The following is a 54,753-nucleotide window of genomic DNA, read 5'->3' as shown; positions in this document are numbered from 1 at the left end:
CTCGGGCACGTACTTCTTCATCGTCATCGGCGTCCTCACCACCATCGTCCTCTTCTTCACCGGGAAGCCGATCCTCCGGGGCGCGTACGTCAGCGCGAAGACGCGCTCGCCGAACATGGACCTCCTCGTCGCCATCGCCGCGGTGAGCGCGTACCTCTACAGCACGCTCGCGGTGATCTTCGTCGAGTCGCCCTCGATATACTACGACGTGACCGTCGCCATCGTCGTCATCGTCACGGTCGGGAACCACTACGAGGACTCGGTGAAGGACCGGGCGACGGAACTGCTCTCCGAGGTCACCGCGGTCCAGGTCGAGGACGCCCGGCGGCTGACCGGCGACGGCGAGGCGGAGTCGGTCGCCGTCGACGCGCTCGAACCGGGCGACCGAGTCCTCGTGCGCGCCGGCGAGCGCGTCCCCGTGGACGGCGAGGCGGTCGACGGCGACGCCGCGGTCGACGAGTCGGTCGTCACCGGCGAGTCGCTCCCGGTCCGGAAGGTCGCCGGCGACGCGGTCGTCGGCGGCTCGGTGGTCGCCGACGGCTCGCTCACGGTCGCGGTCGGGCCGGACGCGACATCCAGCCTCGACCGCGTCGCCGAGCTCGTCTACGACCTCCAGAGCGGGAACCACGGCGTCCAGAAGCTCGCGGACCGGCTCGCGACCGTGTTCGTCCCGGCGGTCCTCGTCATCGCCGCCGTCGCCGCCGGGGCGTCGCTCGCGCTCGGCGGCGCCCCCACCGACGCGATGCTCGTCGGGCTGACGGTGCTCATCGTCTCGTGTCCCTGCGCGCTCGGACTGGCGACCCCGCTCGCGGTCGCCGCCGGGATCCGCGACGCCCTCGAACGCAACATCGTCGTCTTCGACGACACCGTCTTCGAGCGGATCCGCGACGCGGACACGGTCGTCTTCGACAAGACCGGGACCCTGACGACCGGCGAGATGCGGCTGATCGAGCGCGAGGTCGACGACGACCTGCTCCGCCTCGCGGCCGCCCTCGAATCGCGGTCCGCGCACCCGGTCGGGCAGGCCATCGCGGCGGCGCGCTCCGCGGCGGACGCGGCCGAGACCGGGCCCGGCGAGGCGGGCGACGAGGGCGCGACGCCGGCGGTCGCCGACGGCGGGGCCGCGGCGGCGGCGGGCGAGCCCGAGGAGGGCGGCGACGGCCCCGCGGTCGAGTCCTCCGAGAGCCACGCCCGCGGCGTCTCCGGCGTCGTCGACGGCGTCGAGGTCGTCGTCGGCCACCCGGACCTCTTCGACGAGCGGGGCTGGACCGTCCCCGACGCGATCCGCGCGGCGGTCGCCGACGCGCGCGACGTGGGCCGCGTCCCGGTCGCGGTCGGCCGCGACGGCGCGGCCGAGGGGTTCGTCGTGGTCGGCGACGAGCTGCGCGAGGGCTGGGCGGAGACGGTGACGGCGCTCGACGAGTCGGGCGTCGAGGTGATCGTCCTCACCGGCGACGACGAGCGCGCGGCGACCGTGTTCGCCGAGCACGACGCGGTCTCGTCGGTGTTCGCCGGCGTCCCGCCGGAGGGGAAGGCCGAGGCCGTCGGGCGGCTGAAGGAGCGCGGCGTCACCGTGATGGTCGGCGACGGGACGAACGACGCGCCGGCGCTGGCCGCGGCCGACCTCGGGATCGCGCTCGGCGGCGGTACCGCGATGGCGGCCGACGCCGCCGACGTGGCGATCGTCGACGACGAGCTCGGCTCCGTGGCGACCGTCTTCGAGCTCGCGCGGGCGGCGGGCCGACGCGTGAAGGGGAACATCGGCTGGGCGTTCTGCTACAACGCGGTCGCGATCCCGCTGGCGGCGACCGGCCTGCTGAACCCCCTCTTCGCCGCCGTCGCGATGGGCGCGTCGAGCCTGCTCGTGGTGACGAACTCCTCCCGGGCGCTGCTGTCGGACGACTGACCCGCCGACACGGCCCGCGGCGGCACCTACCCCGCGACCCGGCCGCGCCCGCCCCTACCGCAAGCGACTTTCGGCTCACGCGAGTAGAGGCGGGCGATGACAGACCGACAGCAGCAGCCCGCGGTACCGACCCGAAACGGGATGCCCGTCCTCGGGCTCGGCACGTGGGAGAACGACGAGCCCGCCCAGTGCACCGAGTCGGTCGCGAACGCGCTCGACGCCGGCTACCGCCACGTCGACACCGCCCAGATCTACGGCAACGAGGCGGCCGTCGGCGAGGGGATCGCGGCGAGCGACGTCGACCGCGAGGACGTCTTCCTCGCGTCGAAGGTGTGGATCGACAACCTCGCACCCGAGGACGTGGCGGCGTCGACCCGCGAGAGCCTCGACAAGCTCGGCGTCGACTCGGTCGACCTCATGTACGTCCACTGGCCGGCCGGGGAGTACGAGCCCGCGGAGACGCTGCCGGCGTTCGCCGAGCTGCGCGACGACGGCCTGATCGACCGCATCGGCGTCTCCAACTTCGAGCCGGAACACCTCGACGCCGCGGCGGACGCGCTCGGCGAGGCGCCGTTCGCGAACCAGGTCGAGATGCACCCGCTGCTCCGCCAGGAGGAGCTCCGCGAGTACGCCGACGCCAACGGGGTGGAGCTGGTCGCCTACTCGCCGCTCGCGCGCGGCGAGGTCCTCGACGACCCGGCGATCGTCGACATCGCCGAGAAGCACGGCGTCAGCGCGGCGCAGGTGAGCCTCGCGTGGCTCCGCGAGTCCGGCGTCACGGCCATCCCGAAGGCGACCGGGATCGACCACATCCGCGACAACCTCGCCAGCGTCGACCTCGACCTCGACGACGAGGACGTCGCGGCGATCGACGACCTCGGCCGCACCGACCGCCAGCTCAACCCCGACTTCGGGCCGGACTGGTAACCGCCGGGCCGCGGCCGCGCGGACCGCCTCACTCCGCCGCGCGCGGCAGCGACACCGTGATCCGGTTGCCCCGCTCGTCGCCCCCCGTGCCGACCTCGACCGACACGCTCCCGTTCGACAGCTCCACGCTCCAGTAGACGAGCCAGAACCCGAGCCCGCTGCTGTGGTACACGTGGCTCATGTCGTGGTCGCCGGTGAGCACGTCGGCCTCGACCGCCGGGATGGGCGGCAGGTCGTCCTCGACGACGAGCTCGGCTCCCTCCTCGGTACTGCGGAGGCGCACCGTCACCGCCGGACTCCCGTCGTCGCTGTGCTGGAACGGGTTCTCCAGGAGCTCGATCACCGCCGAGCGGAGCTCGCAGCCCCCGTCGACGACGACGGCGTCGAGCCCGTCGACCGCGATCGACCCCTCCGGGTACCGCTCGCCGACGGTCTCGACGGCCTCCTCGACCACGCTCCGGAGGTCGATCGCGTCGGTCCCCCGCTGGTCGGTGATGAGCTCGATCACCTCCCGCTCCTTCTGTGCGGTGTCGAGGAGGCTCTCGCCGACCCGCCGGATCACCGCCGTGTGCTCCGCCGACCCGGGGACCTCGTCTTCGAGCTCCTCGGCCTTCCCGAGGACGATGTTGAGGTCGTTCCGGAGGTTGTGCCGGAGGAGGTTGTCCATCACGACGAGCTGGCGCTCGCGGCGCCGCCGGTCCGTGACGTCCTTCGTGAACCCCGTGATCCGGACGACCTCGCCGTCCTCGACGATTGGCTCGCCCTGAACCCAGACCCACCGCTTGTAGTCCTCCGCGGCGTTCACGCGGTACTCCATGTCGACCGATTCGCCCGCGGAGAGCCGTTCCATCGCCTCCTTCACGGCCGGGCGGTCCTCGGGGTGGATCGCGTCGAGGAACGTCGCGGGGTCGCCGCGGAGCTCGTCGAGCGAGCCGCCGTACATCTCCTCGTACGCCGGGTTCGCGAAGAGCAGCTCCGACCAGTCGGCGTCGAACATCCAGAGCACGTCGCTGGAGACCGCGGCGATCTCCCGGAGGTGCGCGGTCGCCTCCTCGCGCTCGCGCTCGGCCGCCACGCGGTCGGTGATGTCCCGCGAACTGACGACGAACCCGCCGAGCTCCCCGTCGGTGAGGTTCGACATCCGGCTCTCCAGCCACACCCACGAGCCGTCTTTGGCCCGGTGGCGGTACTCCGCCGTGACCTCGGTGAAATCGTCGGTCCGGATCGCCCCCTCGAAGGTGCGCCGCACGGCCGCCCGGTCGTCGGGGTGGACGTACCCGAAGGCGTTCGTTCCAACGAGCTCGTCCGGCTCGAACCCGAGGATCTCCTCCGCGGCCGCGTTGACGTACGTGTACTCGCCGTCGACGCTCAACAGGGCGACCTTGTCCTGCGCCTGGTCGAGCAGTAGCCCGTACGGCTCGGAGGCACTCATTCCCCCTATCCTCGTCGGCGAGCCCGTATAACCGTCACGGCCGTTCGACGACCGTGAAGACGCGGGGAGAGCGACCGCGCGGTCGGGTCAGACGTGTTCGGCGAGGAAGTCGACGATCTCGCGGTACGCCTCGATCCGGTTGTCGAGCTTCGCGAACCCGTGCCCCTCGTCCTCGAAGATCAGCTTCCGGACCGGCACGCCCTGCTCGCGGGCCTCCTCGACGATCTGTTCGGCCTCGCCGACGGGCACCCGCGGGTCGTTCTCGCCGTGGAGGACGAACAGGGGCGCCTCGATCCGCTCGATGTTGTTGATCGGCGAGACGGACTCGAGGAACTCGCGGTCCTCCTCCAGCGAGCCGTACTCGGCCTCGCGCAGCGAGCGCCGCCAGTCCCCGGTGTTTTCGAGGAACGTGACGAAGTTCGCGATGCCGACGATGTCGACGCCCGCGGCCCACAGCTCCGGGTACTCCGTCAGCGACGCCAGCACCATGAACCCGCCGTAGGAGCCGCCCATCGCGACGACGCGGTCCGGGTCGACCTCGGGGTGGTCGTGGAGCCAGCCGACCCCCTCCCGGATGTCCTTCACCGAGTCCATCCGGTTCTCCACGTCGTCGAGCCCCGAGTACGCCTTCCCGTAGCCCGACGAGCCGCGGACGTTCGGCTCGAAGACCGCGTACCCGTTGTTCAGCAGGTACTGGGTGACCGAGGCGAAGGAGGGCCGGCGCTGCGACTCGGGGCCGCCGTGGATGTCGACGACGACCGGGTAGCCCGACTCCGGCGGCTCCGTCTCGGGCACGGAGAAGAACGCGGGGATCTCCCGCCCGTCGAAGGTGGGGTAGTGGACCAGTTCGCGCTCGACGAACGTGTCCGCGGGGATGCCCGCGGTCGAGGCTCGCGTCCACCGTTCCGCCTCGCCGGTGGTCGCCTCGACGACGAAGACGTTCGCGTTGTGCGTGCTGCCCGTCGACGTGACGGCGAACCGGTCGCCGTCGGGGCCGAAGCTCACGCCGCCCGCGACGCCCCGCGGCAGGTCCGGCGTCGGGAACTCGTCGATCCGGTCGGGAGCGACGAGCTCGCCGGCGGTGAGCTCGGTGTAGCCGTCGACGTTCCGGGAGTAGACGAGCCGGCGGGTGTCCTCGTCTATCGCGACGCCGTCGACGTTCCACTCGCCGCCGTCCGCGACGACGGCGAACTCGTCGGTCTCCAGGTCGAGCCGCTCCAAGCGGAGCGTGTCGGTCTCGCGGTCGGTGACGAGGTACACGCCCTCGCCGTCGGGCCCCCACTCCGGGCTGCTGTACCGCACGTCGCCCTCGTGGGGCGTGTGGTGGGTCAGGTCGCCGGTCGACAGGTCGAGGGTGTACACGTCGTGGTCGAACGACGAGTGCGCCTCGTGGACGATCAGCCGGTCGTCGCTCGGCGACCACCCGGCGACCGAGAGCCAGCCGTCGCCCTCGTACACCAGTTCGGCGTCGTCGCCCGTCTCGTCGCGCCCCTGGACGTACACGTCGAAGACGGCCTCGTCGCGGCGGTTCGACGCGAACGCGAATCGGTCGCCGGCCGAGTCCCAGCCGCCCCACCGGTGTTTCGCCTCCGGCATGTCGGTGAGGTTCTCGATCGCGCCGGACTCGTAGTCGAGCCGGTACAGCTGCGCGCGCTCGTTGCCGCCCTCGTCCATGCCGAAGACGGCCTCGGAGCGCTCCGGCGAGGAGTCGACGAAGGAGACGGACTCCTCGAAGAAGGTGTGCTGTTCGGGCCACGACTCCGGCTCGCGGAGCGACCACACCTGCCCCGTGCCGGTCGTGTTGAGGAGGAAGGACAGGCGTCCGTCGGGACCTAAGTCTGCGCCGCCCGCGTTCCGCACGTTGAGGTAGCGCTCGATGTCGTACTGTCGCATGTCACTCGGTTCCGCGCGTGACCGGAAACCGTTTCGGGTGACGGAACCCCGGCGAGGGGAGGCCGGTCCGGTCGCCGTCGGCGCGCCGTCTGCCGTCCGGATGCCGTGTCTTTTTACCGGCGCCCCCCGTGCGGTCGGCGTATGCGCGTCGCGTTCGCCTCGCTCTTCGCCCCCGGACACGGGGAGACCCCGGCGCGAACGCGGACCCTGCGGACCGCCCGCGGCCTCGCCGCCCGCGGCCACGAGGTCGTCTGGCTCTGCGCCCGGTGGTGGGGCGGCGACGTCGACGCCTTCGACGAGGACGGGATCGAGTACCGGTCGGTCACCGCCGAGCCCGCGCCCGGGGCCTTCGCCGCGCGGCTGCCGGGCGCGGTCCGCCGCGTCGACCCCGACGTGGTCCACGCGGTCAACAGCCCGCCGACGCCGGCGCTCGCCGCCACGGTGGCCGGGTCGCTCTCGCGGGTCCCGGTCGTCGTCGACTGGTGGCGCGACCACCCCGCCGACGCCCGCCGCTGGTACCGGCCGCTCGCCCGGCGCGCCGACGCGGTGACGACGCCCTCGCGGACGACCAAGACGCGCGTCCGCGAGCACGGCGCCGACGGCGACGACGTGCGGGTGCTCCCGGAGAGCATCGACTTCGACGCCGTCGAGGCCGCGGGCGTCGACGACCGGTTCGACGCGGTGTACTCGCGGCGGCTCGACCGCCACGCCAACGTCGAGACGTTCCTTCTCGGGCTCGCCGAACTGCGCGGCCGCGACTGGACCGCGGCGGTGATCGGCGACGGGCCCGAGCGCGGCCGGATCGAGGCGACCGCGAGCGACCTCCGGATCGACGACCGGGTCGAGTTCCTCGGCGACCTCCCGACCGAGGAGCGGGTCCCGATATTCAAGGGGACGCACGTCGCCGTCGCGACCGCGACGTGGGAGACGTTCGCGACCGACCTGCTGTGGGCGGTCGCCTGCGGCTGCGTCGCCTTAGTCGAGTACCAGGCCGACTCCAGCGCCCACGAGCTCGTCGAGGGGCGCGAGCGCGGGCGGCTCGTCACGAGCCCGGCCGAGTTGGCCGACGAGTTCGTCGCGGTCGGGGACCTCGACCGCCGCGCGGTCGACCGCGAGTTCGCCTCGTTCGACCACGACGCGGTGATCGACCGCTACGTGGCGCTGTACGAGGACGTCGTCGACGGGGAGTGAGCCGCGCGAGGCCGGCAGAAAGGGGTCGGTCGCCGGCCGCTACGCCTGCTCGCGGCCGGTGATCGTGCCGCCGTACTTCATGAAGACGAACGCCAGCCCCAGCGTGCTCACCATCGCGATGAACGTCGCGATGCCGAGCGCGCGGGCGGCGTCCGGGACGAACACCGCGTTCGAGCTCCCGCCGCCGCCGACCTCGACGGTGGCGACGTCCTCGCCGACGGCGATGCCGCCGTGCATGCCGACCGCGGTGTGGGGGACGCAGTGGTAGTGGGTGATGCCGGCGTCCTCGCTCGACGTCTCGTACTCGTAGGTGTACCCCTCCTCGCCGACGGGGCTCCCGCTGTCGAGGCTGGCCGGACCGCCGCCGTCGACGGTCTGGACGTTGTGGTCGCCGCCCGCGCCCGTCCACTCCCAGGTGATCGTCGTCCCCTCGTCGACCCAGACCAGGGTCGGGTCGAACGCGAGGCCCTGGTCGCCGGCGCCGACCGAGATGGTCACCGAGTCCTGCCCGCGGGCGTCGGTGTACGACCCGACGTTCCCTTCGGCGCCGCTCGGCCAGTCGGGTGCCACTTCCTGTGCCGCCGCCGTCCCCGCCGTCGCCGTCGCCGCGCCGGCGGCGGCCGCCGCACCGCCGGCCGTCCGCATGAACGCGCGCCGAGAGACGTCGTCCGAACTCATACGAGGCGGTTCGTGGCGGCCCGTAGTGAATATGTTGATCCGAACGCGGCGCGAGCGATCGCCCCGGACCGGTCGCTCGGCCGGTAAATCGACCGGTTACCGGCGGATCCGGTCGAGGTCGTCGAGGAACGCCCGCAGCGTCGACCGCGTCACGTGCGGCATACACACCACGCGGAGCTCGCCCGCCCCGGTCCGCGACACCTTCCAGCCGGCGTCGCGGAGCGCGGCGAACGTCGGCTCGGGCACGTCGGCCGCGACGAGCGGGAGCTCGGGCTCGACCACGTCGTACCCGCGGTCGGCGAGCCCCTCGGCGAGCCAGTCGGCGTTGTCGGCCGCGCGCTCGGCCGCCTCGCGGTAGCCGTCGGGCCACAGCGCGTCCATCGCCGCGACGGCGCCGGCGACGCCTGCCCCGCTCCGCGTCCCCGTCAGCGTCGCCTGCGACCGCGTCTCCAGGTACGGCGTGTCGACCGCGAGCGCGTCGAGCGCGGCGTCCTCGCGGGCCAGCAACCCCCCGGCCGGGACCGGCGCCTGGCCGAACTTGTGGGGGTCGATCGTCAGCGTGTCGACCGGCGCGTCGGCGAACGACCAGTCGCGGTCGGTGAACGGGAGGACGAACCCGCCCCACGCCGCGTCGACGTGAAGCCGCGCCCCCGCCTCCCCGGCGATCGCCGCCAGCTCCGGGATCGGATCGACGCGGCCGTACTCCGTGCTGCCGGCGACGCCGACGACGAGCGCGGTGGCGTCGTCGACCGCGGCCGCGACGGCGTCGGTGTCGGCGCGGTGCGCCCCGTCGAGGGGGACCGTCCGCAGCTCCATGTCGAGCAGCGCCGCGGCCTTCGTGAACGAGAAGTGCGCGCTCTCGGGGGCGACGACGTTGACCTCGCCCGCGCCGCCGCCCGTCGCCTCGCGGTGCCTGTTCCGCGCGGACCGCACCGCCTGGATGTTCGCCTCGGTGCCGCCGGAGGTGACGTACCCCGCGGCGTCGGCCGGCGTCGGGTGGTCCGCGAGCGTCGCGAGCCCCGCGACCGCCCGGGCCTCCAGCTCCGCGACCGACTCGTAGGTGGCGGGGTCGCCGGGGTTCGTCGCGAGGAACCGCTCGGCGGCCGCGCGGGCGTCCGGGTGCGGCTCGGTGCACATCGAGGAGAGCACCCGATCGAACGACTGCGGCTCCGGTTCCGGCTGTCGCATCTGCCCTCTCGTTGCCGGGGACGGCTCTTACCCGTTCCGCTCTCGGATGCGTCCGAGGGACTCCCCGCTGGCGGCCTCAGCGGACCGAATCCAGCAGGAGCCGCTGCTCGGTCCGCTTCACCTCGTGTTGGACGTCCCGGACCGCGTCGATGTTCGCCGAGATGGAGGAGACTCCCTTCTCGACGAGGAACTCGACCATCTCGGGCTTCGAGCCGGCCTGCCCGCAGATGCTGGTGTCGACGCCGAGCTCCCGGCACGTCTCGATGGTGTCGCCGATGAGCCGCAACACGGCCGGGTGGAGCTCGTCGAACCGGTCGGCGACGTGCTCGTTGTTGCGGTCGACCGCGAGCGTGTACTGCGTGAGGTCGTTGGTGCCGAAGGAGGCGAAGTCGATGCCGGCGTTCGCCAGCTCCTCGATCTGGAGCGCGCTGGCGGGCGTCTCGACCATCACGCCCCAGCGGTGCGTCTCGGGGTCGATCCCGGCCTCGCGCATGTGGGCCGTGATCCCCGCCACGTCGGCCGCGTCGTTGACGAGGGGGAACATCACCTCCAGGTTGTCGTACCCCATGTCGTAGAGGCGCGCGAACGCCGCCAGCTCCTGGCGGAACGGCTCGGGCTTGTCGAGGCTCCGCCGGATCCCCCGCCAGCCGAGCATCGGGTTGTGTTCGGCCGGCTCGCCCTCGCCGCCCTCCAGCTCGCGGAACTCGTCGGTCGGCGCGTCGATGGTGCGCACGCGGACCGGTCGGGGGTAGAACTCGTCGGCGACGCGCCGGACGCCCTCGATGAGCTCGTCCTGATAGGCGCGGGCGCCGTGGTCGGCGATGTACTTCTCGGGCGTCTTCCCGAGCGAGAGCACCATGTGCTCGATCCGGAGCAGGCCGACGCCGTCGGCGCCCGTCGCCGCGGCGCGCTCGGCCGCCTCCGGGATCGAGACGTTCACCTTCACCTCCGTCGCCGTCATCGGCTTGACGGGCGTCTCGGGACGCGCGGCCTCAACCGGTTCGAACTCCTCGCCGGGCTCGGCCGACTCGGACTCGCCCGCCCGGATCGTCCCCTTGTCGCCGTCGAGGGTGACCTGCTGGCCGTCTTCGAGGACCCGCGTCCCGTTGCCGGTGCCGACGACCGCGGGGACGCCGAGTTCGCGCGAGATGATCGCCGCGTGGCTCGTCATCCCCCCCTCGTCGGTGACGATGCCGGCGGCGCGTTTCATCGCGGGCACCATGTCTGGCATGGTCATCTCCGTCACCATCACGTCGCCCTCCTGGACCTGGTCGAGGTGGTCGAGCTTGTGGACGATCCGGACGGCGCCGGAGACGACGCCCGGGCTCGCGCCGAGCCCGTCGACGAGCACGTCCTCCTCTTCTCCGCCGTTCGGGACGCTGGCCGCGCCCGGCTGGCCAGACGACGCGTCGCCGGCGGTCGACTTCCGCGGGGTCTCGCCGCCGGTTCCGGCCTCGTCCGCGCCCGCCTCGCCGCCGGCGTCCTCGCGGATCGTCGTGATCGGGCGCGACTGGAGCATATATATCTCGCCGTCGTAGATCGCCCACTCGACGTCCTGGGGGGCGCCGTAGTGGGACTCGACCCGCTCCCCGAGCTCGACGAGGTCACCGATCTCCGCGTCCGAGAGGACCCGCTCGTGTCGGCGCTCCTCCTCGACGTCGAGCTGGACCGTCTCGCCGGTCTCCGCGTCCTTCACCATCTCGACCTTCTTGTCCGCGACGGTGACCTGATCGACCGCGCCGCGCTCGCGGTCGTACACGTAGTTGTCGGGCGAGACGGTGCCGGAGACGACCGCCTCGCCGAGCCCCCACGCCGCCTCGATGGTGACCTGCGGCTCGCCCGTCGAGGGGTGGCTGGTGAACATCACGCCGGACTTCTCGGCGTCGACCATCCGCTGGACGACGACCGCGATATCGACCTCGGAGTGCGGGAACCCGCGCTGCTGTCGGTAGTAGATCGCGCGCTGCGTGAAAAGCGAGGCCCAGCACTCCTTCACGCGCCGGAGGAGGTCCTCCTCGCGGACGTTGAGGAACGTCTCCTGCTGCCCGGCGAACGAGGAGTCGGGCAGGTCCTCGGCGGTGGCCGAGGAGCGCACGGCGACGAACGCCTCCTCGCCGTCCTCGCCCATCGCCCGGTATCGGTCGAGGATCTCCTCGCGCACCGGCTCGGGGAACGGCGTGCCGAGGATCAGCTCCTCCGCGCGCTCCTCCGCCTCGCGGAGCGCCGCGGAGTCCTCGGGGTCGACGTCGACCGCCTCGAACAGCTCGTCGTCGATCCCGGCCTCCTCGATGAACGTGCGGTACGTCCCCGCGGTGACGGCGAACCCCGGCGGCACCGGAAGCCCCGCACCGATGAGTTCCCCGAGCGACGCGGCCTTCCCGCCGACGGTCCCGACGTCGTCGGCATCGACGTCCTCCAGCAAGAGTACTGCCATTCGTGTGTCCGGAGGATCCGCGAGCCGACGTATGAAGCTTCCGGCAGCCGTAACGATGAATAAAAGATTACTCGCCGCCGAGTTATCTCTGTGCGTCGGAGTCGACACACCGAATCGCTGAACAGCAGCTTCAGTTCGGGACTCCTCTGGCGCTGACTGCGGCAACCCCGGTCACACCCCCTCGGATTCGGGCATGGATCCCTCGCTGGTCAAACTCACTTCTGGTCCTTCTATCCCAGTCCGCACTCGTTGAGCGACCACGTGAACGGACGAGTGCGACGCAGGAGTCCGACGGCACGGCAATCTCTGTCGGAGTCGAGAGTAGGACCGGGACCGCGACGAGATCGCCGCGGCCGCGAGCGAAAACGAGGGCCGAAGGTCGGGGACAGCGAACCGACACGCGGTTCGTACCACTCCGTAATGGTCGAACTGGTCTATACTTACCTTCCGTTTTGCGATTAGCTCCTGTAACTTGTTACAGTACTTGTAACAAATATCTCCGACTGCGCGTCCGGTACGACTCGGTCGCCCGCCGACGCGGCTCAGTCGCCGCCGAGCCGCCGCCGCTCGTCGCGCAGGAGCCGCTCCCAGAGGCCGAACAGCGCGCTGTCGAGGCCGTACGCCTCGTCGACCCGGCGGACCCAGCGGTCGTCGCCGAACAGGTGCCGCTGGAACCGCCGGACCTCCGGGGAGAGTCGGTCGCGCTCGCCGCCGTAGTAGGACAGCGACTCCTCGCGGGTCCGCGCGACGAGGTCGTCCGGCACCTCGATCCCGTCGGCAGCGGCGACGTGGTCGAACCACTCCAGGTGGAGCAGCGAGTCGGCGAGGAGGAACCGCTCGCGGAAGCCGTCGACCCGCGACAGCGCCGGCGCGCCGTCGATCCGCACGTCGGTCGGCCGCGAGAACCGCGGCGCGGTCGCGGTCACGGACGCGCGCTCGGCGACCGCGCCGGCGACCCGCCGCAGCCGCCAGTCGGCGTACCGGACCGGCGCGATCAGGGCGAGCTCGTACCACGTCGGCAGCCACTCGCAGTACGGCTCCGAGAACGCGCCGTCCGCGAGCAGCGTCGTCGCGACCGAGCGCGCCTCGTCGGGGGTCAGCTCGTCGGGGGCCGTTCGGAGCCGACGGACCGTCCGGTCGCCGTCGAGCGCGTCGACGCCGGGGAAGCCCATGCCCTCGGCGACGGCGGTCGTGTACGCGCGGCCGGCGGCGTACCAGGCGGCGAAGTCGGCGGGCGTCGTCAGCCGCAGGAGTCGGAGGACCGTGATACCGATCCGAGGGGCTCCGCCGAGATAACTCGGTCGGTCAGCCGTCGACGCGGGCCAGCGCGTCGCCGAGCGAGACGCCGTGGTCGGAGCGGACGGCGACGGCGTACACCACGCCCGCGGCGACGGCGGCGAAGGCGACGGCGAACGCGACCCCGGCGAACGAGAGCGGGCCGAACACCGGGAGCCCGGCGGCCCACGCGCCGAGGACGGCGCCGGTCGCGAGCGCGAGCGCGCCGAGGGCGGTCCGCCTGACGTTCGCCGTGTCCGGTTCGATCTCGATCACGAGCTCGTCCGGGAGGTCCGAGGTCAGCCGGACGGTCCCGTCGCGGTCGTCGAACTCGACGAGCCCGGCGTCGGCCATCTTCGGGCAGTGGAACTGCCGGAGCGACGTGTACACGCTCTTCCGCTGGTCGTAGTCGACGTCCGCGGGGTCGACGCCGTTCTCCCACGCCGCGATCTGTCGGGAGGCGTCCGACAGCGCCGCGGCCGCGTCCTCCGCGCGGAGGTGTCGCCACAGGAGGCGCCGGCGGCGGTTCCCGAGCAGCTCCAAGAGTTCGTTCGCGCGCACTCGGTCGTCGTCGACCGACGCGTCGGGGTCTCGGCCGGGCTCGCCGCCGCCGTCCGCGGCGCTGCTGTCCGCGCCGTCGTCGCCCGCGCCGCCCGTTCGCTCTTCCGTCCGCCCTCCGGCGTCGGCCGCGCTCCCGCTCCCGGCGTCCGTCACGCCGGCCGACCCGGCCCGGTCCGTCGAGTCCCGCGCCCCGGGCGATCCCTCGACCCCTCCGGCCGCTCGTCTCCCCGCCTCTACTCGTCCACCGAATGACATGTCATATGTTCACATGGCCTGTGCTCAAAAAATTACCGCCGAGACGGACGTTTTGAACGCGCGTCTGATTTCCGCGTCACGCGCCTCAGCGGTCGGAACTCGGGTCGAGCGGCGGGGCGCGGTCCGCCGAATCGCCGGACTCGTCGAGCGCGTCGTCGAGCCCCCACTCGGCGGCGCGGTCGCGGGCCTCGGCCCGCGCCTGCTCGCGGATGGCGTCGATCCGCTCGTCGTCTGCGAGGAAGGCGGCGACGGCGTCGTCCTCGTCGGCGCCGTCGCGCAGGCGCTCGTCGGGTGCCGCTTCGCGGGTCCGCTCGGCGAGGGCGGCGTCGTCGGCCAGCTCGGTCGCGGCCGCGTCGGGCGCGACGCGCAGCGCGTCCTCCTCGTGGGCCGCCGCCAGCCCGCTCGCGTCGACGGCGTACAGCTCGACGCGGTAGGGGCCGGGGACCGCGAGCTCGGCGAGCGCGTCCGGCCCGCCGCTGTCGGTCACGGTGTTGTACGCCAGCACCGGCACGCCGTCCTCGAAGGTGATCACGCCGCGAGCCTCGCCCGACAGCAGCAGCGTCTCCTGGGGCACGAGCGTCGCGTAGCCGGTGAGCCCGCGGTCGAGCGCGCGAGAGAGCGTCGTGCCCACGTCCGAGACCACCCGCGAGCGCAGGAGGGTCCCACGCGGGATGGTGAGCGCCGCCGGTTCCGAACCGTCGCTTTCCGAACCGTCGCCCTCCGACCCCCCGCTCATGGCGTGTCGGGGACGACCGCGCTGCGGAACCGGTCGGCGACCGCGTCGCCGTCGCCGTCGCGCACGTCCAGCCGGTCGGCGGCCCGCCGGTAGCGCGCCGCGGCCTCGCTCTCGGGCGCGTGGGCGAGCAGCGGTTCGCCGGCCCGCCGCGCCGCCCGGACGGCGTCGCTCTCGGGGACGTTCGCGAGGACGGGGCCGCCGAAGTGGCGCTCCGCCTGCGCCGCCACGTCGTCGGTATCGTCCCGGACCTTGTTGAACAGGACGCCGGCCGTCTCCGTGCCGTACGACCGCGCGTACTCCTGGACCTTCAGCCCGTCCGAGAGCGCGGGGATCGTCGGCTCGACGACGACCACGACGCGGTCCGCGAGCACGACCGGCAGGACGGCCGACTTCGACCCCAGCGCGGCCGGCGAGTCGAGCAGGAGCACGTCGGTGTCGCGCGCGAGCGCCGCCACCACGTCGCGGAGCCGCTCCGGCTCCGCGGCCTCGAAGCCGGCCAGCGAGGTGCCGCAGGGGACGACCGAGAGCCCGAACCGCTCGTAGACCGCCTCGCTCACGTCCGTCGCGGTCCCCTCGACGAGCAGGTCGTGGAGGGTGACCGCCGCGTCGTCGAGCCCGGCGTGGAAGAGGAGGTTCGCCATCCCGGTGTCGGCGTCCACGACGGTCACGTCGTGGTCGGCCGCGAGCGCCATCCCGAGCGCGAGCGTGCTCGTCGTCTTCCCCGTGCCGCCCTTCCCGCTGGCGACCGCGAACGCCTCGACCATACGCCCGCTGGCCGGTCGCTCCGAATAAATCCTCCCCATCGCGGTCGCGGTGGCGCGCCCCGCCGAGCGGGCGCCGCAGTCCATCCGCTGACGGCGGTCTCGGCCTCCCGTCCACCGAGCGCTTTTGCTCGCTCGGCACGCCACCCCGGTATGGTCGAGACCATCTCCGCCGACGAGTTCCGCGACAGGATCGACGCGCGCCGGCGCGGCGACCGGTCGTTCACCGTGGTCGACACGCGACCCGAGGAGAGCTTCGAGGGGTGGCGCGTGGCGGACGCCGTCCACTACTTCTACAAGCCGTTCCACGAGTTCGACCTCGCCGACTTCGAGCGCGAGACCGGCCTCTCCCCCGGCGACAGCATTGTCACGCTCTGCGCGAAGGGGAAGGCCTCGGAGGACTTCGCCGCCGAACTCGCCGCGGCGGGGTACGAGGACGTGACCGTCGTCGCCGACGGGATGCGCGGGTGGTCCGCGGTGTACGACCGGACCGAGGTCCCGCTCCCCGACGGGCCCGACGACGCCCCGCCGCTCGACCTCGTCCAGGTCCAGCGCCGCGCGAAGGGGTGTCTGGGGTACCTCGCCGTCGGCGGACGCGAGCCGGGCGAGGCCGACCACGTCCCGGCGGGCGCACCCGCGGACGACGCCGACGGCGCCGACCGCATCGCCGTCGCTGATCCCGACGGCGCCGACCGCATCGCCGTCGCTATCGACGTCTCCAGACACGGCGACGAGTGGGTCGCGGCGGCCGCGGAGCGCGACGCGTCGATAGCGGCCGTCCTCGACACGCACGTCCACGCCGACCACCTCTCCGGCGGCCGCGCGCTCGCCGACGACCTCGGCGTCCCGTATTACCTCCCGGCCGCGGCCGCCGACCGCGACGTGGCGCATGCCTTCGAACCGATCGGCCGCAACGAGACGCTTGACGTCGGCGGCGTCGACCTGAAGGCGCTCGCGACGCCCGGCCACACCGACGACGGCGCGAGCTACCTGATCGGCGGCGCCGCGGTCCTCACGGGCGACACGCTGTTCACCGAGGGCGTCGGCCGCACGGAGCTCCAGTTCTCGGCGGGCGGGGGCGACGAGTCGGCGGCCGCCGGAGACGGCGACGAGGGCGCCGCGGGCGCGGCTCGTCGGCTGTACGACTCGCTCCACGGGACGCTGCTCGCGCAGCCGGACGGCGTCGTCGTCTGCCCCGGTCACTTCGCCGTCGCGAACGACGGGACGACCGGCGGCGCCGAGCCCGGCGAGCCCGTGTTCACGACTGTCGGGGACGCGCGCCGCGGGATCGAAGTCCTCGAGCTCGACCGGGCGGCGTTCGTCGACCGGATCACCCGGACGCTCCCGGAGAAGCCGCCGAACTACGAGTCGGTGATCGCGGCCAACCGCGGCGTCGAGTCGCCGCCGGACGTGACCGCGGCGATCGAACTCGAACTGGGCCCGAACCGCTGCGCGGCCGAGCCCGACGCCGGTTCCGCCGCGGACGACGACTGAGACCTCTCACCGCACTTCGGCGCTCACTCGTCGTGGATGAAGACGAGCCGCTTCGACTCCGTGTTGACTAGACAGAGGTCGATGCCGTCCCGGGTCGCGCCGATCTGCTGCCAGCCGTGGTCGCTGACGAACAGCGTCTGGAAGACGCCGCGGTCGCAGTCGGGGTTCGGACAGCCGACTCCCGCCGCGTTCTTGTAGACGGTCGTTCCGCCGCCCGAACTCTGTCGCACTAACCCGTCGGTCAGCGACCGGAACTCCTCCGCGGACATCGGACTCTTCCCGTCGTCGTCTGTCATGTCTCCGCGTTCGCGGCCGACCGCCTAAAAACCGCCTACCGTGGCAACTGCTGACATACCGCTCGGCGCGGGAGGCGGTCCGGCGCTCACTCCGCGTCCCGCTTCGCCCGCTCCGCGTGGGCGTCCGCGAGCCGCGTCGGCTCCGGGAGCTTGTACCCCGCGCACAGGGCCGCGACGAGGGCGACCGCGGTCTCCGCCGAGACGCGGTGCCCCGGGCTCACGTACAGCGGGTTCACGCGCCTGCTGTTCGGGTACTGGCGCGACTGGAACGCGTGGCCGATCACCGTGCCCGGCTCCGCCGTCGTCACCGCGTCGTCCGCCCGGATCGGCGTGCGCCAGCCCTCGGGCCGCTCGTCGGTCGGCTCGTCGGGCTCGCCACAGAGGAGGCTCTTGGCGACGCCGACGCTGGGCACGTCGCGGAGGACGCCGACGTGCGTCGCGAGCCCCGCCTCCCGGTAGTGGATCCGGCCCGAGCCGTCACAGACCAGCAGGTCGGGGTCGGCGTCGAGCGCGTCGAGCGCGGCCAGTATCGGCTCCCCCTCCCGGAACGCGAGCAGGCCGGGGACGTACGGGATCGACAGCGGTGTCGTCGCGCTCGCGTACTCGACCACCCTCCCGCCCCGGAGCGCGACCGCGGCGGAGACGGCGGCGTCCGGGCGACCGTCCGCCCGGTCGGTGAGGAACGCCTGGTCGACGCCGACGACGGTGGGGGCGTCTCGGCCGCGTTCCGGAGATTCGGCGTCCGCCGGCCCCGCGTCGGCCCCCAACCGCTCCTGCACGTCGTCGCGCGCCGGGGGGAGTCCGTCCGCGAGCGAGGCGCCCTTGTCGATCGCGACGGCAGCCGGCTCGGGCGCGCCGTCGTCCGCGAAGACCGCGGCGGCCGCGATGTCGCGCTGGAGGGCCTCCATCCGCGCGCGCGACAGCGACGGGTCCGGGCGGAGATCGGGCCGCGCGAGGTCCATCAGAACCGCCCGCCGGGGCCGCCCGGACCGCCGGGGCCGCGCGGGCCGCGGGCGCCGCCCATCGAGACGCCGCCCATGCCGCCCGCGGAGCGCGCGAGCCCCTCGTTGCGCTTGCCGAACGCGAGGCCGATGGCGAAGCCGATCAGGTGCGCGAGGTGGGCGATCCCGCCGACGCCGCCGGTCCCGGTCTGGACCACGAGCGCCGCGGAGACGATCGCGATCCCCCACGTCAGGTACTTGATCTTCATCGGGACCACGAAGAACAGCAGCACCTGCATGTTCGGCCGCCAGACCGTGAGAACGCCGAGGATCGCGAAGCCGGCGCCGCTGGCGCCGAGCACGCCCGTCGGCGGGGCATTCGTCGCGATCGCGAAGAGGACGTGGCCGAGGCCCGCGAGCATCCCCGACAGGAAGAAGAACGCGACGAACTTCTTCGAGCCCACCGCGCGCTCGACCAGCGGGCCGAAGAACAGGATCACGACGCTGTTGCCAATGATGTGGAACAGGCCGACCCGCGAGTGCGACAGCACGGAGGTGACCCACGTCCAGACGTTGCCCACCGCCTCCGAGCGCAGCACGAATATCTGACTGTGCGCCGCCTCCCCCAGCGTCAGCGTCACCGCCCACTGGAGGAGGAACGTCACCCACATCGCCAGCAGGAGGGCGTACGTCGCGTTGTTGCGGAAGTAGCTGATCAGCCCGCCGGTGCTGGTCTCGTGGTCGATCCGCCGTTTGACCTGATCGACGACCCCCGCGGACGCGCCGCCCGAGCGGGAGCCGCCCCCCGACCCGCCCTCGACGCTCTCGTCGAACCCGCTGTCGAAGACGCCGCCGGGGTCGTCCCACTCGGCGAGGCCCGGGCAGTCGTGGTTCTCCGGGAGCCGGTGCTCGGCGCAGAACGTCTGCCCGCACCGCTTACACTGGTACGGGAGGTTCTCGTACTCCCCGCACTCGTCGCACGTCGCCATTGCCCGCACTTACGGGGGCGGTCGTAAAGCGGTTTGGCTCCGCGCCGGCCCTGACGGACGCCCGACCGCGACGGACGCCTGACCGCGCGACGAGCCGGCGGCTGGCGGGCGGCTCGAACCGGTCGGCGCGCGTCGCTCAGTCCAGCAGCCGCGCGGCGACGACCGCGACGGCGACCCCGGCGACCGCGCCCCCGATGAGGGTCGGAACGAGCCGGCCGGACCCCCACTCCCAGCCGAGGAAGCGGGTGCCGACGACCGCGACGAGGGCGATCAGGAGGCCGAACGCGGAGACCAGCGACGACTGGTTCGATCGGAGGAGGGCCATCTCACCCGTTATCTTCGACGGCGCCGGTGAAAAATATTCGTCCCGTTCGACCGAGCGGCGACCTCCTACGCCTCCGGGTCGACCGCTCGCAGCCCGTTGACGAGGTCCCTGAGCGTCGCGAGCGGGTACTGTCCGGGCGCGGTCGCGTCCGCGGCGTCGACGGGCGCGTAGCCGATCTTCGACCCGTACAGCGGGGTGACCGCGCGGGTGTGCCGGCCCGGCTCGCCCATGCACATCGTCGCGACGCGGTGGCCCGCCGCGGTCGCCTCGTGGGTCGCCTCGATCATCGCGAGCGCGTCGCCCGGCGCCGTCGCCGTCGTCGCCAGCTTCCCCACGTCGCCCTCGCTCGCGGCGTCGGCGAGGAGGTCCACCAGCGCGGCGGGCTCGGGCGTCGACTCGAAGTCGTGGACGGATGCGACGACCGCGACGCCGGCCTCGCGGGCCGCATCGCGCAGCGCGGTCGCGTGCGACGCCTCGGCCGGGTCGGGGTGCGTCCCGCGCAGCGCGGCGAGCTCGACGTCGACCGCGGCGACCGCGTCGCGACTGATCGCGTCCGAGAGCGCGTCGTAGCGGCCGAGCCCGTCCGCCTCGCCGCCCTCCCACGACGCCCGGTTCGTGACGAGCAGCGGGAGCTCGCCGTCGTAGTCCGCAAGCTGGTCGAGCGGGTCGCTCGCGAGGTCCATCCGGAACTCGACGGCGTCGGCGTGCTCGCGGGCGGCCGGCTCCGCCGAGAGGTCCGCCGTGCTCGCGGCGAGGACGTACTCCTCGAACATACGCGGGCGTTCCGCGGGCGGGGACTTAGCTGGTCGGGTTGGCGGGGGCCAGCAGGAGCGGGGGATCGAGGAAGAGCGCGCGAGTTACGCGACGAGGCCGTCCTCGGCCTCCAGCAGCTCGTGGTAGCGGTTCCGGATGGTGACCTCGGAGATGTCGGCGACCTCCGAGACCGCGGCCTGCGTCGTCTTCTCGTTCGTGAGCAGCGCGGCGGCGTAGACGGCGGCCGCGGCGAGGCCGACCGGCGACTTGCCCGAGTGGACGCCCTTCTCCTTGGCGTTGCGCAGGAGGCTCTTCGCGCGCATCTCGGACTCCTCGGAGAGCTCCAGGTCGGAGGCGAACCGGGGCACGTACTGCTCGGGGTCGGCCGGCTTCACTTCGAGCTTGAGCTCGCGGACGACGTACCGGTACGTCCGGGCGATCTCGGCCTTCTCGACGCGCGACACGTCGGCGATCTCGTCGAGCGAGCGCGGGACGCCCGCCATCCGGGCGGCGGCGTACACGCAGGAGGTGGAGACGCCCTCGATGGAGCGGCCGGGGAGGAGGTCCTCGTCGAGCGCGCGGCGGTAGATGACGGAGGCCGTCTCGCGGACGTTGTCCGGGAGGCCCTGCGCCGAGGCCATGCGGTCGATCTCGCCGAGCGCCTGCTTCAGGTTGCGCTCTTTCGAGTCGCGGGTACGGAACCGCTCGTTCCACTTGCGGAGCCGCTGCATCTTCTGCCGCTGGCGCGCGCCGAGCGAGCGGCCGTACGCGTCCTTGTCGCGCCAGTCGATGTTCGTCGAGAGCCCCTTGTCGTGCATCGTGTTCGTGGTCGGGGCGCCGACGCGGCTCTTCTCGTCCTTCTCGCGGGAGTCGAACGCGCGCCACTCCGGGCCGCGGTCGACCGAGTCCGCCTCGACGACGAGGCCGCAGTCGCTACAGACCGTCTCGCCGTGCTCCTCGTCGTTGATGACGTGGCCGCCGCACTCCGGGCAGCTCAGCGTCTCGTCGGTGCTCTCCGATTCCTCCTCGTTCGTCTCCGTTCGGGAGCGACTCCCCCGTGTGTGTAGTCGTTCACTCATAGCTCGGTTGCCCCCGGAAACTGAAACTGCCCGAGAGCGATCTTGGTTTACCGTCGGCGGAACACAACTTAAAACGACCGGAACGTGTCGCTCGAATCCCGACGAAAGGACACGATCTATCACGTGTTTTCGCCGATCTCGGGATCGGCGGCGACGCGCCGTCACGCGCCCTCGAACCCCGCCTCCGGCGGCCGCCGGGACCGAAACCGTTGACACGGTCGCGGACGGATAGGCCGGTATGTCCGCGCCCCGCGTCGTCTCGCTCGCGCCGAGCGCGACCGCGACGGTCGCCGCGCTCGATGCGGCCGACCGCCTCGTCGGCGTCACCGCCCACTGCGACCTCCCGGCCGACGCGGGCGCCGGGTCCGCGCACGGCGCCGACGCCCCGACGGTCGTCGGCGGCTGGCTGAACCCCGACCTCGACCGCGTCGCCGACCTCGACCCCGACGTCGTCCTCACGAGCGACGGGCTCCAGGCCGACCTCGCCGACGACTGCCGCGAGCGCGGCCTCGACGTCGCGCACCGCGAGCCGGCGACCCTCGACGACGCCCTCGACGGGTTCGCCGCCCGGGGGCGAGACGTCGGCCGCCCCGAGGCCGGCGAGCGACTCGCCGCCGACGCGCGCGAGCGCCTCGACCGGATCGCCGAGGCCGTCGCCGACCGCCCCCGCCCGACCGCGTACTGCGAGGAGTGGTCCGACCCGCCGATGGCGGCCGGCAACTGGGTCCCCGACGCCGTCCGCGCCGCGGGCGGCCGCTACCCGTTCGTCGACCCCGGGGAGCGCTCCCGCGAGGTCGACCCCGCCGCCGTCTCGCGCGCCGACCCGGACCACGTCGTCGTCCACGTCTGCGGGCGCGGCGACCGCGTCGACCCCGCGGCCGTCGCGGAGCGCGACTGGATCGACGCCCCCGTCCACGTCGTCGACGACTCCCTGCTCAACCAGCCGAGCCCCGCCCTCGTCGACGGCGTCGAGCACCTGGCGCGGCTGCTCCATCCCGACGCGTTTTCGACCCCGGGCGACGAGGACCGACCATGACGACCCTGCGAGTCGGCGTCGGCAGCGGCAACCCGGTGAAGCGGCGCGCGGTCGAACTGGCCCTCGGATCGGCGGCGGACGCCGACCTCCCCGGCGCCCCGACGGGCGTCGCCATCGAGTCGGTCCCCGTCGACTCCGGCGTGAGCGAACAGCCCCGGGGCCACGCGGAGACGATCGCCGGCGCCGAGAACCGGGCCGCGGCCGTCCTCGACGCGTCGCCGAGCGGCGGCGACGCAGCGACGTTCGACCTCGGCGTCGGCGTCGAGGGCGGCGTCGCCGGGTTCGACGGGACCGACGACCGCTACCTGATCATGTGGGCGGCGGTGACCGACGGCGACCGCGTCGGCCGCGGGGCCGGCCCGAGCCTCGCGCTCCCGGCAAGCGTCGCCGCCCGCCTCGCCGACGGGGCGGAGCTCGGCCCCGTGATGGACGACCTCCTCGACACCGAGGGCGTCGCGGAGCGCGGCGGCGCCGCGGGTGCGCTCACCGCCGGCCGCGTCGACCGAGCCGAGGCGCTCGCGGCCGGCGTGAGCGGCGCGCTCGGCCCCTTCGTCTCGGACCTGTACTGAGCGGCCCGCGGCGCCGCCGGCGGCCGCCGCGGTTCGGACACCGTACCCAAACGCGGTCGCGTGGCGGCGATCTCGCTCCGGTTCCGGGACGAAACCGCACGACAGCGGCGTGTTAACCCCGTCTACCAACCGCCTTATGTCGGACGCCGGCGTGGATCGGGTATGAGCACTGCCCAGTTGGACGCGGTCGCAGCCGAATCGAGCGGCCTCTCCGCGAAACAGTCGCAGATCCTGCGATACCTCCGCGAGAACGCGGCCGACCGGACGTACTTCAAGTCGCGGCTGATCGCCGACGACCTCGGCCTCTCCGCGAAGGAGGTCGGCGCGAACATGAGCGCCGTCGCCGACGCGGCCACCGACATCGACGTCGAAAAGTGGGGCTACTCGTCGGGGACGACGTGGATGGTGACGGCCTGACTGCCGGCCGCACGATCAGGGGTCGTACGAGACCAGCGACGCCGCGTCGTCGGCGACGGCGACCGCGGCGGCGTCGAAGGAGTCGGCGTACCGGACGACGAGCGTGAGCAGCCGCTCCGGCTCGGTCAGCGCGTAGCCGTCGGTCCGGTCGAGGAGGCCGGCGCGCTCCAAGTCCGCCGCCGCCGCGCTTATCGCCGGCCGCGAGACGCCGAGGGCGCTCGCGAGGTCGGCGCCCGTCGCGTCGGGGTCGCGCAACAGCGCGAGGATCATCCCCCGCGGCGTCTCTCGGCGGAGGTAGCCGAGCGCCCGCTTGTCCGTCTCGTCGAACCGGCCGGCGGGGAAGAAGCGCCGGTAGTCGTCGTCCTTCTCCGACTCTATCGCGCCCGCCTCCTCCAGCTTCCGGAGGTGGTACTGCGCCTCGCCGGTGCCGAGTCTGAGGTCGTCGCGGAGCTTCGAGAAGTGCGCGCCGGGGGTCGTCGGCACGTAGCCGCGGATCGCCTCCCGCGTCTCGTTCTCGTCGCCGCCGTCGTCGGCGCTCGCGGTCCCGACGAACGGCGCGGCCGCTCCGACCGCGGCGAACCGCCGGAGCGTCTCGCGCTTCTGCCCGTCGAACCCCTCTGTCACAGTCTCAGTAGCCTACGCCGCGACAAAAGCACTTCGCTCGCGACAGGTTCGCGGCGGAAAACGCGGTCTCCGACGGTGTTTCGCGGGGGTTTACTCCTCTTTCTCGACCTCGGCGGGCGCCTCCTCGTCGTCCATCTCTTGAATGACCTCGTCGGCCGACCTGATGCTCGCGCCGGCGTCGCCCGCCTTCACGGCCTCCGCCTCCTTCTCTAACTCCTCGACGTTCATCTCCGCGGACTCCTCGATCTGGCCGAGGATCTCGTCGATGTCGTCGAGCCCGAGCATCTTCCGCGTGTCGGCGTCGAACTCCTTGCCGTCGAGCCCCTCCATCTCCTGGACGTCGGAGCCGGAGAGGGCCTTGCCGTAGCGGCCGACGAGGCTGGTGAGCTCCTGCGGGAGGACGAAGGTGGTGGACTCGCCCTTCCCGATCTCTTCGAGCGTCTCCATGCCGCGCTCGATGATGGCGCGCTCGCCCATCGATTCCGCGGAGCGGGCGCGAAGGACGGTCGAGATGGCGTCCCCCTGCGCTTCGAGGATCTGGGACTGCTTTTCACCTTGCGCGCGGATGATGTTGGACTGCTTGTCACCTTCCGCCTGCTCGACGGCGGAGCGGCGTTCCCCCTGCGCTTCGAGGATCATCGCGCGGCGACGGCGCTCGGCGGAGGTCTGCTGCTCCATCGCCTGCTGGACGTCCTTCGAGGGGTTGACCTCGCGGACCTCGACGCTCTCGACGCGGATCCCCCACTCGTCGGTGGGCTCGTCGAGCTCCTTGCGGATCTTCGCGTTGATCTCCTGGCGCTTGTTCAGCGTGTCGTCGAGTTCCATGTCGCCGAGGACGGCCCGCAGGGTGGTCTGCGCGAGGTTCGAGACGGCCTTCTTGTAGTCGTCGACCTCGAGGAACGCCTTCTTGGCGTCCATCACCTTGATGTAGACGACCGCGTCGGCGGTCACGGGGGAGTTGTCCCGCGTGATCGCCTCCTGCCGCGGCACGTCCAGCGTCTGCGTCCGCATGTCGAACGGGTACGTCCGGGAGACGAACGGCGGGATGAGGTTGATACCGGGTTCGAGCAGCTTGCGGTACTCGCCGAAGACGGTGAGCGTCTTCTTCTCGTACGCGTCGACGATCTCGAACGACTGCCAGAGCGTGACGACCACGAGCAGCAGCGCCAGCAGCCCGACGCCGACGAGCCCGAGGCCGAGTCCGGATTGGAGGGTGATCGGATCCATACCCCCGTTTAGACCATCGAACGGTTAATAGTTCGCCCGCCGACACCCCGATCGCAACGCCGTCCCCCGGTCCGCCCCCGGCGTCCCCGTCGATCCACTCACTCGTCCGCCTCGAACTCCGCGGCGACGTTCCGCAGGGCCGCGCGGAGCTGTCGCTCGTTGAACCGGCGGATCACGGGCGCGCCGACCCTCGTGAGCGCGTTCTCCGGCAGGCCGTACGTCGCGGCGTACGTCAGCTCCGTCCCGCCCTCGACGGGGGCGAGCCGGAGGTCGATGGTGCCGGTGAGGCGCCCGCGGAGCTCGAACTGGTGGCGCTCGGGCGGGTCGTGGACGGTCTGGACGATCTCGCCGTCGATCCCGACGCCCGCCATCCGATAGGTGTACGCCAGCCGCTTCCCGCCGTTCTCCAGCGGCTCGACGTCCCGCACGTCCGTGAGCCCGGGCGTGATCGCCGCGTGGTTCTCGGGGTCGTCGAGGAACGCGAACACCGCCTCCGGGTCGGCCGCGACGGTGACCGCGTCGCTCGCGGCGAACGGGTCGTCGCCCGCCGCTGACGGGCCGCCGGCCGCGTCATCCCCGTTCGTCATGCGCCGTCGCGATCGGCCGCCGACGCTCGGGTCATCCGTCCGACCGGGGGTCGACGTACGCCTCGACCAGCTTCCGCTCGGCCGCGCGGAGGTGCTGGTGGAACGTCTGTCGGGTGATCCCCATCCGCTCGGCGATCTCGGAGCCGTCGACCGGGCGCGGCCACTCGAAGTAGCCGTTCAGCTCGGCGGTCTTCAGCGCGGCGCGCTGCCGGTCGGTGAGGCGCTCGTCGACCGCGGCGGCGAACTCGGCGACGGTGCGGTCGCGGCTCTCGCGCTCGACGCGCGACCGGAGCTCGACGCCCTCGTACTCGTCGCGGAACACGTCGAGGATCGACCGCACGTCGTGCTCGGGCGGCGCCTCGATCGTGAGGGTCGCCTCGTCGGCCGTGGCCGTCGCCTCGGTGACGACGCCGCCGTGAGCCGCCAGCTGGGTGAGCGGCGGCGAGTCGGTGACGGTGACGGCGAAGCTGACGCCGTCGTTCGTCTCCGAGACGGTCCGCATCGACTCGACGAGCGGGAGCGACGCGAGCTCGTCGAGGTCCGGGTCCTCGCCGTCGGCGCGGAAGTACAGCTCGCACTCGTCGTCTTCGAGCCGCGTCGTCCCGAGGTGTACCACCTCCCCGCCGACCGCGTCCGCGATCCGCGAGAGCGCCGCGGTCTCGTCGCGGATCCCGACTACGAGCTCCACCACCCGGTCGGTGGTGAGGATCTCCGTCGTCTCGATGGAGTGGAGCCCGTTCGCGATCATCTTCCCGACCGACTCGCACACCCGCCGCTCCCGCCGGGCTAAGACGTCCGCCCCGTTGCCGTAGATCCCCAGCAGGCCGTACTGCCGGTCGCCGTACGTGAGCGGCACGACGAGGAGCCGGCGGCCGCCCGCGGACTTGGGTTCGAGCGGCCCGTCGGCGACGTGCTCTATCGACCCGCTGTGGAGCTCCTCGGTCTCGATCGCCTCCTGTACCTCCGCCGGCGTCTCGGCGACGTCGTACGACGCGCCCGGCTCGACGGACACGCCGCTCGCCGCGCGGATCTCCAGCCGGCCGGTCGCCGACGAGACCTCGCCGATCCAGCCGCCGGCGTACCCCGGCTCGCCGGCGATGACCTCGCAGACGCGCTCGGAGATGACCCCCGAGTCGCGGTTCTCGACGAGGATGCGGCTGATGTCGCTGAGGAGCCCGTTCACCCGGCCGAGCACCCTGTCGAGCGAGCGCCGCTCGGTCGCCAGCTTCTCGGCGCGCTCCTCCGCGAGCCGCTCCGCCTCCTTCCGGTCGCTGATGTCGTTCTGGAAGCCGACGTAGTGGGCGAGGTCGCCGTCGTCGTCGTAGACGGGCGCGACGGTCAGCTCGTTCCAGAACGGGGTGCCGTCGCGCCGGTAGTTCCGGATCTCGACGGTCACCTCCTCCTCGTTGCCGATCGCCTCCGCGATCTCGTCGACGGTCTCCGGGTCCGTCCCCGGCCCCTGGAGGAACCGCGGGTTGCGACCGAGCGCCTCCTCGACCGGGTAGCCGGTGTGTTCCTCCCAGGCGTCGTTGACGTACACGAGGGGGTAGTCCGGGAGGTCCGGGTCGCTGATGCTGATCCCGATCGGCGCGTCCTCGACGGCCCGCGTCACCTCCGACGCGGTCGGTTCGTGGTCCGACACGTCCTGGCGGGTCTCCGAGGCGGAGACGCCGGAGCAGACGGTCGACACGTCGGAGACGAGCCGGTCGATCGACGCCGACCCGTTCTTCTGGAGGAACCTGTCGACGCCGTTCTCGAAGGCGGCCTCCGGCACGCCCTCCTCGTCGGTCGCCGTGAACATCACGACGGGCACGCCGGCGTCGGACTCCTCGATCGCGGTCGCGAGGGCCACGCCGTCGTCGCCCGCCAGCGCGTACTCGCTGACGACGCAGTCGTACTCGCCGGTCGTCGCCTTCGCGACCGCGGACGCGGCGGTGTCCGTGCGCGTCACCTCGAACCCCGCGGCGCCGAGCGCAGTCTCGATTCGATCGCTCCCCTCCTCCGGGTGGACGAGGAGCGCCCGAGCATTCGCCATGAGCAGCAGTTCGCACCCATACGGGTTAATGGTTACCTGTCTTCCGAGGACCTGAATCGCCCCCGGCCGCGCGATCGGTGCCCCGAATCGGTCGAAAAAAGCCGGTTTCGTGTGACTAAACCAATCGTTCGATCGTATCCTTGCGGACAGTTCCCACATTCGATCTACCGGCCGACCGTCACTCCGGTCCGCGACTGTCCAGTTAGGCCGTGGGTACTTTGTGGTCGCTGGGCGTGAGATCGACGTATGGTGCCGACCACCGCCGTCGAGTCCCGCGAACGAACTCGCGGACCATGAGCGTGCGCGTCCCCGTCAGAGAGCCGCCAACGTCGGTCCCCGGAGACCGGATCGGGCTCCCCCGGGCCGTGCTCGACGACCTCGGGGTCGGCCGCGGCGACTCGGTGACCGTCGCGGGCGCGCACCGCGTCGCCGCCCCGGTCGTCGCGGTCGACGACGGGACGCGGGCGGTGTTCCTCCCCGAGCGACTTCGCCGGACGGCCGGGGTCGAGCCGGGCGACACCGCGACGGTGGCGGTCTCGGACCTCCCGGTCGCGTCGTCGGTGACGCTGCGGCTCCGCCAGTCGGTCGACGTGGAGCGGAGCGAGGACGCCATCCGCCGGCGGCTCGCCCGGCGCGTGGTCGCCGTCGGCGACGAGGTCGAGGTCACGCGCCTCGGCGGCGCCCTCACCCTCCGGTTCGACGTGCGGGACGTGGCCCCCGCCTCGCCGGCGGTCGTCGACGACGCGACCGAGATAACCGTCACGTCCGACGAGGCGGACGCCGCCGTCGTCTCCGAGCGCCCCGGGGACACCGGCCCCGACGACGGGTTCGTCGCGACGGCGACGTTCGAGCGGCTCCGCGACGCCGTCGCGACCCGGTTCGACGCGGCCGAGGCGTTCGCGTCCGCCGGACATCCGACCCTCGGGCTGCTCCTCCACGGACCGCGCGGGTCGGGGAAGACGACGCTCGTCGAGGCCGTCGCGGCCGCGACCGACGCGTCGCTCGTCCGCACCTCCGCGGCCCGGCTCCGGGGCGAGCGCGCGAGCGACCAGTCGGACGGGCTCGACCGCGTCGTCGACGCCGTCTCCGCGGGGGAGCCGACCGTGGTCCTCCTCGACGACCTCGAGGCCCTCGGGGCCGACGACGGCGGGGGCTCCGCGCTCGCCGACCGCCTCCGGTCGACCGTCGACGAGCTCCGCGACGGGGACCGGACGGTCGTGATCGGCGCGACGACGGACCCGAGCGCCGTGCCGTCGGCGCTGCGCCGCGGCGGGCGGTTCGACCGCGAGATCGGGGTCGAGCCCCTGACGACCGCCGAGCGGCGCGACGCGCTCGAAGCGCTCTGCGAGGGCGCGCCCCTCGCGATGGACGTCGACTTCGAGGGCGTCGCCGCGCGGCTCAACGGCTACGTGTTCGCCGACCTGGCCGTCCTCGTGGACGCCGCCTTAGAGCGGGCGGTCCGCCGCGACGGCCGGACCGCGATCCGGATGGCCGACTTCGAGGCCGCGCTCGACGACGTCGAGCCCACCGGGCTCCGCGAGGTCACCGTCGAGTTCCCCGCGGTCGGCTGGGACGAGGTCGGCGGCCTCGACGACGCCAAACGCGAGCTGGTGCGCGCGGTGTACTGGCCCTTAGAGTACGCCGACCGCTTCGCGGAGATGGGGATCGACCCGCCCTCCGGCGTGCTGCTGTACGGGCCGCCCGGCACCGGGAAGACGCTGCTCGCCCGCGCGGCGGCCAGCCTCAGCGACGCGAACTTCATCCCGGTGAACGGGCCCGAATTGCTCGACAAGTACGTCGGCGCGAGCGAGCAGGCCGTGCGCGACCTGTTCGCCACGGCGCGCGAGAACGCGCCGGCGGTGATCTTCTTCGACGAGGTCGACGCCATCTCGCCGAAGCGCCGCGGCGACGACACCGGCGCCGGCGAGCGCGTGGTGTCGCAGCTGCTGACCGAGCTCGACGGGCTGGAGCCGCTCACCGACGTGGTGGTGATCGCGGCGACGAACCGCCCGGACAACATCGACGAGGCGCTGCTCCGGCCGGGGCGGATCGAGAAGGCGGTCGAGACGCCGCTCCCGGACCGCGAGGCGCGCCGCGAGATCCTGCGGATCCACGCGCGGGAGATGCCGGTGGCGTCGGGCGTCGACCTCGACTCCCTCGCCGACCGCACGGCCGGGTACAGCGGCGGCGACCTCGCGGCCTTGGTCCGCGAGGCCGGGCTGCTCGCCATCGAGGACGCCATCGTCGACGACGGGCCGCCGGCCGACCCGACCGTCGGGCGCGACCACTTCGAGCGCGCGCTCCGCGAGACGTCGCCGTCGACGAGCGACGGGCGCGCGGACGCCGAGCGAGTGGGACGCGACTCGCCGGCGGAGTGAGCGGCCGGCAAGAAGCCGGACTCCCCGGCCGACGAACCTCGCCTTACTCCGGCTCCTCGTGGAGGTTCAAGACGAAGTAGACGACGCCGGCCATGGCGAGCAGCTCCAGGGCCGCCATCGTCCAGAACCGGACGTTGATCCCGTCGACCGGCTCCGACAGCGTCGGAATCAGGAAGATCCCGACGAGCGCGACGGTGATACAGATGGCGATGCCGGCGACGGACCGCGTACGCAGCTCTGGCGGCTGTTCGGTGGTAGTGTCAGTCATGTCGAAAAATGAACGGTGGAAACGGTTGAACCGTGCTGTTCGGTCGCGTCGAGTCCGCCCGCCGAGAGGCCGGTGGCCGCTCCGATCAGTCAGCGGCGGAGGCCTCAGCGCCCGCGGAGGGCTCCGGGGCCTCGGTGTCGCCGAGGATGGCGCGGCTGCGGAGCAGGACGAACCCGAACCCGACCTTCGCGGTCACGTCGAGGACCATGAACGCGAGGGTCTCGACGCCGAGCCCCACGACGCCGGCGCCCTCAGTGCCGATGATCCACAGGATCGGGTACGCAGTCCAGAGGACGGCGACGAGCGCCGTCAGCGTGTTGAAGGTGCTCTGGACGTCCTCGGAGCGCTCCCGAGCCGCGCTCCGGAGCGAGGTGAGGAGGTAGTACAGCACGAACAGGAACGCGATCGTGCTGAACAGCCACCAGGTGTACCGGGCGAGCGGCGTGTGCGAGAGCGCGCCGATCAGGCCGGTGACGATCATCAGCGCGTCGACGCCGATGAGCGTCCCGGTGGTCACGCGATCGACCTTCGCCAGCAGGCAGAGGTCGAGCAGCAGCAGCGGCGTCGTGAACAGCCAGTCCGCGTACCGGGCGTAGTAGATGTCGAGCACTTCACCGCCGACGAGCTCGACCTCCGTCAGCCCGATGCCGAAGAACATCGACAGGTATGCCGCCGATGCGATCCCCGGCACGAGGATCGTGATCGCGTAGTACTCACGGGCCTCCTTGTCAGTCACGCCCCAACCGCGGGCGATGAAGTAGAAGGTCCCGATGATCATCAGTAGCGTGCCTATACCCAACCAGAGCGTCTCGGGGCGACCGTCCCCGAGCAGGTCGTATCCCGCCTGTAGCGCTATCGGGTCCATACCCACATCTTGATACAGTATATACTCTATTGAGACCGATGCCAACCCAGTTAGGTATCGGGGTCCGCGGGCGGTGCGTCGCGGGGGTGGATCGGGGCCCGTCGTCGTCGTCGAACCCTGACCGCGGGGAGACGTTGTCGGCCCGAAAGTAATGACCCTGGGGCTCCACTGGTGTCATATGGCAGACGAAGAGACCGAGGCGGAAGCGGAATCGACCACCGAAACCACCGCGGAGCGCGAGGCGGAGGCGACCGACGACGTCACCATCGACGTCGAGGCGATCGACGAGTACGAACAGCGCATCGACGAGCTGTCCACCGCGGTCGAGGAGCGCGACGAGACCATCGAGGAGCTCCGGTCGGTCGTCGAGGAGCAGTCGGAGCAGATCGACAAGCTACAGAACCAGTTCCTCGACCTGTCCGCGCGCGTGGCCGACGGCCGGAACCTCGGCGTCTGCCCCGAGTGTAACGGGCCGACCGAGAAGAAGGAGCGGCTGTTCCGCGCGGACACGATCGAGTGCACGCGCTGCGGCGAAGTGATCCACACGTACTGAGCGCCGCGGCGAAGCGATCCACGACCGAGGCGCCGGCCCGGGCCCCCGTCCCGCGCTGTGTCGCGTGACGGTATATAAAAGACCCAATAATGACGACGAGGCCCTAACCCCGTAACGCCCCTACGTGCGTCCATGTCGACGTCGACGGCGAGTCCGGTGCGGCGACTCCTCGGTGAACCGGAACGGACGGCCATCGGTGCCTCTCGCGCGGCGTTGCTCCTGCTCGCGGTCGGGTTCGGGGCCCTGTCCGCGGTCGGCACCGACGTGTCGCTCCGGACGCAGATGATCGCGTACCTCGTCGGAATGGTCGCGCTGAACCTCCCGCACGGCGGGTACGAGCACTTCTCGAACCTCCGGCGGCGGGGGCTCCCGTTCGGCGCCCGATACGTGGCGCTGTACCTCGGGTTCGTCGCCTCGTTCGTGGCGCTGTTCGTGTTCGCGCCCCTGCCCGCGCTCGCGCTCGCGTTCGGGACGGCCGTCGCGAAGGGCGGACACGGTGACCTCCGCGTGATGGACGCGCTGGTCGGGACCGAGCACCTCCCGACCAAGCCGCAGCGCGCGCTCGCCGCCCTGATCCGCGGCGGCGCCGTGATGATCGTTCCCGCCGTCTTCTGGACGGAGACGTTCTACGGGTTCACCGGCATCATGCTGGGCGTCTTCGACGGCCGGCTGGCCGGGCCGGCCGCCTCGAACCCGGAGGCGTTCACCACGGCGCTGGGCGCGGCCTTCGGGCTCGGCGTGGTCGCCCACCTCGGCGGCGGGCTGGCGACCAGCCTGCGCGCGACCGGCGGCGTGAGCCGGTCGTGGCTCCTCGACGCTGCGGAGACGCTGCTGCTCGTCGCGTACTTCGCCCTGGTGCCCGTGGTCGTCGCCATCGGGCTCTACTTCCCGCTGTGGTACTCGATGCGGCAGTCGGCGCGGAGCATGGTCGTCGAACGCGAGCAGCCGGACCGGACGGAGGGCGTCTCGCTCGTCGTCGCGTGGGGCGTCCTCGTGGTCGGCGCGCTGGTCACGGCGAGCGTCGCCACCGCCCTGTGGACCGTCGCCCCGAACCCGCTGTCCGGCGGCTCGCTGCTGTCCGGCGCCGTCGCCTTCTACACCATCTTCGTCTGCGTCATCGCGATGCCGCACGTCGTGGTCGGCGAGTGGCTCGACTTCGGGCGCGGCATCTGGTACGTGCCCTGAGCGCCGGCGCACGTTCCCGCGCGCGGCCCGACCCCGCCCGCGGTCGACGAGATAACAAGCCCTAAAACCCGGCTCGTCGACCGATACGGTATGCCTCTGCGGTTCGCTCGGCGGCTGGGGCTCGCGGACGCGGTGACCGTGGCCAACGCCGCCGTCGGCTTCCTCGCCGTCGTCGCCGCGACGGTCGACGTCGCGCTCGCGGCCCGGCTCGTGCTCCTCGCGGCGGTCGCCGACGGGCTCGACGGGGTCGTCGCCCGTCACCGCGGGTCGACGCCCGCCGGCCCGTACCTCGACTCGCTGGCCGACGTGGCCTCCTTCGGCGTGGCGCCCGCCGCCCTCGTGGCCGCGGTCGTCCGCGACGGGCGCTCGTTCGCCGCGGACCCCGTCCTCGTCGCGGCCGGCGTCGGCGCGGGCGCGCTGTTCGTCGCCGCGGCAGTCGCTCGGCTCGGCCTCTACACCGTCGACGAGGACGGCGCCCGCGAGACGGTGGGCGTCCCGACGACGCTGGCGGCGACGGTGCTCGCGGCCGCCGTCATCGCCGGCTACACCGCCCCGCTCCTCCTCGTCGCGGCGACCGCGGCGTTCGCGCTGCTGATGGGGTCGACGGTGACGTACCCCGACCTCCACGCGCAGGACGCGCTCGTGATGGGCGTGGTCCAGGCCGCCGTGATCCTCACCCCCGCCGGCCACATGGCGACTGACGCGCTCCCGGCGTGGATCGGCGAGGGCTTCGCGTTCGCGCTGCTGTTCCTCTCGGCCGGCTACCTCCTGCTCGGCCCGCGCTTCTACTGGGGCGACGGGATCCGCGCGCCGCCGGGCCTCCGGCGGTGAGTTCGGTACGGTCGGCGAGTTCGGTACGGTCGGACACCGGGCTCGCGGGCGGACGGACGGCGACGCGATAGCGCGGCGGCTCAGGAGTTCGCGGACGGTCGAAAATCGCAGTGAGAAGCGGTCGCCGGGGCCGCCGCGTCGGCCTTACAGGAGGTCGTCGAAGTCCTTGTACCGGGTGATGTCGACGCCGTCGTCGGTGACGACCGCGACGTTGATCCCGTTGCCGGAGGCGAGGTCGCGCTCGACGGCGGACTGGATCGCCTTCGCGGCGATGGTCTCCGCCTCGTCGATGGTGACGTCGTCGTCGTACTCCTGCTCTAGGACACCGAGCGCGTACTGCGACCCGGAGCCGGTGACGGTGTACTCCTCCTCGGTCGTGCCGCCGAGGGCGTCGATGGAGTAGATGTGCGCGCCCTCGTCGTCGACGCCGCCCAGGATCGGCTGGACGACGAAGAACGCTCCGGAGCGGAGGAGGTTGCCGGTCAGCGTCGACAGCGCCTCCATCGACATGTCCTTGCCGCGGCGGGCCTCGTAGAGGCTCGTCTCGGCGCGGAGCGTCGAGATGAGGTTCTGCGCCGCCGAGACGGAGCCCGCGATGGTCAGGGCGCCGCGCGGGTGGATCTCCTCGACCTTCTGGACGTCCTTCGAGGAGACCATGCCGCCGAGGGAGGCGCGCATGTCGGTCGCCATCACGACGCCGTCGTCGGCCTTGATGCCGACGGTCGTGGTCCCGGTCTTCATCTCGCCTTCGCCCTCCGCCTTCGCGGCGCGGCGGTCGCTGTGTTCGAACTCGCCGAGCTCCGGTCCGAAGACGGGCTGGTCACGGCCCAGGTCGGCGGCCGGCCCGTCGGAGAGGTCGCCAGTCGGTGTTCGCATTACACGCTCGTTGGCCCGGCGCGCTGATAAAGGCAACCCTTCGGGGGCCGCCGACCGGTTCCGACGGGCCTATCCGTCGCCGGGTCGGGACCGCCCGACGGCGGCCCGACGAGCGTCTCGGCGGCGACGGCGACGCGACGGCGCCGTCGCTCGGCGTCGGGTCGGTTTCGCAAAACGAGGGCTACGGCCGGGCGATCACTCCTCGGCGGCGGTCTCGCACGCCTCGGTGGTGGTCTCGACGAGCCGGCCGACGGGGACGTTGACGCCGAGGTGTCGGCGCGCGAAGACGGCCACCGGGAACAGCGAGATCCCGACGGCGACGGTCGCTTGGTGCAGCCCGAAGAGGGCCGCGGTTCGGATGCGGTCGAACATTGGACTTCTGCCCCACCCCAACCGGGGGATGTATAAATATCTTCCGTGGCCGCCGTCGAAGAGACCCGGACGCAGTCCTGCGGTTTTCGGTCGTAAATTAACGATCCTGAAACTTCTCGCGTTCCGCGCGGATCGCCGCGTATCCCAAGCCGGCCCGACCGAGTTTATTCTCGTAACTTATGCGAATCCACGCCGGCTCGTGCGCCTCGCATCGGCGCCCTCCGCGCGGGTCCGTCGCCGCCTCGCCGACTGCTCTGCTGACCCCGTCGCCCCGCGCCGGATCGAACGGGATTTAACGCCGTGCGCGCCTATCGGGTCGACGTGCAGAACGTCACGGACCGGATCCGGAACCCCTTCGGGATGCGCCCCGACTGCCCCTCGTTCGTCCCCGGCTACGGCGACGCCAACGCCGACTTCCACGTCGTCGGCGACCGTCCCGGCGTCCACGGCGGGACCGCCGCCGCGGTCCCGTTCACCGGCGAGCCGTGGTCGCCCGCGTTCCTGTCGGCGCTCGAGTCGGCCGGACTGATCGCCGGGCTCGCCGAGGGCGTCGCCCCCGACGGCGTCGCGACCGACGGCGACCCCACCGCGGTCGACCCCGTCTCGACCGACCGGACGTTCCTCTCGTACCTCCACATGTGCGAGAGCGACGGGCCGCCGGACGACGACGCTTACGACGACATGGAGCGGTTCTTCGACGCGGAGCTCCGCGCCATCGCGGCCCACGTGCTGCTCCCGGTCGGCGCGCGGGCGACCGAACACGTCTTAGAGACCTACACCGCGCGGGCCTGGAAGACCGAGATCGACATGGACGCGCTCCACGGCGAGGAGCTGCTTGGCGCCGGCTGGCTCGTCGTCCCGGTCAAGGACCCGGCGGACTGGACGGAGGGCGACGCCGACCGGCTCGTCGACGCGCTCGGGGAGCTCCGGTCGACCGACTTCCGCCGCGAGAGCGACCTCGGACGGTTCATCGCCGGCAGCGACCCGTACCTGGTCCGCTGACGGGACGAGCGCCCGCCGGATGCGCGACCTTCTCAGTCACCGGCCGCATGGTCGTGAACTTTCCCCGGCAAGGCGCGTCCCCATCGGTTCGATTCGGCAGTAATCGCCTCCGTCCGCGGACGATCGTTTTCTACCCGCGCCCGCGAGTGTCATATTTGTCGCTACTGCCCGGATTTTATAGCTGTCCTGTCGATCTGTACCCAGACGCCCGATCGATCGGGCGTCGGCCGCAGGACTGGTACTCCGCGCGGCGACTTGGTCAGTTCCGGCCCTCACCGGCCGGTTTTTCCTCGGCGCACAGCGACTCGACGTACTTCCCGACGTGGTCGTCCAGCCGCCGCTTGAACCCCGCTTGCCGCGCGAGTCGATCGAGTTCGCGGGAGACGTACGTCCCGTACTGGACCGCCTTCTTGTCCGCGGCGTGGACCGACGCCGGGACGCGCTCGGCCGCGACCCGACGCAGCGCGACCTTCCGCTCCTCGCCGTCGACGAGCAGGTCGCCGGGGAGCGCCAGCGCGGCGGCGACGACCCGGTCGTCGAGCAGCGGGGTCGCGGGCTCGACGCCGGCGGCCCGGAGCGCGAGGACGTCTCGCTCCAGTTGGTCGGGGAGCGTGCGGACGGTCTCGGTCCGCGCCCCGCGGACGGTGTCGGCCTCGACGCGGGGGTCGTCGGCCGGGTCGACGACCTTGCTGTAGCCGCCGAACAGCTCGTCGGCGCCCTGCCCGACCGCGAGCCGGTCGAACCCGTCCGCGGCGGCCGCCTCGGCGGTCAGGAACAGCGGCACCGCGATGGCGACGTCCATCGGGTTCCGGCGGCCGGTCGCGGCCGCGACCGCGCGGACGGCGCGCGTGAGGTCGTCGTGCGTGACCTCGACCACGCGCAGGTCGCCCTCCATTGCCGCCGCCGCGTCGCGCGCGGCTGCGACGTCGTGGCTCCCTTCGAAGCCGGCCACGTAGCAGGGGGCCTCGGGAACGGCGGCCGCGACGAGCCCGGAGTCGACGCCGCCGGAGAAGGCGACCGCAAGGTCGCCGCCGCCGCTCTCGGCGCCGTTCGCGGACCGAGTCGGGTCGAGATCGTCGAGCGCCGCGCTCACCGCGTCGTCGACCGCCGCCAGCGCGGCGTCGCGGTCCGCGGTCGGACTCGCGTCGGGCAGCCGCCAGACGCGCTCCGTCCCGGCCGCCGAGGCGACGCTCCCGGCCGGAACCGGCTCGGGGTCGTCGAGGTCGGCCCGGTCGAAGCTCCACGCGCCGGCGTCCGTCGGCCGGCGGTCGGACTCGGGGTCGAGCGCCGCGGCTTCGGCGAACAGCGGCTGTCGACCGAGCACGTCGCGGACCAGGACCGGCCCCTCGCGGTCCGGCGGGTCTGCCAGCAGGCCGGCGAAGCCGCCCCCGCCGGGGAGGGGGTCGGCGTCGCGGAGCGCGGCTCGGACGCGGTCCGGGGCGGCGCCGCGCAGGTCGGACGCGGGTGAGTCCGACATCGCGGTCACCGGAGGGCGTCGAGCGCGCGGAGCGCGCGGCGCTTCGCGCCCCCGCCGAACTGGCGGAGCGAGACGCGCCACGGGGTGCGCTTCCCGACGACGCTGGTCCGGCCGTCGGCGATCCCGTCGAGGATCGCCGCGGCGGAGCGCTCGTCGGCGCCGACCTCGGTCACCGCTTGGCCCACCATCTCGGAGATGTGCGCGTCGCTGCCGGCGGTCATCGGCAGGCCGTGGCGGACGGCGAACTTCTCGGCCTGTCGGTTCGAGCGGCCGGTGAACAGCCGGGAGTTGTACACTTCGAGGGCGTCGGCGCTCGCCAGCTGCTCGTCGCTGATGTGCGCGGCGACGCCGTGGCGGGACTTCTGGAAGGGGTGGGGGACGACCGCGACCCCGCCCTGGTCGCGGATCCGGTCGAGCGTCTCGTCGAAGGGGAGCCCGCTCTCGACGCGCTCCTCGATGCCGAACGCGAGGACGTGGCCGACCGCCGAGGTCACCTCCATGCCGACGATGCCGACGAGCCCGTAGTCGGGGGCCTTCTCGGCCGCCTCGATGCTGGCGTCGATCTCGTCGTGGTCGGTGACGGCGAGCGCGTCGAGCCCGACCGCGGCCGCCTGCTCCAAGAGGAGGTCGACCGGGTCGCGCCCGTCGTACGACAGCGCGGAGTGCGCGTGGAGCTCGACCGATAGCACACCCGACGGTTCGAGCGTGGTCATAAAAAGCGCCCCGGTCCGGGCCCGGTTCCCGCGGATTCGCGGCGGTTGAATCCCGTTCCGACGATCTGCTATTTAAAAACACAACTGCGGTGGCGCGTGCCAACGAGCGGCCGCCAGGCCGCGAGGAGCACGCGCGAGGGACGCGGCGACTGGAGCGAAGCGGAGGGAGCCGCGAGGCTGGGGAGGAGTGAGGCTGCGGTTGCGGTGCTGCGGGCGGACTCGAAGGGGCAGTCGCGAGGGCGAAGACGCGCGACGCAAGGACCGCAGGCGCGAACGGAGTGAGCGCCGAGGACCACAGCGAGCGCATCGAGTCCTCGCGGCTGGGGCTTCGGAGATGTTCGTCGTCGCTCCGCAGTCGACTATTTATAAGCGAGCGGCTGAGGGATCAAAAGGGTTCGCCGCAGGTTCGGAAGCGGCGATGTACGGGCGACTCGTCGGAGCGGTGGCCTCGAAAAAATACGTCCTCGATACCGATTAGAACGCGCTCTCGCCCACCGTCTTCCGGTAGGTCGCCCGGCCGCTGTGGCTCGCGTCGTCCCACGACTCCACGTCGACGATCACGCGGGTGTTCACCGCGTCCGGCGGCGCGCCCTCGATCCGGAGCGTCGAGTCGCCGATGCGGGCGACGTGGTCGCCGCCCTCGCCGGCGCCGCCCCCCTCGCCGGTCACCATCACTTCGATCACGTCGCCGGCCGCGTAGTCCGGCGTCGGGCCGCGGAACGACCACCCCGCGAGGAACTTGTCGAAGACGCTCATGCGCGGGACACCTCCTCGGAGACGCGGTCGGGAATGTACTCCCGCCCGAAGCCGGTGATCGCGGCGAGGACGAATATCGCCACGAGGAACCAGCCGTGGAAGACGTACGGGACGACCTCGATGGGGTTGACGACCATCTCGGGGCCGTACTCGGCGCCGAGACCGTCGGGCCCGACCATCACCTGGTAGCCGACCAGCACGCCGCCGGCCCACGGGAAGATGTAGCCGAGCGCGGAGGTGTTGGCGTCTAAGATGTTCGCGCGCCGGTAGCCGTTGATGTTGAACTTCTCGCCGATGCGGGCGACGTACGGGGCGATCGCGATCTCCGCCGCGGTGTTGATCGTGATCATCCCGTTGATGGTCGCGGTGCCGACGACCAATGTCAGCTCCGCGCGGCGGACGGTCGTCGCGACGCGGTCGAGGAGGAACGTCTGGATCGCCTCGAAGCCGCCGCCGCGGATCATGATCTGCGCCATCGCGACGATCAGGAGCGTGAGGACGATGAGCGGGAAGAACCCGACCGCGCCCGCGTAGAGGCTCCCGCCGACGCCGGCGGTCTCGCCGACCTCGACGACCGGGAGCCCGGAGAGCGCCCCGGCCTCGGTGACGGTGAAGACGACGACGTCGCTCGCGGCCGAGAGCCCGAAGAGGAGGTTGAACGCGACCGCCACGAGCAGCCCCCACGAGATCGCCTCGACGATGTGGCGGCCGGCGACCGCCGTGACGATGACGACGGCCATCGAGAGCAGGTGGACCAGCCCGAGGGCGTTCGCGGACTCGCGGAGCGCGGCGGCGCCCTCAAGGTTCACGCCGGCCATGACGGATCCGGCGATCAGGTACGCGGCGAACGCCGGGACGGCCGCGCCGATCGCGTACTTGAACCGCGAGGCGACGACGCCGCCGATGTCGGCGTCCTGGGTCACCGCGCTCACGATCGTCGTGTCGCTGACGGGCGCGAGGTTGTCGCCGAAGACGGCGCCCGAGAGGATGGCGGCGAACAGCAGCACGGGGTTCGCACCGATGAGAACGCCGGCCGGGAAGAACAGGGTGACGAACGCGACGGTCGCGCCGTACCCCGTGCCGATCCCGGTCGCCAGCAGGCCGCAGAGGACGAACGCGGCGGCCGGGAACGTGGTCGCGCCGACGTTCAGGGCGTCGGCCGCGAAGATGAGCCCCTCGACGAACCCGCCGACCTGGAGCGTCTCGGCGAACATGCCGGCCCAGAGCCACGCGACGATGGCGGTCGCGGCCACGCGCTGAGTCATCCCCTCGAAGATGGTGTCGGCGTACGCCTTCCAGTCGCCGCGGACGAGGAACATCCCGAGGGTCGTCCCGATCAGCGCGCCGACGACGAGGCCGTTGGTGTCGCCGATGCCGAGGACGCCGCTCTGGAGGATCGCCCAGCCGATGAAGAAGACGAGCGGGACCGTGCTCGCCCACTTGCCCCCGCGGAACTCGATCCGCGGGCCGTCGCCGCCCTGGTCGCCGACGCCGAACTCGCTACCGTCTGGCGGGTCCCCGCCGTCGGTCGCCGACGGAGCCCCGTCTCTGGTCTCGGTCATCTGTCGGTCACATCGCCCCGAACACCGACGACTCACCTAAATCCTCCTTTCCGCGGAGAACTCGCGCGGAACAAAACCCCCGGGCGGCGCGGATCGACCTCCGGCGAGAGCGCGGCCGCACTCGTCGCTCGCTCCACGGGAACGCTCGCCCCAACGAGAACGCTCCGGCCCACGAGGACGCTCCGGCCGACAAGAACACTCCATCTCACCGGAACGCTCCGACCCACAAGAACACGCTTAAGAACCCCGACGGCGACCCCTCACACGGGAACAGCACAGCTGCAGATCTGACTCGCCGGGGCCCTTTCGCCCGCGGCTTGGGAATGTAGCAGTGCGCCGACGCCTCCGGCGTCGCGGTCGGGCGGTCCGCTCGCGCGGGCCGTCCGGTCGGATCGCTCGGTCCGCGAGCGATTCGTAGCCGCGCCGCGCGGAGTCGCGGTCACGTTGCGGTTGTGCCGTTCCAACCAGACAGACAATGGCACGAATGCACACGCGCCGTCGCGGTTCGTCCGGTTCGGACAAGCCGGCGACGGACGAGACCCCGGAGTGGAGCGAAGTCGACGCCGAGGACATCGAGTCCCGCGTCGTCGAACTGGCGGAGCAGGGCCACGACCCCAGCGTCATCGGCCTCAAGCTGCGCGACGAGGGCGTCAAGGGCGTCCCGATCCCGGACGTGAAGCTGGCGACCGGGAAGAAGGTCACCGAGATCCTCGAGGAGCACGACGCCGACGCCGACCTCCCGGAGGACCTCCGTAACCTCATGCGACAGGCGATCCGCCTGCGCGAGCACATGGAGGAGAACGGGCAGGACCACCAGAACAAGCGCGCGCTCCAGAACACGGAGTCGAAGATCCGCCGCCTCGCGAACTACTACCGCGGCGACGAGATCGACGAGGAGTTCACGTACACCTACGAGAACGCCGTCGAGCTGCTCGAGGAGTAACGCGGCGAAACGCGGCGACGACACCCCACGAGACCCACCCATGACCGAAGCGACGTCCGCCACGCCCGCCCCCGACGCGCTCGCCGGCGTCCTCGCAGACGCGCCGTTCGTCCGGCTCGTCGCGACCGACGACGGCGACGCGCTGGCAGCCGCGGGGCTGCTCGCGCGAGCGCTCCGAGCGACGGGCACGCCGTTCCAGGCGCGGGTGGCCGCCGACCCGGTCCCCGACGACCCCGACGACGGGGTCGCGGTGACCGTCGGCGTCGACCGCGGGCCGCACGCGATCCCCGGCACGGGGCGCCCGGCCAGCACGGCGGCCTTCGCGGTCGCCCGCGCGCTCGGCGGCGACCCCGACCCCGTGGTCGCGCTCGCCGGCGTCGTCGCGGCCGGGTCGATCCCCGGCGCCGACGGCTCCGGCGACGCGCTCGACGCCGCGGAGCGGACCGGCCGCGTCGAGCGGCGGCCCGGCGTCGCGCTCCCGGTCTCGGGCGGCGCGGCGGGCGACGAGGAGGCGGACGCCGCGCCCTCGCGGGCAGAGGCCCTCGCGGCCTCGACGCTCGCGGCGACGCGGTACTCCGGCGACCCCGAGGCGGCGCGCGACGCGCTCGCCCCGCTGGGGCTGCCGGCCGACCCCGACGCGGACGACCGCCGCCGGTTCGCGTCGCTGGTCGCTGTCGACGCCGTCGACGGCGACGACGCGAGCGAGCGCGCCGCCTCGGCGGTCGAGCGCGCGCTCCGCCCGTACGCGACGGACGGCCCGTTCGCGACGGTCGGCGGCCACGCCGACGTGCTCGACGCGCTCGCCCGGGAGGCGCCCGGGACGGGCGTCGCGCTCGCGCTCGCGAGCGACCCGGACGACTCGCTCCGGACGAGCGCGCTCGACGCGTGGCGCCGCCACGGCCTGGCGGCCCACCGCGCGCTCGACGCCGCGACGGTCGGCCGGTACGACGGCTGCGTCGTCGCCCGCGTCGACGCCTCGGCGGCGATCCTGCCGACGGTCGCCCGGCTCGTCCGGGACTTCCGCTCGCCGGAGCCCGTCGCGGTCGCGCTCGATGAGGGCGCGGGCCGGCTCGCCGCGGCCGCGACCGGCGGCGCGGCGGGCGACGCGGCCGGCGAGCCGATCGACCTCGGCGACGCCTGCCGGACCGCCGCCGGCGAGGTCGGCGGCGACGGCTGGGGCACCCCCGAACGCGGCGGCGTCTCGGTCGCGACGGACGCGAACGACGCCGGCGACGCCGACATCACCGCGGCGCTGGCCGCGCTCCGGGAGGCGATCTGAGATGGCGGGCGACGCCTCGCCGGGCGCCGACGCGGCACGGAGCGCGACGGTCCGGACCGAGCACGCCGACGCCGCGACGGTCGCGGCCGCGCTCGCCCCGGACGAGACCGACTCGATGCGCACGCGCGTCGACGGCGACGTCGTCGCCTGCGCGGTCGAGCGGCCGACCACCGGGGGACTCCAGTCGACGCTGGACGACCACCTCGTGAACCTGCGGGTCGCCGACCGCGTGATCGAACGCGCACGCGACCACGCGACCGCCGCTACGGACGCCGACGCCGCGAACGCCGACTCCCTCGACTCCGCAGACGAACCGCAGACGACCGACACCGACACACAACCCGACACATGAGCGAACGATCCGTATCCAAGAGCAGAGAACAGAAGCGCTGGTACACCGTGCTGGCGCCCGAACAGTTCGACCGGCAGGAGCTCGGCGAGACCCTCGCCGAGGAGCCCCAGCAGGTCGTCGGCCGCACGATCACGACGACGCTCGACCAGCTGACGGGCGACTCCAACGCGAACAACACGAAGCTGACCTTCAAGATCACCGACGTGGGCAGCGACTCGGCGTACACCGAGTTCATCAAGTACGAGCTGACGCGCGACTACCTGCGCTCGCTCGTCCGCCGCGGCGCCTCGAAGGTCGAGGCGTCGATCACGGTGCTGACGACGGACGACTACCGCATCCGCGTCCAGCCCGTCGCGCTGACGACGAAGAAGGCGGACCGCTCCCAGGAGAAGGCGATCCGCCGCGTGATGATCGACAAGGTCCACGCCGCCGCCGAGGAGCGCACCTTCGAGGCGTTCGTCGACGCCATCGTCGACGGGAACCTCTCGTCGGCCATCTACGGCGACGCCAAGGAGATCTACCCGCTCCGCCGCGTCGAGGTCCAGAAGCTGACCCTCGAAGCGCGCCCGAGCGAGGTCGCCGCCGAGGAGGAGGCGTCCGTCGACGTCGACGCCGACGAAGTCGCGGTCGACGCCGACGAGTAACCCCTCGGCCGACCGACGCGACCCGTTTTGCGTTTGTCGACCGTCCAGCGGCGGCGCCGGGGGCTCACTTCTCGTCGACGCGGTCGACCATGCGGTGCCGCGCCACGTCGAACCCCCGCTTCTCGTAGAACGCCCTGGCGCGCTCGTTGCCCGCGTCCACGTCGAGCGTCACGCGCTCGCAGCCGCGGGCCGCGGCCGCCGCGTCGACCCGGTCGCAGAGGTCGCCGGCGACGCCCTCGCCGCGGTACGGCTCGCGGACGTACAGCTCGCCGACGTGAAGCCGGTCGCCGGCGGCGAACGCGGGCGCGGACGACTCGACGCTCGCGGCGGCGTAGCCGACGAGGTCGCCGCCGTCGACGGCGACCCACGTCAGCGCCTCGTCGTCGTCGAGGCGGTCCTCGCGGTGCGCCACGCCCGCGGCGACGAGGTCCACGTCGTCGGCGAGGCGGTTCCGCTCGGCGACCGGCTCCATCTCGCGGGCGAACGGCAGCCACAGCTCCTCGACAAGCGGCCGCACGTCCGCCTCACGGAGCCGCCTGACGGTCGGGGTCACTCGGGGTCGACCGCCATCGTCATCTGCTTGCGGTAGTCCTCGAACCCGATCCGCTCGTAGAACGCCACGGCCCGCTCGTTGTCGACGTCGACGTCGAGCCGGAGCTGTTCGCAGCCGTGGTCGCGGGCGTCGGCGACCGCGCGCTCAACGAACCGCTCGGCAAGGCCGGTGCCGCGGAACGGCTCCGCGACGTATATCTCGCCGATCACCAGTCGGTCCGGGCGCTCGAACGGGTCGGGACACTCGTCGACGCTCGTCATCAGCAGCCCCACGAGGTCGAGGGCGGGGTCGGTCACGTCGGCGGTCGCGGGGTCGACTCCGGCGTCGTCCGCGCCGTCGCCGGCGGTCGCGGCGACCCAGCCGCGGCTCCCCGCCTCCTCTAGTCGGTCCCGGGCGAACGCCACGTGTCGCTCGACGAAGCGCTCCGCGGGCCAGTCGGCGAGGTCGTGGGCCGCCACGGCGTCGGCGAGGTCGCGGTTGTACGGGAGCCACAGGTCGGCCGCGTACCGGCGGAGGGCCGCCTCGTCGAGCGGTAACCGTCGGATCGCGGGTCGATCGGCGGACATACCCGCCGTCTCGGCGGGCGATGGAAGTGCTTTCCGGGTGCGTGCGACCCGTCCGCATCCGGCGATATCCGGGAGACGAAAGCTTGAAACGCCGCTCGCCCGACCTCTCGGACATGGAACTGCGGGTCATCGAGAAGACCGACACGGAACTCCACATCGAGATCGCGGGCGAGGACCACACGTTCATGAACGTGCTGAAGGGCGCCCTGCTGGAGTCGGACGACGTCGCGGCCGCGACCTACGACATGAACCCCGAGCAGTCCGGGGGGCAGACCGAGCCCGTCCTCACGGTCAAGGCCGAGGAGGGCGACCCGCTCGACGTGCTCGCGGACGCCGCCGGCTCGATCACCGAGCGCACCGACGCGCTGCGCGACGCGGTCCGCGCGGCCTGAGCGCGGTCCGACCGCGTCCCCCGCCGACTCCTCTCCTCGCCCGCCGTCTCTCCGTTCTCCCACGCCACGAGGGGCATACCTAAGTGGTGACTCCAGAAACGAGGGTGTATGCCGCCGAGCGTACTCATGCTGGGGTGGGGGTTCCCGCCGAACATCACCGGCGGGCTCGACGTCCACGTAGGGGAACTGTTCACCGGGCTCCGCGACGAACTCGGGGTCGAGGTCACCCTGGTGTTGCCCGCGGAGTTCGCCCCCGACGACGAGCCGGGGCTCGAACCCGTCGAGACCGGCGAGGGCGACGTCGCGGCGCGCGTCGGCGAGCTCTCCGACCGCTTCGCCGAGCTCGCGCCCGACCACGACGTGATCCACACGCACGACTGGTTCGGGTACGGCCCCGGCCGCGCCGCCGCCCGCGCGTCCGACGCCACCTGGGTCTCCTCGTTCCACTCGCTGGCGAGCGACCGCAACATCGACCCGCCGAGCCGCGAGGTCGAGACCGAGCGCCGCCTCGCGAACGCCGCCGACACGAACATCGCGGTCAGCGAGATCGTCCGCTCGGACATCCGGGAGCTGTACGACGCGGACTCGCGGGTCGTGTACAACGGCTTCTCGACGCCGACGTTCTCAGGCAAGGACGTGCGCGGGGACCTCGGTATCGACGGCGAGATGCTGTTCTTCGTCGGGCGCCACACCGACCAGAAAGGGATCTCCCACCTCCTGTACGCGGTCAAGAAGCTGCGCGGCCGCGACGTGACGCTCGTCGTCGGCGGCTCCGGCCACCAGACCGACCAGCTCAAGCGGTTCGCTGAGCTGCTCGGCATCGACGACCGCGTCGAGTTCGTCGGCTACGTCCCCGAGGCGGAGCTCGGCGACTACTACGCCGCCTCGGACGCGTTCGTCTCGCCGTCGTACGCGGAGCCGTTCGGGATCACGATCACGGAGGCGCTGGAGGCCGGGACGCAGGTCGTCGCGACCCCGTCCGGCGTCGCGGAGGTGCTCCCCGACGGCTGCCTCGTCGAGGTCGCGACGGACTCGGAGTCGATCGTCCACGGGCTCATCGAGGCGCTCGACCGCGAGGAGCCGCCGGAGTACGAGCGCCGCGAGTGGCTTGACGTGGCCGAGGACACGCTCGCCGTGTACGAAGACGTCGCCTGACTACTCCCGCTCCGGTTCCCGTCCGCCGCCCGCGGCGGGCTCAGTCCTCGTCGCCCCGATACACGTCGAACTCCGTTACCGGCTGCGGGTGTGTGACCCGGAAGCCGTCCGCGGTCTCCATCACGCCGCGCGTGCTGCCGGTCGTCCCGCCGTACGGGCTCTCCTCGCCGCCGGCGCCGGCGCCCTGATACGGCGAGGTGTACGGCGACCCCCCGACCGGGTCGTCGAACCCCTCCGGCGGGAGGTAGATCCGCTCGCCGTCCGCGGACCGCACGACGACGGCGACGTCTCTCGTTCCTGTCACGTCGATGACCGTGCGGTCGTCGGTGATCCGCGCGTCGACGTCGATCTCGTCCATGCCCCACGTTGCGGACGGGGGCGGTTTAGCCCTACCGGCCGTCGCGGACGCCGCGATCTCATCGGCAGTCGCGGACGCCGCGCTCCCGTCCGCCGCCGGCTCGAACGGTGTGAATCCTTTTGTGCGGCCGCGCCGAACCTCGCTTCGATGGACGTCAACAGCCATGCCGAGGAGCTCGCCTCCGACCTCGGCGTCGACAAAGAGGAGGTCAAAGCCGACCTACAGAACCTACTGGAGTACAGCGTCCCCATCGACGAGGCGAAACAGAGCGTCCGCCGGAAGCACGGCGGGGGCGGCGGCGGGTCGTCGCCGACGCCCGACGCCGTCGACGTGGGCGAGATAACCACCGAGAACGACGGCGTGACGGTCACCGTCCGCGTGCTGACGCAGGGGACGCGCACCATCCGATATCAGGGCGACGACCTCACGATCCGCGAGGGGGAGGTCGCCGACGAGACCGGCGTCATCTCCTACACCGCGTGGCAGGACTTCGGCTTCGAGCCGGGCGACTCGCTGACGATCGGCAACGCCGGCGTCCGCGAGTGGGAGGGGGAGCCGGAGCTCAACCTCAACGACTCGACGACGGTCGCCATCGCCGACGAGCCCGTCGAGGTCGACCGCGAGGTCGGCGGCGACCGGAGCCTCGTCGACATCGCGGCCGGCGACCGCGGCCGCAACGTCGAGGTCCGCGTGCTGGAGGTCGACGAGAAGACCATCTCCGGACGCGACGGCGAGACGGAGATCTTAGAGGGTGTCGTCGGCGACGAGACGGCGAAGCTCCCCTTCACCGACTGGCAGCCCCGCTCCGAGATAACGGTCGGCGCGGACCTCCGCATCGAGGACGTGTACGTCCGGGAGTTCCGCGGCGTCCCCTCGATCAACCTCACGGAGTTCTCGACGGTCACCCCGCTCCCCGACCCCGTCGAGGTCGCCGAGGACGCACCCCGGCTGTCGATCGCCGACGCGGTCGGCTCCGGCGGCATGTTCGACGTCGAGGTCGTCGGGAACGTGCTGGAGGTCCGGGACGGCTCCGGGCTCATCGAGCGCTGCCCCGAGTGCGGCCGCGTCGTCCAGAACGGCCAGTGTCGGAGCCACGGCGACGTGGACGGCGAGGACGACCTGCGCGTGAAGGCCATCCTCGACGACGGCACCGACACGGTGACCGTCGTCCTCGACGACGAGCTCACCGCCGAGGTGTACGGCGGCGGGCTCGACGACGCCCTCGATGCCGCGAAGGACGCGATGGACAAGCAGGTCGTCGCCGACGACATCGCCGACTCGCTCGTCGGGCGCGCCTACCGCGTCCGCGGGAACCTCTCGGTCGACGACTACGGCGCCACCCTCGACGCGGTCGAGTTCGCGCTCGCCGACGACGACCCGGCCGAGCACGCCCGCGCCGCGCTCGCGGAGGTGGGCGAATGAGCGACGACGGCCCCGGCACGCGAGAGGTCGCCTACCGGGTGTTCGCCGCGGAGTTCGACGACGCCTCGCTGTCGTACTCCGAGAGCGACGAGGAGCGCGCCCCGAACTACGTCGTCACCCCGACCGGCGCGCGGGTGAACCGCCTGTTCACCGCCGGCGTGCTCACCGAGGTCGAGCGCGTCAACGACGAGACGCGGCGCGGCCGCGTCGTCGACCCCTCCGGCGCGTTCGTCACCTACGCGGGCCAGTACCAGCCCGAGGCGCAGACGTTCCTCGAACGAGCCGACCCGCCGGCGTTCGTCGCGCTCACAGGGAAGGCCCGCACCTTCGAGCCGGAGGACTCCGACCGCGTGTTCACCTCCGTCCGCCCGGAGAGCCTCAACGAGGTCGACGCAGACACCCGCGACCGCTGGGTCGTCTCCGCCGCGGAGGCGACGCTCGACCGTCTCGCGGTGTTCGCGCGGGCGCTCGACTCCGACCTGCGGGGCGACGACCTCCGCGCGGCACTGGAGGCGGGCGGCGCCCCCGCCCCGCTGGCCGCCGGGATCCCGAAAGCCATCGACCACTACGGCACCACCGCGGCCTACGCCGAGGCGGTCCGCCGGCTCGCGGTCGACGCCCTGGAGATGATCGCGGGCGACCGCGACGAGGTCCGCGCCCTCGACCTCGCCCCCGACGAGGGCGGCGAGGCCGCGCTCGGTCCGCTCCCGGAGACCGACGTGACGGTCGCCGAGCCGGCGGCGACGACCGATACCGACCGAACCCCGAGCGAGGCGAGCGCCCCCGAGGCGGAACCGTCTCCCGGCGCGAGCGACGCCGACCCGAGCGCGGAGTCGGACCCGGACGCTGAGCCGGAATCGACCGCCGACTCCGGGGCGACCGCTGACTCCGGGACAACCGCCGATTCCGGGGCAACCGTCGACGACGACTCGTCGTCCACCGAGACCGACTCCTCTCTTGGCGACTCGACCGAGGCGTCGACCGACGCCGCCGGGCCGCCGACGGACGACGCGGCAGGGCCGGCGTCCGCTTCGACCGCCGACCCCGAATCGATCGATGACGCGAACGACGCGGACGCGGCGGCGGCCGACGCGGGGTCCGACGACGGCGGGCTCGGCGACTTCGACGCCGGCGGCGACGCGGACGCGGCGTTCGACGACGGGAGCGAGGCGGACGCGACCGCGGACCTCGACCCGGACGCCGACGCCGACGACATGTACCAGCTCGACGACGAGGAGCGCGAGGAGATCGAGTCCGAGTTCGGCACCGACTTCGCGACCGGCACCGAGGTCGACGAGCCGGGCGAGGCCGACATCGACGTGCCGGACCCCGAGGACCTCGCCGAGGAACCGGTCGACGACCCCGCGGCGGCCGCGGACGAGGCGACCGGCGCCGCGACCGAGGAGAGCGAGCCGGCCGACCCGGCGACCGAGGCCGCCGAACCGACCGAGGACGACAAGGCCGACGCGACCGAGGCCGACGAGGATGTCGACCTCGAAGCCGCCGCGGTCGCGGCGATGGGCGACCTCGACGACGGCGACGGCGCGCCCCGCGAGGCGGTCGTCGAGCGCGTTGCTGACGACCACGGCGTCGAGCCCGGCGCGGTCGAGGACGCCATCCAGGACGCGCTGATGAGCGGGCAGTGTTACGAGCCCGGCGACGGGCTGCTCAAGCCGATCTGATGGCGCGGGTGGAGCCGGTCGTCGGCGAGCCGGCCGCCGTGGCCGACCTCGGCGGCGAGCGCGCGCTGCTCGTCGCCGACGTCCACGCCGGCATCGAGGTCGGCCTGCGCTACGAGCGCGGCGTCGAACTGGACTCCCGCGCCGACGCGCGCCGCGAGCGGCTCTGCGGGCTGATCGCCGAGACCGACGCCGACCGGCTCGTGGTCCTCGGCGACCTCGCGCACCGCATCGGCGCGCCCGACGGCGACGAGCGCGAGGAACTGGAGACGCTGGTCCGCGCCGTCACCGACCGCGTCCCGATGACGCTCGTCGAGGGGAACCACGACGCGGGCGTCGCGGAGACGTTCGCGGACGACCTCGACGTGATCGGTCCCGAGGGCGGGCTGCTCGGCGACTCCTCGGGGGCCGTCGGCGTCTGCCACGGCCACACCTGGCCGGACCCCGACCTCCTCGACGCCGACGTGGTGTGTACCGGCCACGAACACCCGCAGGTGCGGCTGGAGGACGCGGTCGGCGGCTCGCGCGTCGAGCGCGCGTGGCTCCGCGGGGAGCTCGACCCCGCGGCGTTCACCGAGTCGGGCGACGAGGGTGACCGCGCGGCCGACTCGCCGGAACTCGTCGTCTTCCCCGCGTTCAACGAACGCTCGGGCGGGACCTGGGTCAACGTCGAGGGGCAGTCGTTCCTCGCGCCGTACCTCCCCGCCGCGTTGCCCGCCGCCGACGCGTACCTGCTCGACGGGACGCGGCTCGGCGACTACCGACGGGTCTGAGCGCCGCGAGCCCTCGTCCGCGTCGCGACGGACGGGATCGTTTTCACCCGCGGCGCCGAACCGACGCCATGGTCACCGACCGGTCGCCGACCGCGATCGACGAGGCCGGGTGGCACTGGCTCCGGGTCAAGCACGTGACCGGGTTCCCGCGACAGGCCCGCGACGCCTACTTCCCGACTCACGATGTGATCCGACCAGCCGCGACGACCGAGGCCGACCTGCCGGGGGTCGACCGGGCGCGGGCGGACGCGCTCCCGACCGACCCCGAGACGGTCCGCGACGCCGACCGACTCGCGCTGGAGACGACGTACCTGAGCGGCAAGTGGCTCGTCGAGCGCCCCGCGGGAGCGGTCGACGACCTCTGGGAGGGCGTGGTCGACGACGTCGCTGCCGGGCGGCTCTGGGACGCGAAGGTCACGACCCGCGCCGGCTGCGAGGCCTTCGGCGAGACGGACCACGTGGTGCTGGTGTTCACTCCGAACTACTTCGACCGCGCGGACGTCGACCGGGTGCGGCGCCGGCTCCGGGACGCTCACGGCGTGACCGAGGAGATACGGTACCGCCCGGACGTCTACACGCTCGACAGGGTCCACGCGGAGCGGCTCGGGCCGCTCACCGACAGCGACGCGTCGCGGTTCCGTGCCTGAGTTCGTGCCGCCCGAGAGGGACCGCTACTCGACCGGGCGGAACCGGAACCCGTCCCAGTCCTGGCTCTCCGGCTCGCGGATGCCGGCTCCCGGCTCGCGCAGTTCGCCGGCGTGGACGGGCTTGACGCGGTCGCCGATGGCGACGTCGAACTGCTCACCATCCTCGGCCCCCCCGTCGTCGCCGGCTCCCGCGTCGTCCCGCTCAGCTACCTGTCCGAGCGCCCGGACCGGCGGCCCGTCGTAGTCGTCGCCCATCTCGAACTCGACGATTACGAGGGTGTTGGGCTCGCGGACGCCCGGCGGCGTCGCGGTCGAGGTCGTCCACGTGACGACCCGGCCCTCGTACTCGCGGAGGTCGACCGTCCCGACGCGCTCGGCGCCGTCCGGGCTCACGGTGTGGGGCGGGTAGGTGACCGTCCCGTCCGCGTACTCCGCCGCCTCGAAGGTCGGTTCCTCGCCGGGCGATGCCCCGTCTTCGCCGTCGGTCGTCTCGTTGTCGCTCATTGGCTTCCCTCCAAGATGGTGGTGGTCACGCAGTTCCCGAACCCGCCGACGTTACAGGCGAGGCCCGTGTCGGCCTCGACCTGTCGCGGGCCGGCGTCGCCCGTGACCTGCTTGAATATCTCGTACACCTGCGCGACGCCGCTCGCCCCGAGGGGGTGGCCCTTCGACTTGAGCCCGCCCGAGGTGTTGATCGGCAGGTCGCCGTCGCGGTCGGTGACGCCCTCCTCGACCGCCTTCCACCCCTCGCCCTTCTCGAAGAAGCCGAGGTCCTCGCTCTGGAGGAACTCCAGAATGGTGAACATGTCGTGGAGCTCCGCCACGTCCACGTCGTCCGGACCGATGCCGGCCATCTCGTAGGCGACCTCGGAGGAGTCGACGACCCCGCCCATCGTCGTCGGGTCCGCGCGCTCGTGGACGACGTGGGTGTCGGTCGCGCCGCCGATCCCGCTGATCACGGCGTAGCTGCCGTCCGGTGCGTACTCCTCGGCGACGGATTCCGGACAGAACACGAGCGCCGCCGAGCCGTCCGTGATCGGACAGAAGTCGTACAGCCGGAGGGGGTCGGCGACGACCGGCGAGTCGAGGACGGTGTCGAGGTCGACCTCCTTCCGAAACTGCGCGTGGGGGTTGTCGACCCCGTTCCTGTGGTTCTTCACTGCGACCTTCCCGAGGCTCTCGCGTGGCGCGTCGTACTCGTCGAGGTAGAGCCGCGCGGTGAGCCCCGCGAACGAGGGGAGCGTCACGCCGTGCTTGTACTCGACCGGGTGCGTGAGCGACGCGATCACGTCGGTCGCCTCCGCGGTCGTCCGGTGGGTCATCTTCTCGCCGCCGACGAGCATCGTGAGGTCGCTCGCGCCGGACGCGACCGACTGCCACGCGGCGTACACGCCCGCGCCGCCCGACGAGGAGGTCTGGTCGATCCGCGCGGTGTAGGCCGGCTGCGCGGCGAGGTCGTGGGCGAGTGCGTTCGGGACGCCGGTCTGGCCCTCGAACTCGCCGCTGGCCATGTTCGAGACGTACAGGTGATCGAGGTCGTCGCCGTCGGCGCCGGCGTCGTCGAGCGCGGCCGCGCCCGCCTCCGCCAGCAGCTCGCGCACCCAGGCGTCGCGCTGCCCGAACCTGGTCATCGACGCGCCGACGATCGCTACGCGTTCCATACCGCTGGGTCCGTCGCAGTCGCCTAAAACGTACCTCTCTGCGGTCGCCGTCGTCGGGGGTCGCCCCGTGGGCGACCGGGAGACCCCCGCGAGGCCTCAGTCGGCCCCGGTCGGCGTCTCGTCGCCGAGCGACGGGGCCGCGGCGTCGCGGTCCGCGGCCGCGGCGGACACCACGTCGGTGAACGCCTGCCGCCGCGCGTAAAAGAAGTAGACGTACGGCACCTTCGCCAGCACGTCGAGGAAGGCGTACGTCAGCGCGGCGCCCACCGCGCCGGTGAACCCGATCCCCGACGGGCCCATCAGCCAGACGAACGGGTACGCGAGCCACAGCAGCCCGACGTGGTTCTTCAGCAGGCTGAACAGCCCCCGCTGCATCGGGTCGTCGGGGACCGACCGCGGGAATATCACGTACAGGTACGCGAACAGCGTGACGTGGAACAGCGCCGAGACGCCGAACAGCACCCACCTGAGCGTCCCGCCGGCGACGACCGCGCCGGCCCCGAACGCGATCATCAGCGCGTCGGCGACCATCACGCCCGCGATGGCGCGGCGCGACGCGCCGGCGACGTAGCCGATGAACCCGACGAGCAGCGGCGTGGTGACGATCCAGTCGACGTAGCGGAGCCCGACCAGCTCGTTCCCGTTCACCGTCACGGTCCCGACTCCGAGCGCCATCCCGACGTACGCGAGCCCGGCGAACCCGGGGATCACCGCCAGCGCCGCCAGTCGGCCGCGGTGCTCCGACCCGTTGAGCTTCGCGTACAGCGCCGCCGTGATCCCGAGGCCGACGAGGAAGCCGACGGCCGCGATCCAGTACGCGGTGGTGACGGCGCCCGTCATCGCGCACCCCCGTCGGTCGTCGCCCGCGAGTGGCCGGCGCCGCCCTCGGCGGCCGGGCCACCGGTCCCGGCGTCGCTCCCCTCGACGGTGAAGGCCGCGACGCGGTCCTGGAGCGTCGTCACGGCGTCGGTCTGGAACTCGCGCAGCGAGTCGGACACGTCCTCGACGACCGACTGTCCCTCCTGTATCTCCGCCGCCGTCTCCTCGGCCGTCTCGGCGGTCTCAGTGCTGAGCTCCGTGATCTCGTCGACGGACTCCGCCGTGTCCTGTACCGTGTTCGCCTGGTCGGCGGTCGTCCGGCGGATCTCCGCGAGCGACCCGCTGATCTCGTCGACGGAGTCGGCGATCGACTCGATGTCGGAGAGCGTCGACTCGACGGTGTCGGTCCCGTTCTGGACGCGCTCCTGCGTCGAGCGGATCGACACCGTCACCTCCTCGGTCTGGTCGGCGATCTCGTCTATCATCTCGTCGATCTCGTTCGCGCGCGACTGCGTCTCCTCGGCGAGCCCCTTCACCTCCTCGGCGACCACGCTGAACCCGTCGCCCGAGCCGTCCGCGCGGGCCGCCTCGATCGAGGCGTTCAGCGCGAGCATGTCGGTCTGCTCGGCGATTTCGCCGATGATGTCGACGATCTCGGTGATCTCGTCCATCCCCTCCTGGAGCCGCTCGACTCGGTCCACGGCGCGTTCGGCCTCCGACTCGACCTCGGCCATCTCGTCGAGCGCGCTCTGGGAGGAGCTGCGCGCGTCGTCGCTCGTCGCCGCGACCGCCTCGCTCCGGTCCGACAGGTCGTCGACGGTCGCCGCGATCTCCTCGGCCGAGGCGCTGACGTTCTCGATGTCGGCGGCGATGGACTCCAGCTCCGCGCGCTGGTCGCTCGCCTGTCCCCGGATCGTCGTCGCGCTCCCGGTCGCGCTGGCGACGCGCTGTTCGACCTCGTTGCTCATCTCCGCCATCTCGCCGGCGTCGGCCTCGATCCGGTCGGCCATCTCCCGGACCGTCTCCACGGTCGCCTGGAGGTCGTCCATCATCCGGTTGAACG

Annotated in this window: 56 protein-coding genes (2 of these 56 running past the window's edge); 22 read left to right on the top strand and 34 right to left on the bottom strand. The window is 72.4% G+C overall.

The features are described 5' to 3' along the window. Together HPS36_RS03175 and HPS36_RS03170 are read left to right on the top strand one after the other, a co-directional pair. Positions 1-1,906: the 3' portion of a heavy metal translocating P-type ATPase gene (locus HPS36_RS03175; protein WP_173228471.1), read on the top strand. 644 nt of this gene lie to the left of the window's left edge; the window shows 1,906 of its 2,550 coding nt (coding positions 645-2,550); the start codon falls outside the window, past its left edge; it ends in the stop codon at positions 1,904-1,906. Positions 1,907-2,047: 141 nt separating this feature from the next. After that, on the top strand, positions 2,048-2,833 hold the full coding sequence (locus HPS36_RS03170) for an aldo/keto reductase (RefSeq protein ID WP_173230777.1): 786 nt from the start codon (positions 2,048-2,050) through the stop codon (positions 2,831-2,833). Between the two features lie 28 nt (positions 2,834-2,861). Here the strand turns inward: HPS36_RS03170 and HPS36_RS03165 are convergent, their stop codons facing one another. Together HPS36_RS03165 and HPS36_RS03160 are read right to left on the bottom strand one after the other, a co-directional pair. Next, on the bottom strand, positions 2,862-4,265 hold the full coding sequence (locus HPS36_RS03165; RefSeq protein ID WP_173228470.1) for a PAS domain-containing sensor histidine kinase: 1,404 nt from the start codon (positions 4,263-4,265) through the stop codon (positions 2,862-2,864). Between the two features lie 87 nt (positions 4,266-4,352). Next, positions 4,353-6,158, bottom strand: a complete 1,806-nt coding sequence (locus tag HPS36_RS03160; RefSeq protein ID WP_173228469.1) for a S9 family peptidase — start codon at positions 6,156-6,158, stop codon at positions 4,353-4,355. Positions 6,159-6,299: 141 nt separating this feature from the next. Between HPS36_RS03160 and HPS36_RS03155 the strand changes: the two genes are divergently transcribed. Continuing rightward, the gene (locus tag HPS36_RS03155) at positions 6,300-7,349 is read left to right on the top strand and encodes a glycosyltransferase (protein ID WP_173228468.1); all 1,050 of its coding nucleotides are present in this window, start codon (positions 6,300-6,302) and stop codon (positions 7,347-7,349) included. Positions 7,350-7,388: 39 nt separating this feature from the next. Here HPS36_RS03155 and HPS36_RS03150 read toward each other — a convergent pair whose 3' ends face one another. From HPS36_RS03150 to HPS36_RS03120, 7 genes are all read right to left on the bottom strand, one after another. Then, positions 7,389-8,027 carry a halocyanin domain-containing protein gene (locus tag HPS36_RS03150; protein WP_173228467.1) on the bottom strand — a complete coding sequence of 213 codons (639 nt, stop codon included), beginning with the start codon at positions 8,025-8,027 and terminating at the stop codon, positions 7,389-7,391. 96 nt (positions 8,028-8,123) lie between these two features. Continuing rightward, a complete protein-coding gene (mfnA, locus tag HPS36_RS03145; RefSeq protein WP_173228466.1) occupies positions 8,124-9,215 on the bottom strand; it encodes a tyrosine decarboxylase MfnA in 1,092 nt (363 codons plus the stop codon). Positions 9,216-9,291: 76 nt separating this feature from the next. Continuing rightward, on the bottom strand, positions 9,292-11,649 hold the full coding sequence (gene ppsA, locus HPS36_RS03140; protein ID WP_137717123.1) for a phosphoenolpyruvate synthase: 2,358 nt from the start codon (positions 11,647-11,649) through the stop codon (positions 9,292-9,294). Between the two features lie 542 nt (positions 11,650-12,191). Further along, positions 12,192-12,821, bottom strand: coding sequence for a hypothetical protein (locus HPS36_RS03135; protein ID WP_173228465.1), 630 nt, complete (start codon positions 12,819-12,821; stop codon positions 12,192-12,194). Positions 12,822-12,954: 133 nt separating this feature from the next. After that, the gene (locus HPS36_RS03130) at positions 12,955-13,740 is read right to left on the bottom strand and encodes a DUF7344 domain-containing protein (protein WP_173228464.1); all 786 of its coding nucleotides are present in this window, start codon (positions 13,738-13,740) and stop codon (positions 12,955-12,957) included. Positions 13,741-13,825: 85 nt separating this feature from the next. Continuing rightward, positions 13,826-14,476: a hypothetical protein gene (locus tag HPS36_RS03125; RefSeq protein WP_173228463.1), complete on the bottom strand. Its 651-nt coding sequence runs from the start codon at positions 14,474-14,476 to the stop codon at positions 13,826-13,828. Then, positions 14,473-15,240, bottom strand: a complete 768-nt coding sequence (locus HPS36_RS03120) for a nucleotide-binding protein (RefSeq protein ID WP_137717126.1) — start codon at positions 15,238-15,240, stop codon at positions 14,473-14,475. Before HPS36_RS03120 ends, HPS36_RS03125 begins: the two co-directional genes overlap by 4 nt. Positions 15,241-15,390: 150 nt before the next feature. Here HPS36_RS03120 and HPS36_RS03115 point away from each other — a divergent pair, with 150 nt between their 5' ends. Further along, positions 15,391-16,731: an MBL fold metallo-hydrolase gene (locus HPS36_RS03115; protein WP_173228462.1), complete on the top strand. Its 1,341-nt coding sequence runs from the start codon at positions 15,391-15,393 to the stop codon at positions 16,729-16,731. A gap of 23 nt (positions 16,732-16,754) precedes the next feature. Here the strand turns inward: HPS36_RS03115 and HPS36_RS03110 are convergent, their stop codons facing one another. The 6 genes from HPS36_RS03110 to HPS36_RS03085 all read right to left on the bottom strand — a co-directional run bounded on the left by HPS36_RS03110 (position 16,755) and on the right by HPS36_RS03085 (position 21,114). Then, the gene (locus HPS36_RS03110) at positions 16,755-17,027 is read right to left on the bottom strand and encodes a DUF7385 family protein (protein WP_121561771.1); all 273 of its coding nucleotides are present in this window, start codon (positions 17,025-17,027) and stop codon (positions 16,755-16,757) included. Between the two features lie 86 nt (positions 17,028-17,113). Next, positions 17,114-17,989 (bottom strand): endonuclease V, encoded by an 876-nt coding sequence (locus HPS36_RS03105; protein ID WP_173228461.1) that lies wholly within the window; start codon positions 17,987-17,989, stop codon positions 17,114-17,116. Then, positions 17,989-18,957, bottom strand: coding sequence for a rhomboid family intramembrane serine protease (locus HPS36_RS03100; protein ID WP_121561773.1), 969 nt, complete (start codon positions 18,955-18,957; stop codon positions 17,989-17,991). Before HPS36_RS03100 ends, HPS36_RS03105 begins: the two co-directional genes overlap by 1 nt. 136 nt (positions 18,958-19,093) lie before the next feature. Next, complete coding sequence (locus tag HPS36_RS03095; RefSeq protein ID WP_173228460.1) at positions 19,094-19,282, bottom strand: multidrug transporter; 189 nt, start codon at positions 19,280-19,282, stop codon at positions 19,094-19,096. 65 nt (positions 19,283-19,347) lie between these two features. Next, entirely contained in the window at positions 19,348-20,055 is a 708-nt protein-coding gene (locus tag HPS36_RS03090) for a type I 3-dehydroquinate dehydratase (RefSeq protein ID WP_173228459.1), read from the bottom strand. An 84-nt stretch (positions 20,056-20,139) separates the two neighbouring features. After that, complete coding sequence (locus HPS36_RS03085) at positions 20,140-21,114, bottom strand: transcription initiation factor IIB (protein ID WP_004596489.1); 975 nt, start codon at positions 21,112-21,114, stop codon at positions 20,140-20,142. Between the two features lie 238 nt (positions 21,115-21,352). On the opposite strand from HPS36_RS03085, the gene HPS36_RS03080 reads away from it, so the two are divergent. The 3 genes from HPS36_RS03080 (at position 21,353) to HPS36_RS03070 (ending at position 23,136) form a co-directional block, all read left to right on the top strand. Continuing rightward, on the top strand, positions 21,353-22,150 hold the full coding sequence (locus tag HPS36_RS03080; RefSeq protein ID WP_173228458.1) for a cobalamin-binding protein: 798 nt from the start codon (positions 21,353-21,355) through the stop codon (positions 22,148-22,150). Then, on the top strand, positions 22,147-22,719 hold the full coding sequence (locus HPS36_RS03075; protein WP_173228457.1) for a DUF84 family protein: 573 nt from the start codon (positions 22,147-22,149) through the stop codon (positions 22,717-22,719). Before HPS36_RS03080 ends, HPS36_RS03075 begins: the two co-directional genes overlap by 4 nt. A 162-nt stretch (positions 22,720-22,881) precedes the next feature. Continuing rightward, positions 22,882-23,136 carry a DUF7123 family protein gene (locus HPS36_RS03070; protein ID WP_173228456.1) on the top strand — a complete coding sequence of 85 codons (255 nt, stop codon included), beginning with the start codon at positions 22,882-22,884 and terminating at the stop codon, positions 23,134-23,136. 15 nt (positions 23,137-23,151) lie between these two features. Here HPS36_RS03070 and HPS36_RS03065 read toward each other — a convergent pair whose 3' ends face one another. The 4 genes from HPS36_RS03065 to HPS36_RS03050 all read right to left on the bottom strand — a co-directional run bounded on the left by HPS36_RS03065 (position 23,152) and on the right by HPS36_RS03050 (position 27,609). Further along, positions 23,152-23,760 carry a winged helix-turn-helix transcriptional regulator gene (locus tag HPS36_RS03065; RefSeq protein WP_173228455.1) on the bottom strand — a complete coding sequence of 203 codons (609 nt, stop codon included), beginning with the start codon at positions 23,758-23,760 and terminating at the stop codon, positions 23,152-23,154. 90 nt (positions 23,761-23,850) lie between these two features. Further along, positions 23,851-24,987: an SPFH domain-containing protein gene (locus HPS36_RS03060; RefSeq protein ID WP_173228454.1), complete on the bottom strand. Its 1,137-nt coding sequence runs from the start codon at positions 24,985-24,987 to the stop codon at positions 23,851-23,853. A 98-nt stretch (positions 24,988-25,085) separates the two neighbouring features. Continuing rightward, complete coding sequence (locus HPS36_RS03055; protein WP_173228453.1) at positions 25,086-25,574, bottom strand: SRPBCC family protein; 489 nt, start codon at positions 25,572-25,574, stop codon at positions 25,086-25,088. Positions 25,575-25,605: 31 nt separating this feature from the next. Continuing rightward, positions 25,606-27,609: a bacterio-opsin activator domain-containing protein gene (locus tag HPS36_RS03050; RefSeq protein ID WP_173228452.1), complete on the bottom strand. Its 2,004-nt coding sequence runs from the start codon at positions 27,607-27,609 to the stop codon at positions 25,606-25,608. Between the two features lie 293 nt (positions 27,610-27,902). Between HPS36_RS03050 and HPS36_RS03045 the strand changes: the two genes are divergently transcribed. After that, entirely contained in the window at positions 27,903-29,987 is a 2,085-nt protein-coding gene (locus tag HPS36_RS03045) for an AAA family ATPase (RefSeq protein WP_173228451.1), read from the top strand. Between the two features lie 43 nt (positions 29,988-30,030). On the opposite strand, the gene HPS36_RS03040 is transcribed toward HPS36_RS03045, so the two are convergent. Both HPS36_RS03040 and HPS36_RS03035 read right to left on the bottom strand, forming a co-directional pair. Then, positions 30,031-30,255 (bottom strand): hypothetical protein, encoded by a 225-nt coding sequence (locus HPS36_RS03040; RefSeq protein WP_121561784.1) that lies wholly within the window; start codon positions 30,253-30,255, stop codon positions 30,031-30,033. A gap of 85 nt (positions 30,256-30,340) precedes the next feature. Continuing rightward, positions 30,341-31,120 carry a bacteriorhodopsin gene (locus tag HPS36_RS03035; protein ID WP_121561785.1) on the bottom strand — a complete coding sequence of 260 codons (780 nt, stop codon included), beginning with the start codon at positions 31,118-31,120 and terminating at the stop codon, positions 30,341-30,343. A gap of 178 nt (positions 31,121-31,298) precedes the next feature. Between HPS36_RS03035 and HPS36_RS03030 the strand changes: the two genes are divergently transcribed. From HPS36_RS03030 to HPS36_RS03020, 3 genes are all read left to right on the top strand, one after another. Next, positions 31,299-31,673 carry a SlyX family protein gene (locus tag HPS36_RS03030; RefSeq protein WP_173228450.1) on the top strand — a complete coding sequence of 125 codons (375 nt, stop codon included), beginning with the start codon at positions 31,299-31,301 and terminating at the stop codon, positions 31,671-31,673. A gap of 132 nt (positions 31,674-31,805) precedes the next feature. Then, the gene (locus tag HPS36_RS03025) at positions 31,806-32,858 is read left to right on the top strand and encodes a Brp/Blh family beta-carotene 15,15'-dioxygenase (RefSeq protein ID WP_173228449.1); all 1,053 of its coding nucleotides are present in this window, start codon (positions 31,806-31,808) and stop codon (positions 32,856-32,858) included. A gap of 90 nt (positions 32,859-32,948) precedes the next feature. After that, positions 32,949-33,689, top strand: coding sequence for a protein sorting system archaetidylserine synthase (locus HPS36_RS03020; RefSeq protein WP_173228448.1), 741 nt, complete (start codon positions 32,949-32,951; stop codon positions 33,687-33,689). Between the two features lie 144 nt (positions 33,690-33,833). Here the strand turns inward: HPS36_RS03020 and psmB are convergent, their stop codons facing one another. Both psmB and HPS36_RS03010 read right to left on the bottom strand, forming a co-directional pair. Beyond that, positions 33,834-34,565: an archaeal proteasome endopeptidase complex subunit beta gene (psmB, locus tag HPS36_RS03015; RefSeq protein ID WP_121561789.1), complete on the bottom strand. Its 732-nt coding sequence runs from the start codon at positions 34,563-34,565 to the stop codon at positions 33,834-33,836. A gap of 195 nt (positions 34,566-34,760) precedes the next feature. Then, positions 34,761-34,937 (bottom strand): hypothetical protein, encoded by a 177-nt coding sequence (locus tag HPS36_RS03010; RefSeq protein ID WP_167551900.1) that lies wholly within the window; start codon positions 34,935-34,937, stop codon positions 34,761-34,763. A gap of 321 nt (positions 34,938-35,258) precedes the next feature. On the opposite strand from HPS36_RS03010, the gene HPS36_RS03005 reads away from it, so the two are divergent. Next, on the top strand, positions 35,259-35,939 hold the full coding sequence (locus HPS36_RS03005; protein WP_173228447.1) for a uracil-DNA glycosylase family protein: 681 nt from the start codon (positions 35,259-35,261) through the stop codon (positions 35,937-35,939). A 259-nt stretch (positions 35,940-36,198) separates the two neighbouring features. Here the strand turns inward: HPS36_RS03005 and HPS36_RS03000 are convergent, their stop codons facing one another. From HPS36_RS03000 to HPS36_RS02985, 4 genes are all read right to left on the bottom strand, one after another. Beyond that, positions 36,199-37,416 (bottom strand): asparagine synthase C-terminal domain-containing protein, encoded by a 1,218-nt coding sequence (locus HPS36_RS03000; protein WP_173228446.1) that lies wholly within the window; start codon positions 37,414-37,416, stop codon positions 36,199-36,201. A 5-nt stretch (positions 37,417-37,421) separates the two neighbouring features. Continuing rightward, positions 37,422-38,105: a PHP domain-containing protein gene (locus HPS36_RS02995; protein ID WP_173228445.1), complete on the bottom strand. Its 684-nt coding sequence runs from the start codon at positions 38,103-38,105 to the stop codon at positions 37,422-37,424. Between the two features lie 498 nt (positions 38,106-38,603). Further along, a complete protein-coding gene (locus tag HPS36_RS02990) occupies positions 38,604-38,885 on the bottom strand; it encodes a DUF7513 family protein (protein WP_173228444.1) in 282 nt (93 codons plus the stop codon). Then, positions 38,882-40,447, bottom strand: coding sequence for a Na+/H+ antiporter NhaC family protein (locus tag HPS36_RS02985; RefSeq protein ID WP_173228443.1), 1,566 nt, complete (start codon positions 40,445-40,447; stop codon positions 38,882-38,884). Before HPS36_RS02985 ends, HPS36_RS02990 begins: the two co-directional genes overlap by 4 nt. Positions 40,448-40,922: 475 nt before the next feature. Between HPS36_RS02985 and HPS36_RS02980 the strand changes: the two genes are divergently transcribed. The 4 genes from HPS36_RS02980 to HPS36_RS02965 are packed head-to-tail and all read left to right on the top strand — an operon-like array spanning position 40,923 to position 43,665. After that, a complete protein-coding gene (locus HPS36_RS02980) occupies positions 40,923-41,390 on the top strand; it encodes a 30S ribosomal protein S15 (protein ID WP_173228442.1) in 468 nt (155 codons plus the stop codon). A 40-nt stretch (positions 41,391-41,430) separates the two neighbouring features. After that, positions 41,431-42,669 (top strand): exonuclease RecJ, encoded by a 1,239-nt coding sequence (locus HPS36_RS02975; RefSeq protein ID WP_173228441.1) that lies wholly within the window; start codon positions 41,431-41,433, stop codon positions 42,667-42,669. A gap of 1 nt (position 42,670) precedes the next feature. After that, positions 42,671-43,021, top strand: coding sequence for a KEOPS complex subunit Pcc1 (locus HPS36_RS02970; RefSeq protein WP_173228440.1), 351 nt, complete (start codon positions 42,671-42,673; stop codon positions 43,019-43,021). Further along, positions 43,018-43,665, top strand: a complete 648-nt coding sequence (locus HPS36_RS02965; protein WP_137717485.1) for a 30S ribosomal protein S3ae — start codon at positions 43,018-43,020, stop codon at positions 43,663-43,665. The genes HPS36_RS02970 and HPS36_RS02965 overlap by 4 nt, the downstream gene beginning before the upstream one ends. Before the next feature lie 64 nt (positions 43,666-43,729). Here HPS36_RS02965 and HPS36_RS02960 read toward each other — a convergent pair whose 3' ends face one another. After that, entirely contained in the window at positions 43,730-44,218 is a 489-nt protein-coding gene (locus HPS36_RS02960) for a GNAT family N-acetyltransferase (RefSeq protein WP_222595376.1), read from the bottom strand. Next, entirely contained in the window at positions 44,215-44,784 is a 570-nt protein-coding gene (locus HPS36_RS02955; protein ID WP_173228439.1) for a GNAT family N-acetyltransferase, read from the bottom strand. Before HPS36_RS02955 ends, HPS36_RS02960 begins: the two co-directional genes overlap by 4 nt. Before the next feature lie 113 nt (positions 44,785-44,897). On the opposite strand from HPS36_RS02955, the gene HPS36_RS02950 reads away from it, so the two are divergent. Next, on the top strand, positions 44,898-45,176 hold the full coding sequence (locus HPS36_RS02950; RefSeq protein WP_004596453.1) for a DNA-directed RNA polymerase subunit L: 279 nt from the start codon (positions 44,898-44,900) through the stop codon (positions 45,174-45,176). 126 nt (positions 45,177-45,302) lie between these two features. Beyond that, the gene (locus HPS36_RS02945) at positions 45,303-46,331 is read left to right on the top strand and encodes a glycosyltransferase family 4 protein (RefSeq protein ID WP_173230775.1); all 1,029 of its coding nucleotides are present in this window, start codon (positions 45,303-45,305) and stop codon (positions 46,329-46,331) included. A gap of 40 nt (positions 46,332-46,371) precedes the next feature. On the opposite strand, the gene HPS36_RS02940 is transcribed toward HPS36_RS02945, so the two are convergent. Next, positions 46,372-46,689, bottom strand: coding sequence for a DUF7510 family protein (locus HPS36_RS02940; RefSeq protein WP_121561800.1), 318 nt, complete (start codon positions 46,687-46,689; stop codon positions 46,372-46,374). A gap of 147 nt (positions 46,690-46,836) precedes the next feature. On the opposite strand from HPS36_RS02940, the gene HPS36_RS02935 reads away from it, so the two are divergent. The 4 genes from HPS36_RS02935 (at position 46,837) to HPS36_RS02920 (ending at position 51,210) form a co-directional block, all read left to right on the top strand. Continuing rightward, on the top strand, positions 46,837-48,111 hold the full coding sequence (locus HPS36_RS02935; protein ID WP_173228438.1) for a Single-stranded DNA binding protein: 1,275 nt from the start codon (positions 46,837-46,839) through the stop codon (positions 48,109-48,111). Further along, positions 48,108-49,793 carry a hypothetical protein gene (locus HPS36_RS02930; RefSeq protein ID WP_173228437.1) on the top strand — a complete coding sequence of 562 codons (1,686 nt, stop codon included), beginning with the start codon at positions 48,108-48,110 and terminating at the stop codon, positions 49,791-49,793. Before HPS36_RS02935 ends, HPS36_RS02930 begins: the two co-directional genes overlap by 4 nt. After that, positions 49,793-50,563, top strand: coding sequence for a metallophosphoesterase (locus HPS36_RS02925; RefSeq protein WP_173228436.1), 771 nt, complete (start codon positions 49,793-49,795; stop codon positions 50,561-50,563). Before HPS36_RS02930 ends, HPS36_RS02925 begins: the two co-directional genes overlap by 1 nt. Positions 50,564-50,631: 68 nt before the next feature. Then, positions 50,632-51,210, top strand: coding sequence for a putative phosphothreonine lyase domain-containing protein (locus HPS36_RS02920; RefSeq protein ID WP_173228435.1), 579 nt, complete (start codon positions 50,632-50,634; stop codon positions 51,208-51,210). A 24-nt stretch (positions 51,211-51,234) separates the two neighbouring features. Here the strand turns inward: HPS36_RS02920 and HPS36_RS02915 are convergent, their stop codons facing one another. The 4 genes from HPS36_RS02915 to HPS36_RS02900 all read right to left on the bottom strand — a co-directional run. Next, positions 51,235-51,714 carry a PhlB family protein gene (locus HPS36_RS02915; protein WP_173228434.1) on the bottom strand — a complete coding sequence of 160 codons (480 nt, stop codon included), beginning with the start codon at positions 51,712-51,714 and terminating at the stop codon, positions 51,235-51,237. Then, a complete protein-coding gene (locus HPS36_RS02910; RefSeq protein WP_173228433.1) occupies positions 51,711-52,871 on the bottom strand; it encodes a thiolase family protein in 1,161 nt (386 codons plus the stop codon). Before HPS36_RS02910 ends, HPS36_RS02915 begins: the two co-directional genes overlap by 4 nt. A 96-nt stretch (positions 52,872-52,967) precedes the next feature. Then, positions 52,968-53,711: a bacteriorhodopsin gene (locus tag HPS36_RS02905; protein WP_173228432.1), complete on the bottom strand. Its 744-nt coding sequence runs from the start codon at positions 53,709-53,711 to the stop codon at positions 52,968-52,970. Further along, a protein-coding gene (locus HPS36_RS02900) for a methyl-accepting chemotaxis protein (RefSeq protein ID WP_235681729.1) crosses the window boundary here: on the bottom strand, positions 53,708-54,753 show its 3' portion. Its footprint extends 502 nt past the window's final position; 1,046 of the gene's 1,548 nt are visible here — the last part of the coding sequence; the start codon falls outside the window, past its right edge; the stop codon is at positions 53,708-53,710. Before HPS36_RS02900 ends, HPS36_RS02905 begins: the two co-directional genes overlap by 4 nt.

The organism is Halorubrum salinarum, assembly GCF_013267195.1.
Taxonomy (GTDB): domain Archaea; phylum Halobacteriota; class Halobacteria; order Halobacteriales; family Haloferacaceae; genus Halorubrum; species Halorubrum salinarum.
This window is presented reverse-complemented; position numbering and strand designations above follow the sequence as displayed.

Bases quoted from the DNA above. Each gene is read 5' to 3' on its own strand.
- HPS36_RS03170 (WP_173230777.1), top strand. From the start codon at position 2,048: ATGCCCGTCCTCGGGCTCGGCACGTGGGAGAACGACGAGCCCGCCCAG.
- HPS36_RS03165 (WP_173228470.1), bottom strand. From the start codon at position 4,265: ATGAGTGCCTCCGAGCCGTACGGGCTACTGCTCGACCAGGCGCAGGAC.
- HPS36_RS03160 (WP_173228469.1), bottom strand. From the start codon at position 6,158: ATGCGACAGTACGACATCGAGCGCTACCTCAACGTGCGGAACGCGGGC.
- HPS36_RS03155 (WP_173228468.1), top strand. From the start codon at position 6,300: ATGCGCGTCGCGTTCGCCTCGCTCTTCGCCCCCGGACACGGGGAGACC.
- HPS36_RS03150 (WP_173228467.1), bottom strand. From the start codon at position 8,027: ATGAGTTCGGACGACGTCTCTCGGCGCGCGTTCATGCGGACGGCCGGC.
- mfnA (WP_173228466.1), bottom strand. From the start codon at position 9,215: ATGCGACAGCCGGAACCGGAGCCGCAGTCGTTCGATCGGGTGCTCTCC.
- ppsA (WP_137717123.1), bottom strand. From the start codon at position 11,649: ATGGCAGTACTCTTGCTGGAGGACGTCGATGCCGACGACGTCGGGACC.
- HPS36_RS03135 (WP_173228465.1), bottom strand. From the start codon at position 12,821: ATGGGCTTCCCCGGCGTCGACGCGCTCGACGGCGACCGGACGGTCCGT.
- HPS36_RS03130 (WP_173228464.1), bottom strand. From the start codon at position 13,740: ATGTCATTCGGTGGACGAGTAGAGGCGGGGAGACGAGCGGCCGGAGGG.
- HPS36_RS03125 (WP_173228463.1), bottom strand. From the start codon at position 14,476: ATGAGCGGGGGGTCGGAGGGCGACGGTTCGGAAAGCGACGGTTCGGAA.
- HPS36_RS03120 (WP_137717126.1), bottom strand. From the start codon at position 15,240: ATGGTCGAGGCGTTCGCGGTCGCCAGCGGGAAGGGCGGCACGGGGAAG.
- HPS36_RS03115 (WP_173228462.1), top strand. From the start codon at position 15,391: ATGGTCGAGACCATCTCCGCCGACGAGTTCCGCGACAGGATCGACGCG.
- HPS36_RS03110 (WP_121561771.1), bottom strand. From the start codon at position 17,027: ATGACAGACGACGACGGGAAGAGTCCGATGTCCGCGGAGGAGTTCCGG.
- HPS36_RS03105 (WP_173228461.1), bottom strand. From the start codon at position 17,989: ATGGACCTCGCGCGGCCCGATCTCCGCCCGGACCCGTCGCTGTCGCGC.
- HPS36_RS03100 (WP_121561773.1), bottom strand. From the start codon at position 18,957: ATGGCGACGTGCGACGAGTGCGGGGAGTACGAGAACCTCCCGTACCAG.
- HPS36_RS03095 (WP_173228460.1), bottom strand. From the start codon at position 19,282: ATGGCCCTCCTCCGATCGAACCAGTCGTCGCTGGTCTCCGCGTTCGGC.
- HPS36_RS03090 (WP_173228459.1), bottom strand. From the start codon at position 20,055: ATGTTCGAGGAGTACGTCCTCGCCGCGAGCACGGCGGACCTCTCGGCG.
- HPS36_RS03085 (WP_004596489.1), bottom strand. From the start codon at position 21,114: ATGAGTGAACGACTACACACACGGGGGAGTCGCTCCCGAACGGAGACG.
- HPS36_RS03080 (WP_173228458.1), top strand. From the start codon at position 21,353: ATGTCCGCGCCCCGCGTCGTCTCGCTCGCGCCGAGCGCGACCGCGACG.
- HPS36_RS03075 (WP_173228457.1), top strand. From the start codon at position 22,147: ATGACGACCCTGCGAGTCGGCGTCGGCAGCGGCAACCCGGTGAAGCGG.
- HPS36_RS03070 (WP_173228456.1), top strand. From the start codon at position 22,882: ATGAGCACTGCCCAGTTGGACGCGGTCGCAGCCGAATCGAGCGGCCTC.
- HPS36_RS03060 (WP_173228454.1), bottom strand. From the start codon at position 24,987: ATGGATCCGATCACCCTCCAATCCGGACTCGGCCTCGGGCTCGTCGGC.
- HPS36_RS03055 (WP_173228453.1), bottom strand. From the start codon at position 25,574: ATGACGAACGGGGATGACGCGGCCGGCGGCCCGTCAGCGGCGGGCGAC.
- HPS36_RS03050 (WP_173228452.1), bottom strand. From the start codon at position 27,609: ATGGCGAATGCTCGGGCGCTCCTCGTCCACCCGGAGGAGGGGAGCGAT.
- HPS36_RS03045 (WP_173228451.1), top strand. From the start codon at position 27,903: ATGAGCGTGCGCGTCCCCGTCAGAGAGCCGCCAACGTCGGTCCCCGGA.
- HPS36_RS03040 (WP_121561784.1), bottom strand. From the start codon at position 30,255: ATGACTGACACTACCACCGAACAGCCGCCAGAGCTGCGTACGCGGTCC.
- HPS36_RS03035 (WP_121561785.1), bottom strand. From the start codon at position 31,120: ATGGACCCGATAGCGCTACAGGCGGGATACGACCTGCTCGGGGACGGT.
- HPS36_RS03030 (WP_173228450.1), top strand. From the start codon at position 31,299: ATGGCAGACGAAGAGACCGAGGCGGAAGCGGAATCGACCACCGAAACC.
- HPS36_RS03025 (WP_173228449.1), top strand. From the start codon at position 31,806: ATGTCGACGTCGACGGCGAGTCCGGTGCGGCGACTCCTCGGTGAACCG.
- HPS36_RS03020 (WP_173228448.1), top strand. From the start codon at position 32,949: ATGCCTCTGCGGTTCGCTCGGCGGCTGGGGCTCGCGGACGCGGTGACC.
- psmB (WP_121561789.1), bottom strand. From the start codon at position 34,565: ATGCGAACACCGACTGGCGACCTCTCCGACGGGCCGGCCGCCGACCTG.
- HPS36_RS03010 (WP_167551900.1), bottom strand. From the start codon at position 34,937: ATGTTCGACCGCATCCGAACCGCGGCCCTCTTCGGGCTGCACCAAGCG.
- HPS36_RS03000 (WP_173228446.1), bottom strand. From the start codon at position 37,416: ATGTCGGACTCACCCGCGTCCGACCTGCGCGGCGCCGCCCCGGACCGC.
- HPS36_RS02990 (WP_173228444.1), bottom strand. From the start codon at position 38,885: ATGAGCGTCTTCGACAAGTTCCTCGCGGGGTGGTCGTTCCGCGGCCCG.
- HPS36_RS02985 (WP_173228443.1), bottom strand. From the start codon at position 40,447: ATGACCGAGACCAGAGACGGGGCTCCGTCGGCGACCGACGGCGGGGAC.
- HPS36_RS02980 (WP_173228442.1), top strand. From the start codon at position 40,923: ATGGCACGAATGCACACGCGCCGTCGCGGTTCGTCCGGTTCGGACAAG.
- HPS36_RS02975 (WP_173228441.1), top strand. From the start codon at position 41,431: ATGACCGAAGCGACGTCCGCCACGCCCGCCCCCGACGCGCTCGCCGGC.
- HPS36_RS02970 (WP_173228440.1), top strand. From the start codon at position 42,671: ATGGCGGGCGACGCCTCGCCGGGCGCCGACGCGGCACGGAGCGCGACG.
- HPS36_RS02965 (WP_137717485.1), top strand. From the start codon at position 43,018: ATGAGCGAACGATCCGTATCCAAGAGCAGAGAACAGAAGCGCTGGTAC.
- HPS36_RS02955 (WP_173228439.1), bottom strand. From the start codon at position 44,784: ATGTCCGCCGATCGACCCGCGATCCGACGGTTACCGCTCGACGAGGCG.
- HPS36_RS02950 (WP_004596453.1), top strand. From the start codon at position 44,898: ATGGAACTGCGGGTCATCGAGAAGACCGACACGGAACTCCACATCGAG.
- HPS36_RS02945 (WP_173230775.1), top strand. From the start codon at position 45,303: ATGCTGGGGTGGGGGTTCCCGCCGAACATCACCGGCGGGCTCGACGTC.
- HPS36_RS02940 (WP_121561800.1), bottom strand. From the start codon at position 46,689: ATGGACGAGATCGACGTCGACGCGCGGATCACCGACGACCGCACGGTC.
- HPS36_RS02935 (WP_173228438.1), top strand. From the start codon at position 46,837: ATGGACGTCAACAGCCATGCCGAGGAGCTCGCCTCCGACCTCGGCGTC.
- HPS36_RS02930 (WP_173228437.1), top strand. From the start codon at position 48,108: ATGAGCGACGACGGCCCCGGCACGCGAGAGGTCGCCTACCGGGTGTTC.
- HPS36_RS02925 (WP_173228436.1), top strand. From the start codon at position 49,793: ATGGCGCGGGTGGAGCCGGTCGTCGGCGAGCCGGCCGCCGTGGCCGAC.
- HPS36_RS02920 (WP_173228435.1), top strand. From the start codon at position 50,632: ATGGTCACCGACCGGTCGCCGACCGCGATCGACGAGGCCGGGTGGCAC.
- HPS36_RS02915 (WP_173228434.1), bottom strand. From the start codon at position 51,714: ATGAGCGACAACGAGACGACCGACGGCGAAGACGGGGCATCGCCCGGC.
- HPS36_RS02910 (WP_173228433.1), bottom strand. From the start codon at position 52,871: ATGGAACGCGTAGCGATCGTCGGCGCGTCGATGACCAGGTTCGGGCAG.
- HPS36_RS02905 (WP_173228432.1), bottom strand. From the start codon at position 53,711: ATGACGGGCGCCGTCACCACCGCGTACTGGATCGCGGCCGTCGGCTTC.